This is a genomic window from Cellulomonas sp. (assembly GCF_015234515.1).
Taxonomy (GTDB): domain Bacteria; phylum Actinomycetota; class Actinomycetes; order Actinomycetales; family Cellulomonadaceae; genus Cellulomonas.
In genome coordinates this window covers 142,147-199,817 of sequence record NZ_JADGMY010000023.1, presented here as the reverse complement: position 1 = coordinate 199,817, position 57,671 = coordinate 142,147, and the positions used below count along the sequence as shown (strand labels likewise).

Sequence of the window (57,671 nt, the reverse complement as noted above, 5' to 3'; positions counted from 1 at the left end):
ACGCGGTCGGGACCGACGACGGGCCGCAGCGCGGCGCTGACGACCCCACCGCCGTCGGACCGCAGCACGACCCCCGGCGCGAGGGTCCGCACCAGACCGTCGAGGTCACCCGTGAGGGTCGCACGCGTGAACGCCTCGACCACCTCGCGCTGGCGGGCGAGCGGGACGGCCGGCGGGGGCCGGCGGTCCCGGACGGTGCGTCGCGCGCGTGACGCGACCTGCCGCGCCGCGGCCACGGAGGTGCCGAGCGCGTCGGCGACCTCGGTGAACGGGACGGCGAACACGTCGTGCAGGACGAAGGCCACGCGCTGCTCGGGAGTGAGCTCCTCGAGCACGACGAGCAGCGCCAGCCGCACGCTCTCGCCCCGCTCGGCGAGCACGTCGGGCCCGGGGGGTGCGTCGAGCCCCTGGACCCAGGGCTCCGGCAGCCACGGGCCGACGTACGTCTCGCGACGCGCGCGGGCCGACCGCAACCGGTCGAGGCACAGCCGCGACGTGACCGTCGTGAGCCACGCCGCCGGCTCCTCGACGGCCGACCGGTCGGCACGTGCGAACCGGAGCCAGGCGTCCTGGACGGCGTCCTCGGCCTCGGTCACGCTGCCGAGGATCCGGTACGCGACGCCGACGAGCCGCGACCGGTGCTCCTCGAACTCGCGCGCAAGCGCCTCCTGCTCCGTCATCGCCGCATCGTCCCAGAGAGCAGCCCGATCACGCCCGCGCCGCAGAAGTGGTCACATCTGCCTGTCGTCGGACCCGGAGTGGTCGAGGATGCGACCACTTTCGGCTGCCCCGTGACGAGTCACCGTCAGGTGGAGGCCCGCTGCACCAGGTGGAACACGTCGTCGGGCGGCTGCGGCGGGTGGTCGGCGAGCCCCAGGGCGGCGAGCACGGCGGCGGCCAGGTACTCGGCCTGCGCGTCGATGGCCTGCCAGACGCTCGTGAGCGCCGGTGCCGCCACGCGCGCGGCGGGGATGTCGTCGACGCCGATCACGGCGACGTCGCCCGGGACGTCCAGCCCCTCGGCGCGCACCCCCGCCAGGACGGCCAGCGCGACCTCGTCGTTGTAGGCGGCGACGCCCGTCACACCGTCGGCGTGCCAGCCGCGCACCGCCCGGGACGCCGACGCCACGTCGAGGTCCACCGCCGTGACCAGCGGCTCCGGCAGCCCGTGCCGCTCGCACGCGGCGCGCACACCGGCGAGCCTCCGGTCCGCGAAGGCCGCGACGCGGTCGTCGTGCGGTGCCGCGTACGCCAGGACCCGACGGCCCCGGGACACCAGGTGGTCGGCCTGCAGCGCGCCGATGCAGGCCTGCGGGACGACGAAGACCTCGGGCTGCGCGTCGGCGTCGAGGGCCGCCCCCACCACGGGGATCCCCGCCTGCCGCATCGCGCGCGCGTCCTGCTCGGCGAAGGGCGCCAGGCCCAGGACCGCGCACGGGGTGACCGCGCGCCACAGGTCGGCCAGCGGCCGGGTGCCGCGCCCGATGTGCACGAGGACCGTCAGCCCGTGGTCGGCCAGCGCGGTCGTGAGGAGGTCGAGGAGCCGGTCGATGGCGGGGCCGATGGTCCAGTCCGGCAGCACGCACAGCACGAGGTCGCTGCGGCCCGACCGCAGCGCACGCGCCGGTGCGGACGGCGTGTAGCCCATGCGGGCCGCCGTCTCCAGGACGCGTTGCCGGGTCGCCTCGGTGAGCGCGACGCCGGTCTTGGCGTTGAGCACGTAGGAGACGGTCGTGCGTGACACACCGCTCTCGCGGGCCACGTCAGCGCTGGTCACGCGCGCCACTCGGTCCCCCCTCGCGTCAGGCCACAGGTGAGACCAGGTTAGGGGCTCGACCGACGGGCAGGATGTGCCCATGAGTGCAACCTTGCAGGCCCGGGCCGTCGCCGCGGCGTTCGGTGACCGCGAGCTGTTCAGCGGTCTGGACCTCGTCGTCGCGCCCGGCGACGTGGTCGGCCTGGTCGGGCCCAACGGCGCCGGCAAGACGACGCTGCTGCGCATCCTCGCGGGGCAGCGCGCGCCCGACGCCGGGGCAGTGGCCCTGTCGCCACCGTCGGCGCAGGTCGGGTACCTGGTCCAGGAGGTCGAGCGGCGCGCGGACGAGGACGTCCGGACGTACCTCGAGCGGCGCACCGGCGTGCACGACGCGCAGCTCGCGATGGACGCCGCGTCGGACGCGCTCGCGGCCGACGAGCCCGACGCGGGCGACCGGTTCACCCAGGCGCTCGAGCGGTGGATGGCGCTCGGGGGCGCGGACCTCGACACGCGCCTCGGCGTCGTCGCCGACGACCTGGGCCTCGCAGTCGACCTCGGGCTGCCGATGACGGCGCTGTCCGGCGGGCAGGCCGCGCGCGTCGGCCTGGCGGCGCTGCTGCTCTCGCGCTTCGACCTGTACCTGCTGGACGAGCCGACCAACGACCTCGACGCCGACGGCCTGGACCGGCTCGAGGAGTTCGTCGAGCGCGCGCAGGCGCCGATCGTCGTCGTCAGCCACGACCGCGAGTTCCTCGCCCGGACCGTGACGAGCGTCGTGGAGATCGACCGCAGCCTGCAGCGCGTCGTGACGTACGGCGGCTCGTACGACGCGTACCTCGAGGAGCGCTCGACCGCGCGGCGCCAGGCGCGCGAGGCGTACGAGGACTACGCGGGCCGGCGCGCCACGCTCGACGCGCGCGCCCGCATGCAGCGCGCGTGGATGGAGAAGGGCGTGCGCAACGCCCGGCGCAAGGCGAGCGACAACGACAAGCACGTCAAGCACCACCGCGGCGAGACGTCCGAGAAGCAGGCTGCGAAGGCGCGGCAGACGGACAAGATGATCGAGCGGCTGGAGACGGTCGAGGAGCCGCGCAAGGAGTGGCAGCTGCAGATGAGCATCGCCACCGCGCCGCGGTCCGGTGCCGTCGTGGCCACGACGCGGGCCGCCGCCGTGCGGCGCGGGGACTTCGTCCTGGGGCCCGTGGACCTGCAGCTCGACTGGCAGGACCGGGTCGCCGTCACCGGCCCCAACGGGTCCGGCAAGTCCACGCTGCTGGGTCTGCTGCTGGGACGCCTGACGCCCGACGAGGGCAGCGCGTCCCTGGGCCCGGGCGTGCTGGTCGGCGAGGTCGACCAGGCGCGCGCGGCGTTCGAGGGTGACGAGCCGGTCGGTGAGGCGTTCGCCCGGCAGGTGCCGGACTGGACGACGGCCGACGTGCGCACGCTGCTCGCGAAGTTCGGCCTCGCGGGGCACCAGGTGGGCCGCCCGGCGGCGTCGCTCTCGCCCGGCGAGCGCACGCGTGCCGCGCTCGCGCTGCTGCAGGCCCGCGGCGTCAACCTGCTGGTCCTCGACGAGCCGACCAACCACCTGGACCTGCCGGCCATCGAGCAGCTCGAGCAGGCCATGGAGTCGTTCGACGGCACGATCCTGCTGGTCACGCACGACCGGCGGATGCTCGACACCGTGCGGCTGACGCGGCGCTGGCACGTCGAGGACGGTCAGGTGCGCGAGGTCCGGCCGGACTGACGCTCGTCGCGGCTCAGCGCCCGTCGACCCACCGCTCGCCGACGCGCTCCGGCTCGACCCGGCCCGAGGTGAGCGCCGCGACGGTCGCCACGAGCGCCCGCGCGTCGGTGACGCCGAGCAGCAGCCGCACGTCCTGCGCGTACGTGGTGTCGAGCACCTCGACGCCGCGCGCGCGCAGCTCGGCCTCGACACGCCCCGCCTCGGTGTGGTCCAGGCGCACGCTCCACTCCTCGAGGAGCCGCCGCTCGAGCGTGCCGACCTCCGCCAGCCCGGCGGACACCGCGTCGCCGTACGCCCGCACCAGCCCACCGGCGCCCAGCAGGATCCCGCCGAACCAGCGGGTGACGACCACCGCGACGTCGCTGACGCCGTGACCGCGGAGGACCTCGAGCATCGGCGCCCCGGCGGTGCCGGCCGGCTCGCCGTCGTCGGACGAGCGCTGCAGCATCGCGTCCGGGCCGATGACGAACGCCGAGCAGTGGTGGCGCGCGTCCCAGTGGGCCTTGCGCAGCTCGTCGACCAGCGCGCGGGCCTCGCTCTCCTGCTCGACCCGGCGCAGGGTGCACAGGAACCGGGACCGCTTGACCTCGATGGTCGCCTCACCGTCGCGGGCGATGGTCAGGTAGGAGCGCATGGCAGCACCCACGATGCCACGCGCCGGGCCCCCCGACGCACCGCCACCCGTCGCGCGACCGACCCCGGTCGTCCCGGCGACCGATGCCGGGCCGTCGCCCGGCTCGCTACCGTGGCGGCTCGACGACAGGAGGCCCACCATGACCACCAACCCCAGGTCCCGAGCCCTGAACGCCGCCCTCACCGGCCTGACGACCGCCGCGTACTACGCCGTCCCGGACGTCACCCCGTCCCGTGCCGCACGCGGTTGGCTCAAGGCCGCCTGTCTCGTCGCGGGAGCTGCCCTCACCGCGGCCGAGCCGGAGAGCCGTGACGGCTTGCGGAAGCTGCGCTCGACGTGGCGGGAGGGCGTCGCGAAGGACGATGCCCTCGGGACGGACGACGCAGCCGTGACGGACGGCGCAGCGGCGACGGACGACGCACCCGGGACCCGGGCCGTCGACGGGTCGGCTGCGGTGACGGACGAGCACGCGTCGGCCTCCCGGAAGACCGCTGTCGCGGTCGTCGGTGTCGCCCTGCTCGCCGCGTCCACGGCGCTGACGGTCGCGGGCGAGAAGTGGCTCTTCCGCCGCGGTGAGGCCCGCGCGGCGGCCGGCGTGCGGTTCGCGCACACCCGCACCGGCCTGGCCCTCGGGGCCCTCAGCGTCGCGTTGTCGCTGGTCCCGGACCCCTCGGAGCGCGCGTGAGCCGTATGGGACAGATCGGGTGAAGTGTGGGGTTCCGCCGCCCGGCCCAGGTCCCTAGCCTGGGTCGGGTGCCGCGACGCCGCGGCGACCACCCCCAGACCCCGGGAGCGTGCGATGCCGGACACCACGAGAGTCCCCGACACGACCCGCACCACCCCTGCCACCGACCCCACCGAGCCCACCAACCCCCGCACCCTCGGCCGTCGCACGTTCCTCGCCGTCGCGGGCGCGGCCAGCGCCGTCGTGGCCGGGGCGGGCGCCGCCGCCGCGCACGACGGACGCGCGTGGGGCCCGCGGCCCGCGCTGCACCACCGCCCCGGACGCCCGCACGGCGGCCGTGCCGGGTCGGAGCGGGCCGCCGTCGCGTTCGTCCGCGCTGCAGCCGACGCCTACCCCACCGTCAACACCGGCCCCCGGCTCGCGCAGAGCTACACCGACGAGCTCGGGCTGTTCTCCACGGCGTTCGTGTACGACAACGCGCTCGCGATCTGCGCGCTGCTCGCCGACGGCCGCCGCAGCAGCGTCGACAGCGCCCGGGTGATCGGTGACGGCCTGCTCTTCGCGCAGGAGCACGACCCCGACCACGCCGACGGGCGGCTGCGCCAGGGCTACAACGTCGGGCCGTACACCTTCTACGACGGCTCACCGCAGCCCGACGGGTTCGTGCGCGCCGACGGCGCCGCCAACGTCGGCTGGCAGTTCGGGTTCCTCGGCACGGCCGTGGGTGACATGGCGTGGCCCGGCATCGCGCTGCTGCAGCTGTTCGGCGCGACGCGCGACCAGCGCTACCTGCGCGCGGCCGTGCGGATCGGCGAGTGGATCACGACGACCACGTGGTCGACCGCGCCGCTCGGCGGCTTCTCCTTCGGTGTCGACGGCGGCAACCAGCCGGTCCCCAACGGGTCGACCGAGCACAACGTCGACTGCGTCGCGTTCTTCTCGATGCTGCGCAAGGTCACCGGTGAGCGGCGCTGGACCGCCGCGTCCGAGCACGCGCTCGCGTTCGTCGACCGCATGTGGGAGCCGGCCCCGGGCTGGTTCTGGACGGGCACGAACGACGGCGTCGAGATCAACCGCGACCCCGTCCCGCTGGACCCGGCCACGTGGAGCCGGCTCGCGATCCGCGAACGCCGCTACGACCCGGCGCTCGACTGGGCGGCCGAGGCGCTCGCGGTCACCGACGACCCGTCGGCGCCCACGTCCCAGATGCCCGACGGCACCGAGCAGATCTCCGGCGTCACGTTCAGCACGGCGTCGCTCACGTCGACCGCGCAGTACAACGGGATCACCGTCCACCCGCAGGGCGTCTGGTTGGAGGGCACGGCCCAGCTCGCCACGTCCCTGCTCGACCGGGACCGCCGCGGTGACCGCAAGCAGGCGGAGTGGCTGCTGGCGCAGGTGCGCCGCGCGCAGGACAGCCTCGGCGGCGGGCAGCACCTGGGCGGTTCGCCCGTCGACGGCGGCGTCGTCGCGGCGTCGAGCCTCATCGACTCGGGCTTCGGGTTCGGGTACTTCCAGGTGCAGCACGTCGGCGCGACGTCGTGGTTCCTGCTCGCCTCCAACGCGGCGAACCCGATGCGCTGGGGCGGCCTGCGCTGAGCGGCACGCCGGTCACGACGTCGGCGCGACGACCCCGTCCACGTACTGCCACCCGTCGGCACCCCGCACGAACCGGCTGACCTCACGCATCGACCCGCGGCCGTCGGGGCTGCGCCAGAACGCCTCGAACGCCACCGTGCCGGCGGTGTCGAACACGCCGCCCCCGGTCGTCGCGCCCACGTCGAGCCGGTACCAGCGCACGTCGTCGTCGAGGGTGAGGTCGGCAGGCCGCGTCGAGGGGTGCCACGAGCGCCGCAGGTAGGCGACGTCACCGACCGCGAACGCGCTGAACCGCGAACGCATCAGCTGCTCCGCCGTGCCGGCGGCGCGCTCGCCACGGTGCACGGGCTCGCAGCACTCGGCGAACGGCAGGCCGCTGCCGCAGGGGCACCGGGTGGAGGTCATGGCACATGAGTCTGCCCCCTCGCCCTGCGGCGTCCGTGTCGACGGGTGCGCTGCGCGCCAGGTCGCCTACGGTGGGGGCGTGCCCGGTCCGACGTCCCCCCGCGCCCTGGTCCTGGCGGGCCGCGCCCGCTACGGCGACCCGTGGCACGACCACGCGGCCACGTCGCACCGCGTCGCGCGCGAGCTGACGGCCGGTGGGTTCGCCGCCGAGGTACGCAGCACGTTCCCCGACGCGCTCGCGGACCTGACGGGCGACGACCTGCTCGTGGTCAACGCGGGCCTCGGCGCCCCGGACGACGACGACGCGACGTGGCGCCCGCTGCACGAGGCGGTCCGCGACCACGCCGTCGCCGGTGGTCCCGTGCTCGCGCTGCACCAGGCCGCCATGGCGTTCCGGGACAGCCCCTGGTGGTCGGAGGTGATCGGCGGGCGCTGGGTCGACGACCGGTCGTGGCACCCGCCGCAGGACCTCGCGACGTTCGACGTGCACGCCGGCCACCCGGTGACGGACGGCCTGGGCCCGCTGGTGGTCGACGACGAGCGGTACACCGACCTCGTCGTCGCGCCCGACGTGCGCGCCCTGGTGACGCACGACGAGGGCGGCACGACGCACCCCGTCGTGTGGGTCGCACCGAGCTGGCGGGCCGTGTACGACGGGCTGGGCCACGGCGTCGAGTCCTATGCCACGCCGGCGCGTGCCGAGCTGCTGCGCCGCGAGGCGCGCTGGCTGGTCGGACTGCCGCCGACCTGAGCGCTGCCCGCCGACGCCGCAGGTCACACCGTCTCAGGCCGCTTCTGCCGTGCGAAGCGTGCGGGCGTCCCCGGCCCGTCCCACACCTGCACCGCCCCCCACAGCGACGCGGCGATCGGCACCGCGAGCACGGCACCCGTGATGCCGGCCAGGACGGTCCCGGCCGTCAGGGCCACGAGGATGACGAGCGGGTGCAGCCGCAGCGACCGGCCCATCACGACGGGCTGCAGGAAGTCGCCCTCGATCTGGTTCACCACCACGACGATGACCACGACGATCAGCGCCTGGATCGGCCCGAGCGCGACGAGCGCCACGAGCGCGGCGAGGATCCCCGCGACCGTCGCCCCGACGAGCGGGACGAACGCGAGGAGGAACACCAGGACGGACAGCGGGATCACGAGCGGCACCCCCACGATCGCCAGCCCGATGCCGATGCCGATCGCGTCGACCGCCGCGATGATCGCGGTGCCGCGCACGTACCCGCCGAGCGTCTGCACGGTCCTGTTACCCACGCGCAGCCCGCGCTGGTAGCGCTCGCCCTCGAAGGGCCGCAGCAGGAACTCCCAGATCCGCGGGCCGTCCTTGAGGAAGAAGAACAGCACCACGACCATGATGAAGAACCCGGCGACGAAGTCGGCCGTCTGGGACAGGCCCGCCGCCGCGCCGGCGCCCACCGCGTCCGATGCGAGCAGGCCCTGCGCGGCGTCCTGCGCCTCGGTGATCTGCTCGTCGGTGATCTCGAACGGGAGCACCGACACGAGGTCGCGCAGCTCCGCCAGACCGTCGACCGCGGACTCCGCGAGCTCGTCCCACTGGTTGATCACGGCGCGCACGACGGCCCACACCACCAGTGAGAGCAGCGCGACGAGCGTCAGGAGCGCGATCCACGTGGCCAGCAGCGACGGCACGCCGCGGCGGCGCAGCCACGCGACCAGCGGGCTGATCGCGGCGGCCAGGACCAGGGCGATGAGGACCGGGATGACGACGAGCGTCAGCTGCATGACGGCCAGCACCGCGACCGCGACCACCGCGACGACGGCGAGCGTCTGCAGGGAGCGCGTGGCGACGCGCCCGAACCCGTCGGCCCACAGGGACGCGGTCGCGCCGCGCGGCGGCGCGGCTGGGGGCGGGGGTGCCGTCGGTCGGGCGACCCCGACGTCGCGTCGTCGGCGGAACCATCCCATGCGCGTCCTCCGTCGTGTCCGGTACCCGCAGGTCACGTCGCCGCAGGTGCGTCGCACAGACGCTACGGCCTGCCCGGCGGCCCGGCGCGGCGAGTCACCGCAGCAGGACGACGTCGTCCCCGGTGAACCCGAGCAGGACGCCGTCGACGGCCACCACGGCGCTGTCGTCCCCGAGCCGGGCCAGGTGCGTGCGCCAGGCCTCGGTCCCCCCGGCGGCGTCGAGCGCGACCAGCCGCGCGTGGGACGCCGGGACGCTCGAGGCGACGACCAGCAGCCGGGAGCCGTCGGTCGCCAGGCCCGTGACCACGGCGTCCTCGCCGAGCAGGTCGGGAGCCGTCGCCTCCCACAGCACCTCGCCCGTGCGCCCGTCGAGCGTCGTGACGCGGAACCCGTCGTGCACGTGCACGCAGGTCCCGACGACGAGCGCCTCCTGCGCCGGGACGTCGGCCCACCACCGTTCCTCACCGGTCACCGCGTCCCACGCCCGTAGACCGCCCGACGTGGTCAGCGCCAGGCCGGGGACGCTGCCGTCGTCGACCGCGACCTGCACGGGCGTCCCCTCGAGCCGCACGTCCCCGTCGTGCCCGACCAGGCGGGTGTACCCCTCGCTGCCGACCACCAGAGCGGAGCCGTCCTGGCGGGTCCCGGTGACGGTCGCCAGCGAGCCCGCGGTGGCCACGGTGGACCCGTCGACGGTGTCGAGCAGCACCACGCCCGCCCCCAGGATCCCGACGGCGTCGTCCCCGACGGGCAGGACGCGCGCCTCCGCACCCCACCGCAGCCACCCACCGCCGAATCCGGTGTCGGCGCGCACGCGCCACTGCTGCGCGCCCGTCGTCGGGTCGAGCGCCCGGACGGACGTCCCGTCGTCGAGCGGGGCCGCGAGCACCAGGGCGTCGTGGGTGACGCCGACAGCCGCCGCGACCGCCTCACCGGCCCCGGTCGCATCGGCACCGGCCGGGTACTCGGCGACGACCTCACCCGACTCGACGTCGACCACCTCCAGGCGCGCCGCCGTGGCCGGAGCGCTCGACGCCGTGGCGGCGGCCGCCGGCCCGCCGGCGGGCGTGCGCGCCGCGGTCGCGTCGTGGACGAGGCACGCGACCCGACCGGGGAGCCCAGGGCCGGTGGCGCACTGCAGCCCGTAGCGTGCGACCGTCGCAGGCAGGGCGGCGTCGGGGGCGTCGAGCAGGGACGTCGTCCAGTGCACGTCCCCGGTCGTCACGTCGCGCGCCGCCAGGGACATCGCGCCGTCCGGCGCGATCCGGCCCTCCAGCAGCCGCGAGCCGACGACCTGCACGGTCCCCGTCGCGTCGTCGTGCAGCCGCCACGCGACGTCCGGCGGAACGGGCAGCGGGTCGAGGACGCCGGGGACGTCGTCGAGTGCGCCGAGGCGGGCCCGCTCACGCACGTCCGCGACGAGCTGCGCGACGACCAGCGCGAGCACGAGCGCGACGGTCAGGACGAGCCCCCACCGGCGCCGCGCCGGGCCGGTGCGGTCCTGAGGCACGGGCGCTGCGGAGTCATCGTCGAGCTCGACCAGCACCGGGTCACCCACCTCTCGCACGCTACCCAGCGGGCGGCAGGGCGGCCAGGGCCGGGAACGGCAGGAGGCCTCCCGCGCCCGTGCGGCGGGCGCGCGAGGTCAGTCCAGGAGGGTGAGCTGGTGCTCGCCGGTGTCGCCCGAGCGCTCGACCGCGAACAGCAGACGCTGGTACGACGTCAGCTCCTGGGTGCTCTCCGGCAGCGGCGCGCGCCACAGCTCCGCGCCGTCCGCCGGGTCGAGCGCCACCATCTCGGTGCTGTGCCCGCGGCGCGGGGACGCCGCGACTGCCAGGAGCAGCCGCCCGTCCGTCACGAGGGAGGAGGTGGCGGCGTCCGAGCGCCACAGCTCGTCGCCCGTGCGCGCGTCGATCGTCAGGATCTCCGCGCCCGGGGTGAGGTGGAGCCTGCCGTCCAGCAGCACGGCGAGCCAGCTCGACCCGGCACTGACGGCCCACAGCTTCTGGCCCGCGCCGTCCCGCGCGGTGAGCGTCGTCCCGTCCGACGTCAGCACGAGGCCGGGCACGCTGCCGTCGTCCACGGCCAGGGGCAGGACGTCGCGACCCTGCAGCTCCACGTCGCCCTCGGGCCGCACCACCGTGGTCCGCTCCCGTTCCTCGACCCCGTGCGCGGGACGCTCCCCGGTGGGCACGACGTACAGCGCGTCGTCGCTCCATGCGGCTGCGAAGCGGCCGTCGAGCGGGACGGTGCGGACCGTGTCGCCGGCGGCGTCGAGCAGCCGGACCTCGGTGCGCGTCACGAGCGCGACGAGGTCGCCGACGGACGTGATGACGGTCCTGCCATCCTCGTCGTCCGGTGCGGGCGCCGTCGTCCGCCACGCGAGTGTGCCGTCCGACGTCACCGCCCGGACGTCCATGAGCTCCGCGGACTCGGCGGTGACGACCACGAGATCGCCCGTGGTGGCGAACGAGGTGACGAGGGCGTCGGTCCCCAGGGCGTCGGTCAGGTCGGTGACGACCGTCCCGTCACGCGTGTCCAGCGTGACGAGGCGTGCGGCCGAGGGCTCCACCGTGCGCGACACCAGGCCGTCGATGACGCTCGTGCCGTCGTGCGCGAGGCAGACCGCCAGGTGCCCCTGCGTCTCGTGCGCCTCGCACCGGCCGGACGAGGGGACCACCTCGCCGGTGCCCGGGTCGGGTCGACTCGTCCCGTCGAGGAGGTCGACCTCCCAGACCTCGTCGCCCGTGGCGATGTCCAGCGCGGCCACGCGCACGGGACCCTCGGCGGCGTCCCGGACGCCGACCAGCAGTCCGTCCGGCGTGCGCACCTCGGCGAGGTCGTACACGACCTGGTCCGGCACCTGCCACCCGGCCGTCGGGGGCTCGCGCACCGGGTCGATGCTGCCGGGATCCGTGGCGATGGCGGCGAACCGCGCACTCTCGCGCCTGTCCACGACCACCTGGCCGATGACACCGACGGCCACCAGGACCGCGAGCAGCGCCGCACCGAGCACGAGCACCCTGCGGCGCCCGGACCGGTCCGGCGCGGGCGCGTCGGTGGGCGGGCCCGGGTGGAGGTCGTCGACGAGCTCGACGTCCTGCAGGGAGCGGCGGCGCGGCATCGTCGGAGGCTATCGCCGGGCGTGCTGCGGCGGGGCGGGTTCGCGCGCCCCGTTGCGGCGCCGCCGGGTCGCCGCCGGACGTCAGCGCAGCACGCTGTACGACTCCTCCTGCGTCTCCGGTTCGAACGACCGCGCGAGGAGCAGCCGGTGCAGCACCTGCAGCCACGTCATCTGGGGCAACGGCGTGCGCCACGCCTCGCTGCCGTCGGCGACGTGCAGCGCGACGAGGTCGTACGGGGCGCTGTGCCGGGGGCCGCGCATGCCCAGCAGGTACAGGTACCGGCCGTCGGTCAGGGGCGCGCCGGTGGCGGTCGGCCGCGCCCACCGCCACAGCTCGGCACCCGTCTCGCCGTCGAAGGTCACGAGCCACGCGGACGTGCCCACGTGCACACGGCCGTCCAGGACCGTCGCGTCCTGGGCGTCGACGACGCCGCCCTCCCAGCGCGCTTCGCCGTCACGCGCGTCCCACGCCTGCAGCACGGGCGTGCGCGTCAGGACCAGCCCCGGGACGCTGCCGTCGTCCACGACGACCGGCAACGGGTTCCCGTCGAGGGGGACCTCGCCCGTCGCCGACACCACCGTCGTCGACGACTCGCCACCGATGACCGCCGCCCCGAGGGCCGTGGAGAGCTCGAGCCGCGTCGTGGTGGCCTGGCCGGTCAGCGCGCTCTCCGGCGACATGTCCACGGTGCGCAGCACCTCGCCGTCCGTCGACACGAGCGTCACCGCGTCGCCGTGGCCCACGGCGAACGTCCGCGCGTCCACCAGCGCACTCTCGCCCAGCGTGAGAGGACCGTCGTCCGTCGCCACGTCCACCGTGACGTGCCAGTGCTCCGTGTCGTCCAGGAGCGCCTGCGAGCGGACGTGCAGCGTGCCGTCCACCAGGCCGACGAGCAGCACGTCGTCGCCCGACGGCGTCAGCCACCGCGCCGACGTGGGGACCTCACGCTCGACGACCACCGCGCCGTCGGTGGCGTCGAGCACGAGCAGTCGCGTCGACGTCGCGGGGACCGACGCCCAGTCCCCGTCGACGACGTCGAACCCGCCGTTCGTCACGAGGCAGGCGACCCGCCCGGGAAGTTCTGGCACGGCGGCGCACGACGCCGGGTCGACCTGCGCCTCGGACGTCCGGTCCGCCGACGGCTCCACCACGTCGAGGGCCCACAGCCGATCACCCGTCGCGACGTCCCGGCCCTCGAGCACGACCGTGCGGTCCGGCGTCCGGTGCGTGGCCACCAGCACCGACCCCACGAGCGCGGAGCCGCCCAGGTGGGTGCCCTCGTCGAGCTCCCACGCGACCACCGGCGGGCCGTCGAGCGGCGCCAGGACCGACGGGACGGCCGCGAGCTCCGCCAGCGCGGCACGCTCGCGGCGGTCGACAACCGCCTGGCCGACGACGAGCGCGAGGACCGCCGCGATCGGGACGGCCAGCCACCACCGCCGACGGCGCGCGGCGGACGAGCCCGCGGCGGGCGGGGCCCCCGGGACGGCGGAGCCCGGGCCGGCCGCGTCCGGAGCCGCCTGCTGCAGCTCCACGTCGACCCTGCGTGCGCGCGCCATGGCGGCACGCTAGCCGGGGGGCGACGGTCGCGCCCGCCGCACGACCGCCCGGCCCGGCACTCAGCCCAGGACGGTGACGACCGGTCCCGCGTCGCCCGTGGACCCGTCGACCCGGTACGCGGCGAGGACGCCGTGCACGGGATGCAGGGCGGTGACCTCGTCCGGCAGCGTCACCCGCCAGGCGACGCCCCCACTGGTGGCGTCGAGCGCCACGAGCACCTGCGGCGCGCTGCCGCCGGGGGCCGGCGCCATGGCGAGGACGTGACGACCGTCCGTCGCCACCGTGGCCTCGGGCAGCAGACCGCCCACGCGCCACCGCTCGGCTCCGGTGCCGGCGTCCAGGGCGAACAGCTCGGTGGCGTAGCCGGCGATCACGCGGCCGTCGAGGAGCACCGCGTCCTGCTGGTTGGCCGGCTGCTCGGAGCTCCACAGCGGATCCCCGTCGAGGTCCCACGCGTGCAGGCCACTGGTGTCGGACGTGAGCAGGAGCCCCGGAGCGCTGCCGTCGTCGACCGCGAGGCTGACCCAGCGTCCCGGCAGGGACCTCACTCCGTCCGGGCGCACCACGACCGTCGTCTCGCCGTCCTGCGTGAGGTCGAGGACGAGGACGGCGTCGCCGACCGTCCCGCGCACGTGGGAGTCCGGGGTCATCTGGTGGCCCTGCACGGTCGCGCCCGACGCGTCGAGCAGCATCAACGCGTCGGCCGTCACCACCGCGACGCCGTCGGTCGTCGCGTGCACCTCGGCGTACGACCCGTAGGCCGTCGTCGTCGTCGTGGGGAACGTCGTCTCCCACTCGACCGAGCCGTCCACGGTGATCGCGCGCACGTGGACGGCCGAGCCGTCCGCGCCCGCCAGCACCACGAGGTCGTCGAGCACGGCCACCGACGTCGAGGAGAGCGGCTCGCCCACCGCCGCCGAGAGGTCGCTCACGACCGACCCGTCGTGAGCGTCGAGCACGAGCAGCCGCGTCGTCGTCGGGGCGACCTGGCTGAGCGTGCCCCGCCCCACCACGGACACGCCGTTGTCGGCCAGGCACACCAGCAGGTCGCCGTCCCTGCCGTACTCCTCGCACCACCCGCCGCTGCGGACGACCTCGCCGCCCGGCAGCGGCTCGAGCACGTCACCGGGCGCGATCAGCTCGACCTCCCACGCGACGGTGCCGTCGGCGGGGTCGAAGGCACGGACCGAGGCCGCACCGTCCTCGCCCTGGGTGGACGTGACCAGCAGCCCGTCCGGTGTCCGGGAGCTCGCGCGCAGGAACCCGTCGTCCGCACCGGAGCGCAGCACGTGCACCGGGCCGTCCACGGCGTCCACGACGCCCGGCAGCCCCGCGACCGCCTCGATCCTCGCGCGTTCCCGGGACGCCACCACCGCCTGCCCGACGACGCCGACCGCCAGGAGCACGGCGACCAGCGCGGCACCGAGGACGAGCACGCGCCGGCGGGTGCGGCGGGACGCCCCGGTGGGGTCGTCGTCGCCGTGGTCCGCGGCTCCGCCCGGCTGTCTCCCGCCCCCCGGCGGCGCGCCGGTGGTGCCGTCGTCGTCCTCGACGAGCTCGACGTCCGTCCTCGCGTCGCCGCGTGCCACGGATGCAGGCTATCGACGCGTGGGTGCGCGGCGCGCGGGTTCCGCTCAGCCGAGGACGGTGAGGTCCCAGGAGTCTTCCTCGCCGGCGGAGACGCCCACGAGCAGGCCGGACACCGCCTGCAGGAACGTGAGCTCCGGTGGGAGCTCCGTGCGCCAGGCGATGGTGCCGTCGGTCGCGTCCAGCGCCAGGAGCTCCGCGTGCGGGGCATCGGCGGGTGCGGCGGGACGTGCCAGGAGGTGCCGTCCGTCCGTCAGGACCTCGTCCACCAGGACCAGGCCACCCCGGCGCCACAGCTCGCCGCCCGTGCGCGCGTCGAGGGTCATCAGCGAGGCGCCGACCGTGAGGTGGACGCGCCCCGCGAGCACGTCGAGCGACTCGATCGACGACGGCCGGTCCGCCGTCCACCGGAGCTCGCCGTCGGGGTCCCAGCCGTAGAGGTTCTCGTGGTCCACGGTCAGCAGCAGGCCGTGGGCGCTGCCGTCGTCGACGTGCGGGCGCAGCCACCGCCCGGGGACCTCTCCGACGTGGTCGTCCCACAGGACCTTGGTGGTCTCACCCTCGCCGACCCGCCCCGAGAAGAGATCCACCGGCGCCCGGTCCCCGGCGGTGGACACGAGCGCCGTCGCACCGGACGTGCCCTCGAGGAACTCATCCGAGCCGAGCGGGACGGCGCGCACCGTCGCGCCCGTGCCGTCCAGCACGCGCAGCTCGTCGGGCGTCGCCACGAGGAGGTGCTGCCCGAGGGGGACCACCTCCGCCCGCCGCAGGTCGACCCGGGCCGGCGACGTGGGTTCGACCGGGACCGTGTGCCGCCACGCGACGGCGCCGGCCCGGTCGACGGCCACGACCTGGGTGACGTCGTCCACCACGCTGCTGACCACGGCGAGGTCGTCCAGGACGAGGAACGCCGGTACTGCCCCCGTGCCGGCGACGGCGTCCGACAGGTCGGCGACGACGGTCCCGTCCTGCGGGTCCAGCAGCAGGAGCCGCGTCACGGTGGGCGCGAGGTACCGGAAGCCGTCGCCGTCGGGGACGGAGCCGTCGTCGCCGGCGAAGCAGGCGACCAGGGTGCCGTCCGCGCCGTGCGCCTGGCAGAAGCCGCCCTGCGGGGGCGCGTCCGGCTGGGGTGCGGTTGCCGGTGCCGCCAGCAGCTCCCGCTCCCAGACGACCTCGCCCGTCGCCGGGTCCAGCGCGTGCGCGATGGACGAGCCGTCGTCCCCGGCGTGCGCGCCGACGAGCAGCCCGCCGGCCGTGCGCACCGTCGTCCCCAGCAGGAGGTTGTCGGTGTCGTCCGTCCACAGGACCTCGGGCGGGGCGTCGAGCGGCGCGAGCACCCGCGGCAGCGTCGCCAGCACCGCGAGCCGGGCACGCTCCCTCGCCGCCTCGCGGACCTCCCCGACCACGGCGACCGCCACCAGGCCGACGACGAGCGTCACCGCGACGGTCAGCACCCGGCGGCGGGTCCGGGGGGACGGGTGGGCGTGACCGGGGGACCCGGGCCCGTCGGACGTGGAGCGGGCGTTCTCGTCAGGTGGCGGCGCGGAGCCGTCGAGCCCGTCGTCCTCGACGAGCTCGACATGCGTCCTCCCGCTGCGACGTGCCACGGCCGCACGCTAGCGCGGCCGCGGGGTGGCGCGGGCGGGATCGGCGGTCCTGGTCTGTGCCTTCGTGGGGACCGCCGTGACCGCGGCCGGCGCCGCCGCGAGTCCCGTGGACGTGCGTCACCCCCCGGCCGGGGGGGAGGGCCAGGGGGTGACGGTCCTTGGGGTGTCGACGACACCCGTGCACGGGGCGCGGGGTGCGCCCTCAGGTCAGCCGTTCATCCGGTGACGACGCCGGGCGAGCACGAGTGCTCCACCGCCGGCGATCGCGGCGATCGCGGCCAGCAGGCCGACGGCGGCCTGCGTACCCGTCGCGGCGAGCGTGTCGTCGTCGACCGCGGAGAGCACCTCGGCGCGCTCCGTCGGCGTCGGAGCCGGCGTGGTCGGCGCGGGGGTCACCGCGGAGGTCGCCGTGGGGGTGGGCTCGGGCGTCTCCGCCGGAGCCGGCAGCACCTCGCTCGTCTCCGACGGGGACGGCTCGGGCGTCGGGCTCGGCGCCACGGTGGGCTCGTCGTCCACGTCGCTGGTCGGCGACGGGCTGGGCGCGGGCGCCGGCGGCGGGGGCGGCGGGGGAGTCGGCGACGCCGACGGCGTGGGGACGACGACCGGGGCGCAGAACACGTCGAGGTCGACGATGTCCCTCACCTCGAAGTGGGCGTAGAACGCCAGCGTGTTCGGCACCGGGAACCCGCCCTGGTTGTGAGGCGGCGTGATGACGGTGGGTACCAGCGACGCCACGTCGAGCCCGCGGCCGGCCTCGCCGTCGCCCACGAGGTCCACCTGCAGGCCGTAGAGCTCCCGCTCCGCGCAGACCGCCGCGGCGTCGGTGGCGTCGAGCTCCAGCGGGATGATCTGCGGGTTGCGCGGCTGGGCCTTCGACGCCTCGATGCGGGCGGACGCGTCCGCCGTCGGCCACGCCCACACGTCGTGCAGCGCGACACGGTGCTGCCGCCCGCTGTTCCAGTACCCGGCGGGCTTGCGCACGTCGAGCTTCTTGTAGAGGAAGTACCCCGTGGCCTGGTCGCACGTGTAGGCGTCCCAGGGGATGACCTGGTCGGCGCGCGTGCCGCCGCACAGGTCGCCGGGGGCGGCGGTGGGCTGGGGCGCGGGCTTGGGCTTGCCGGGCTTGGGCTTGTCGTAGCCGGTCGAGTACCCGGGCTTGCCGGACCCGTGGTGCCCGCCACCGGTGGCGGACGCGGCGGTGGAGGGCAGCGCCACGAGGGCTGCGACGGACAGGATGACGAGGGGGAGACGGCGGTTCACGGAGGGACTCCTCGGCCGCGGACGCTTGGACGGGTGCCCGGGGACGACGGCCACGCCATCGGGCGTAACGGACAATAGAGGCAAACACCCGTCCGGTGGTGAACTTCTGTCCAAGTTGGGGGCGAATCATCCTTTTGGACGCCCTGGGGTCGGGTCGCAGGTCCCCGGGGGGCGTCAGGCGGGGTGGGCCAGCGACGCGACGGCGCGTGCCAACAGGTCGACGGAGGCTTCCGCGCGCTCGTCGTCGTGGTCGGCGACCCACGTCTGGATGACCCCGTCACCGGCTGACAGGACCAGGGCCGCCACGTGCTCCACGGGGGCGCTCCACGCGACGCCGCCGCGCTGCGACCAGGCCCCGAGGTGGCGTTCGATCTCCGCCAGGTACTGCTGGCGCTCCCAGGCCACGGCGTCGGACCCCGCGTCGTCACGCGCCGCGCGGATGAGCTCGAACATGGCGGCCTGGTGCTGCGGGTCGGCGCGCACGATGTCGAGCTGGGCGCGCAGGGCCTGGCGCAGCGCCGTCTCGAGGTCGTCGGTGTCGACGGCGGGGGCCCAGGCGGCGGCGGCGCCCCTCAGCTCGCGGTCGACGAGCGCCCGCACCAGCGCGGCCTTCGAGCCGAACGCGTAGTGGAAGATCCCGTGCGGCAGACCCGCGCGGTTCGTGACGGCCCGCGTCGTGAGGCCGGCGAGCCCGTGCTCGCGCAGCACGGCGAGCGCGGCGTCGAGCAGCTGTGCGCGACGCTCGTCGACGGGGCGGTGCCCGCCCACGGCCGGGAGGTTCACCCTTCCATCGTACGGGTGGACTTGGCCAAGCGACTTGGACAAGCGGCCAGTTCGCCCTACGGTGGAGTCACACACATCGTGACGCTCGGCAGGAGGGCATCGTGATCACCATCACCCCCGCCCGGCCCGGCGACCTCGCCGCCGCGGCTGCGGTGCTGGCCGAGGCCTTCGTCGACGACCCGGTCACCGGTGCGGTGCTGCGCCGTACGGGTGCCGACCGGCTGGGGTGCGCCCAGCACCTGTTCGTCGCGCTGCTGCGTCCGGCGATCGCCGACGGCACCGTCGACGTCGCCCGCCGATCGGGTGACGGCCAGGTGCTCGGCGTCGCGATCTGGGAGGCGCCCGGCGCTGTGACCACCATCGTGCGGCTCGCCGCCCAGCTGCCCTCGTTCTGGCGCGCGTGCGGCGCCGCGGGCCTGCGGCGCGCACTCGTCACCAAGCGCGCAGTCGAGCGGTACCGGCCCCGGCAGCCCCACTGGTACCTGCAGGAGATCGGCGTGGCGGCCGACGCGCGCGGTCGGGGCGTCGGCGGCGCGCTCCTCCACGCCCGTCTCGCGGACGTCGACACGCAGGACGCCGGGGCGTACCTGGAGTCGTCGACCGAGCGCAACCGCCGCCTGTACCGCCGCCACGGCTTCGTGGAGGGTGCACCCGTGCGCGGCGTCCCGGCGGCGCCCGTGACGATGTGGCGTCCGCCGGTGTCGCAGCGGACCCCGCGCCCGTCCGTCACCACCCCTGACCCGTCGGCCTGACCGACCCACCTCCCGCCGAGCGCGGTACTCAGCCGTCGAGCGCGCCACCAACGAGTAGCGCGGTCGACGGTGGTGTGCCGCGCTCGCGAAAACCCCTTGGCGGACGCGGCGACGCGACGTAGCGTCGTTCCCACACTGGAAGGAGGTGGTCCGCGACATGAAGTCTTTCCGGACGCGTGAGGTGGCTGCCCGCTAGCCGCCCGAGTCATCGGACGGACTGCACGGTCCGCTCATGCTCCGCCGGCGTCGACCGGCAGGGCGGCAGCGAATACCCGGCAGTCACCGCAGCCCGTGGGAGCCGCGACCTCGTCCTTCGCGGCAGGGCCCCCGTGAGGGGACCCGGCCCACGGGCTGTTCCCTGCCCATCTGCCGTGCGCGGGGGGTGAGAGGGTGGGGGTGTGGCACTCAAGTCCCCCGCAGAGATCGAGCAGATGCGCCCCGCCGGGCGGTTCGTCGCCGACGTCCTGACGTCGTTGCGCGCGTACGCCCGCGTGGGCATGACGACCAACGACCTGGACGCGCACGCCCGCGAGATGATCGCGAAGGCCGGCGCGCGGTCCGTGTACCTCGGCTACCACCCGAGCTTCGGGGCGATGCCGTACCCGGGTGTCCTGTGCACGTCCGTCAACGACCACGCGCTGCACGGCCTGCCGTCCGACCGCGTCCTGGCCGACGGCGACGTGGTCAGCATCGACTTCGCGTGCGAGGTCGAGGGCTGGGTCGCCGACTCCGCCCTGACGTTCCAGCTCGGCACGACGACGCCCGAGGCGCAGCGCCTCATCTCGACGACCGAGCAGGCGCTCGCCGCAGGCATCGCCGCCGCGCAGCCGGGTGGCCGCATGGGCGACATCTCGGCGGCGATCGGCCGGGTCGCGCGGCAGTCCGGGTTCGGTCTGAACACCGACTTCGGCGGGCACGGCGTGGGCCGGACGATGCACGAGGACCCGCACGTCGCCAACGACGGCCGCCCGGGCACCGGCATCCGCCTCAAGCCGGGCACGGTCATCGCCATCGAGCCGTGGCTCATGGCGGGCAGCAGCGACTACGTCGTCGACGACGACGGCTGGACCATCCGCAGCGCCGACGGCGCGCTCGCCGCGCACGCGGAGCACACGGTGGCCATCACCAAGCGCGGCCCGGTGGTCCTGACGGCACGCGACTGACCGTGAGGGGTGTCGTCGCGGCCAGCCGACGGCAAACCCTCACTCTCTTCGCCGATCCGGACGGTCGGTGGTGCGAACCGGTCACGCCGCCGGGCGCCGTCGGCCAGGATGGCCGCATGAGCGCAGATCACGGCATCTCCGGCATCCCGGCCGCGCGGCCGGTGGAGGCCCACGCCTATCGCGAGGAGCCGTACGCCGACACGCCGCCGTGGTACCGCGACGGCTACCTGTGGGCGGGGTCCGGCGTCGCCGTGCTGGCCCTGGCGACGGGCTACTACGCCGACATGCTGCCGGCGGCGCTCGCGACGACGGCCGTCATCAGCGTGTGGCGCACGGTGCAGGTCCGGCGGGCGGGCGTCCGGTGGTGGACCTGGCTCGAGATCGTCCTGGCGGTGCTCTTCGTGGTCGTCGTCCTGGCGGGCACCGACGCCGTCGCGGAGTTCACGGTCGCCGGGCTCGCCGTCCGGCTGGCCGTCGGGGCGCTCGTCGGCGTCGTCGTCGTCGCACTGCTCAGCGCCGTCAGGCGTCGTCGCGCAGCTCCGGCGGGACCTGCGACGGCGGAGTGACGCCCACGGGCTCGACGAGCACGAGCGGGTCCTCGTCGAGGTCGAGGACGCGCGAGCGGGCCGGTGCCGTCAGGGCGGTCTCGAAGCGCACGGTCGCCTCGCGGCCGCGCACGTGCACGACCCACCCGCGGCCGAGGGTCGCGTGCTCGACGTCCAGACCGGGGCGCGCGTTGGACTCCTCGAGCGGCCGGCCCACCTGGGAGCCGCCGAGCGGTCGTCCCACGACGGCCTTCTCGGCCCCGACGAGCCGGGCGTCGTCCTCGACGAGCGTCGCGACGACGTCGTCGATGCCGGGTGCCGTCATGCCGTCGGGGAGCGCGGGGCCGGACGTGGTGCCGTCGACGACGTCGCCCGCGTCCCCGTCGCCCGGGACCGTCGCCCAGGCGTCCGCGAGCCGACCGCTCACGTGGTCGTGCTCGCCGACGACCGCCCGCCGCGGCGCGTCGAACAGGTGCGCGTCGAGGTCGAGCGCGAGCTGCGCGTGCGGCGACAGCGCGTGGAACGCCACGCCCAGCAGTCGCACGGGCTCGACGACCCCGGCCGCGAGGACCGCGCGCCGGGCGGCGTCGCGCAGCTCGGCGTCCGCGGCGGTCGGGTGCGGGAACGTCACGGAGCGCGTCACGGTCGAGAAGTCGGCGTAGCGGACCTTGGCGACGACGGTCCGCGCGGCCCCGCCGTGACGCTCGAGCCGCTGCAGGGCCTCGTCGACGACGTCGTCCACGGCGGACAGCACGACGTCGCGGCCCCGCAGGTCGACCGCGAACGTGCGCTCGGCGCCGGCGGACTTGCGCTCGGTCGTCGTGACGACGGGCCGGTCGTCCAGGCCGCGGGACATGAGGTACAGCCCGGTGCCGTGCGCCTCCCCGAGCGTCATGGTGAGGGTGTCGAGCGGTTGGCGCCGCAGGTCCGCGACGGTGCGCACGCCGAGCCGCTCGAGCGCGCCCTGCGTCGCGGGTCCGACGCCGGGGACGGTCCGCACGTCGAGCGGCAGCAGGACGGCGTCCTCGTCCTCGGGCCGGACGACGACGACGCCGCCGGGCTTGCGCAGGTCCGAGGCGATCTTGGCGACCAGCTTGGAGCGGCCCACGCCGACCGACACGGTCAGGCCCGTGAGCTCGGCGACGCGGGCCTGGACCTGGGCGGCGGCGTCCTCCGGCTCGGGGGTGCCGCCCGGCGCCAGCGCGAGGTCCGCGAACGCCTCGTCGATCGACAGCGGCTCCACCGCCGGCGTCAGCTCGCGCAGGACGTCCATGATGACCTGCGAGTACGCGGCGTACGCGGCGAACCGGGGGACGAGCACCGCGGCGGCGGGGCACAGGCGTCGGGCCCGCGCCATGGGCATCGCGGACCGTGCGCCGGCGCGCCGGGCCTCGTACGACGCCGTCGACACGACGCCCCTCCCGCCGACGCCCCCGACCAGGACCGGCTTGCCACGCAGCGACGGCTTGTCGCGCTGCTCGACGGCGGCGAAGAACGCGTCGGCGTCCAGGTGCAGCACGGTCGCGGCGTCCCGCACGCGCACGGCGTCGACGAGCCGCCGCGCCTGCTCACCGGACGGGTCCACGCCCCCATCTTCCGTCGTCCCGCCGCCGGGCTGCGCCGCGGCTCCCGGGGAGCGTCCACGTGGCGGGACGGCCCTGCAGCGAGACCGGGCGCAGCGGCGTCAGGGGCCGGCATGAGCCGACCCAGCCCGGTCTCGCGGAGGAGACATCCCGGGATGTGGGACAGGGGCGGGCCGCCCGGCGGCGGCGGTCGCGGACCGGCGCCTCAGCAGGCCGCGTGCACCGACCCCGGTGCCGTGCGGGGCGACACGTCGCGGTCACGCAGGACGACCGAGAGGCCCGGTCTGCGGGTCGCCGGGTCCGACTGCTCGGCGCACAGCGCGTCGAACGACGCGCGGTCGTACTCCACGTCGAGCACCACGGGGTAGGCGGACGTGTACACGTCGCACTCCTGCCACTGGTGGCACTCCTCGGCGACGGCGAGGTCTGCGCCGAGCTCGCGCACCTGGGTCGTCAGCTCGGCCGCGTTCTTCTGCGCGAATGCCAGGCCCACGGCGTGCGCCCGCTCGATCAGCAGCGCCACGTACGCGAGGGTGTCCGCCGGGGCGATGCGTCCGAGGGACCGCGTGTGGGAGTCGAGGTTGTCGACCTCGACGGCGTCGAACCCGGCGGCCGCGCACGCGTCGATCAGGCGTCCGACGCGGTCGGCGACGCGCGCGCGCAGGTCGGGCGTCGTGAGGTCGTAGAGGACCTCGTCGGGCCAGCCGTCGTCGCGCACGGGCTCGCCGCCGTGGTGCAGGACGAGCCCGGGGTCGGTGCGCAGCAGACGCTCGGTCTCGCCGGGCTGCGTCTGGAAGCCGTTGACGTAGCAGACGTCGTAGCGGCCGGTGGGTGCGGCCGTGGCGTCGCGGACGACGGTCACGGTGTCCGCCGCCGGCTCGTCGGTACCGCCGAGCTGGTACTCGAACCGCGCACCGGGCGCGGGCAGGGTCACGGGCCGCACCGTGGGCGTGGCGGTCGGTGCGGACGCGGGTGTCCCGGTGGGCGTGGGCGTCACCGACGGGAGGGGCGGCGCGGGCGCCGGTGCCGGGGTGCCGGCCGGCGCCGACGACGCCACCGGTCCGGGTGCCACCGTCCCCACCTGCGGGGACGCGGCGGTGGGCGCGCTGCTCGGGGACACCGGTGCGGCAGCCGGGTCGGGCGCCGGTCGGCAGGCGGGGAGCAGCAGCGCGACGGCGCAGGCGGCGACGAGGGCGGTCACCCTGCGCGTCGTCGTCGGCACGCGGTCACTGTAACCGGGCGTACCCGGCACCCGCGCCGGTCCACACGGACGAGTGACCCGCGGGCTCCGGTACCGTGAGAATCATCACGGATTGGTAACGGACGGCCCGTGACCTGCAAGGATGTTGCGGTGCCTCGTCCTTACCGTGTGATGACCGTCTGCACCGGCAACATCTGCCGCTCACCCATGGCCGAGATCGTGCTCCGCGAGCGTTTCGCGGCCGCGGGCCTCGCCGACGCCGTCGAGGTCGACTCGACCGGCATCAGCGACGAGGAGCGCGGCAACCCCGTGGACTGGCGCGCGCGCTCCGTGCTGCGCCGCCACGGCTACCCGACGGGCGAGGGGCACCACGCCCGTCAGATCCTGCCGGAGCACCTCCTCGAGCGGGACCTGGTGCTGCCGATGACCGCCACGCACGCGCGCTCGCTGCGCCGGATCGCCGGCGGGGACCCGGCCGCGACGTCGCGCATCCGGATGTACCGCAGCTTCGACCCCGCGGCGCCGGCCGAGCCCGGGCAGCCGGAGCACGTCCTGGACGTCGACGACCCCTGGTACGGCCCGGAGGAGGGTTTCGAGACCACGCTCGCGGAGGTCGAGGCCGCCGCCGACGGGATCGTCGCGCACGTCCGCGAGGCGCTCGACTACCGCAACGGGCTCACCGACTGACCTCGTCGGCCGGCTCACGCCCCGGACCTCACCCGCACCTGGGACGGGCGATCACGCCGACGTGTGGCACGGTGCTCGCTGTGCCCGACGCGATCCGCCACGTCCTGTTCCCCGGCCGCCACCACCTGGTCACCGCCTTCCAGGTCGCCTACCTGACGGACCTGCTCGCCGGCCGCGTCCGCGACGCCGACGGCGCGCTCGTGACCTGCGCACCGGACGCCCGCGTCGTGTGGGCGCTCACGTCCGCGACGCACAGCGGCACGCGCCGCAACCCGGTCCCCGCGCACCGCCGCGAGGCGATGATCGAGGCGGTCACGGCCCGGGCGGGTCTGCCCTCGCTCGTCGTCCCGGTCGCCGACGTGCCGCCGAGCCCGCGGTTCGCGCACACCGTCCTCGCGACGTGCGAGATGGTCCTGGGGGCCGCCCTGAGCCCCCACGACACGGTGGTCGCGTGCTCGACGCCGCAGGTCGCGGCGATGTACGCCGCGGACGGCTTCCGCGTCGCGACCGTCGAGCAGGGCGCGCCGGGCGACCCGGACCGGCCGTGGGACGTGCTCGAGCGGATGGTCGCGGGCGACGACGCGTGGCGCACGCTCGCGCACCCCGAGGCGGTCGCGTTCTACGAGCGGTACGGGCTCGACGCGCACGTCCGCCTCGTCCACACCGACCCGACCGTGCAGGACGACGGCGACCTCACCGGGACCCGCGACTACGCGACGTACACCGCGGCCTTCGACGACGCGTCGGACCGCAAGTGGGCGCAGGTCGCGCCGCACGTGCGGCCGGGGCGGGTCGTCGACCTCGGGTGCGCGGCGGGCGGCCTGCTGGAGCGCGCGGCCCGGGACCCGCGCCTCGCGGAGTCCGACCTGTACGGCGTCGACGTGTCCCGGCACCTCGTCGCCGAGGCCGAGCACCGTCGCGCGCAGGGCGTGTTCGCCAACCCCAACGTGTTCTTCGCGCAGCGCAACCTGCTGCTGGGCCCGGTGTTCCCGGAGCGGTCCGTCGACACGACGACGACGATCGCGTTGACCCACGAGATCGCCAGCTACGGCGACGGGCGCGCGGACCTCGAGCTGCTGGCGCGCCGGATCTTCGAGCACACCCGCCCCGGGGGCGTCTGGATCAACTCCGACGTGCTGGGGCCGGGCGACCCGGAGCGTCCCGTCGACCTCGTGCTCGACGGCGACGCGGACGCCTCGGCGCGGGACCTGTCGGGCCTGCCGCGCGCCGAGGCCGCCGCGTACGTCGCCGGTCTGTCGCCCGCGGCGCGGCTCGTGCAGTTCACGCAGGACTTCCCGGCGCTGTCCGGCGCCGACGTGAAGGTCGAGTGGGTCGGGCGCGGCGCGGATCGCAGCGTCGCGCGCACGACGCTGCGCACCGCCATGGAGTACCTGTACACGCGTGACTACACCGACTCCTGGCTCTCGGAGTGCCACGAGCGCTTCTGCGACCTGACGGGCGACGACTGGGCGGACCTGCTGACGGGCGTCGGCTTCGAGCTCGACCCGGGCAGCGGGCCCTGGCGCAACGACTGGCTGGTCGAGAACCGGCTGCGCGTCGGTGCGGCGCTGCGCGACCCCGCGACGGGCGAGCCGGTGGACTGGCCCGACACGCACGTGCTGACGGTCGCGCGACGGCCGCTCGTCCCGGTGGGGTGACGCGGCCCCGGCCCGGCGGCCGACGGCTCGCCGTCGCGGCGGTCGTCCGGCCTTGAGTACCGAGAAAACTCGACGAGTGCCGACAATTCTCGGCGATCGCCCCGACCTCGTGCGGACGTCCCCGCGCCGCCCGCGCGGCAGACTGACCTCATGAAGGTCGCCGCCCGCGCGCACGTGCCCCCGTTCGCCGTCATGGAGATCCTGGCCGCCGCCAACGCGCGCCGCGCTGCGGGTGAGCACGTGCTCAACCTGTGCGCGGGGGAGCCGTCGACCGGCGCGTCGGACGTCGTGCGGCAGCGCGCGATCGAGCTGCTGACGTCCGGCGACCTGGGGTACACCGAGTCGCTCGGCGCACCCGGGCTGCGTGCGGCGATCGCCGCGCACTACGGCGCCACGTACGGCGTCGACGTGGACCCCGGGCGCGTGGCGGTGACCACGGGGTCCTCCGGGGGGTTCATGCTCGCGTTCCTCGCGGCGTTCGACGTCGGCGACCGCGTCGCGCTGGCCCGGCCCGGGTACCCGGCGTACGCGAACATCCTCACGGCGCTGGGCTGCGAGGTCGTCGACCTGTCGTGCGGCCCCGAGCAGCGCTACCAGCCGACCGTCGCGCAGCTCGAGGCCCTGGACCAGCCGGTCGAGGGCCTCGTCGTCGCGTCGCCCGCCAACCCGACGGGCACGATGATCGAGCCGGACGAGCTCGCGGCCCTCGCCGCGTGGTGCGGCGAGCACGGCGTGCGCCTGGTCAGCGACGAGATCTACCACGGCATCACGTACGCCGACGCGTCCGGCGCGACGCCCGCGACGGCCACCGCCGCGCAGTACCTGGGCACGGGCGCCGTCGTCGTGAACTCGTTCTCCAAGTACTGGGCCATGACGGGCTGGCGCCTGGGGTGGCTGGTCCTGCCCGACGACCTCGTCACGCCCGTCGACGCGCTCGCGGGCAACGTCGCCCTGTGCCCGCCCGCGCTCGCGCAGCACGCGGGCGTCGCGGCGTTCAGCGCCGACGGCATGGCGGCCGCGCGCGCCAACGTCGAGCGGTACGCGGACTCGCGCCGGCTGCTGCTCGACCGGCTCCCGGACCTCGGCTGGGACCCCGTCGCGCCGGCGGACGGCGCGTTCTACCTGTACGGCGACGTGTCGGTGACGGGGCTGGACGCGGTGACGTACTGCGCGCGCCTGCTCGACGAGGCGGGCGTGGCGATCACCCCGGGGACGGACTTCGACCCCGTGGGCGGGGGCAGCTGGGTGCGGCTGTCGTTCGCGTCGTCGCCGCAGGTGGTCGCCGAGGCGGCCGACCGGGTCGTCGCGTGGCAGCGCGGGCTCTGACGCCTGCCGCCGCACGCCGGCGGGGTCAGGCGGCGTGGTCCTCGAGCGGGGACGTCACCACGGTGATGCGCTCGGGATCGATGCCCTGCGCGACGCACCGCACGACGCGCTCGACGTCGGCCACGCTCGCGTCGGCCGCGAGGACCAGCCCACCGCCGTTGCCCGGCTCGTCGGCGCCCACGTAGGCGTCGACGACCATCGGGTCCTCGGCGCACACCGCGACCGTCCTCAGGTCGCCGGCCACGAGCACCGTCCACGGGCCCTGCGCCGGGATGTCGACGACGGACGACCCGCCGCCACCACCGAACACGGCGAGCGCCCCAAGCAGCGTGGTGCCGACGAGGGCGGCCACCACGACGACGGCCGTCGCGCGGGTCCGCCTGGCGCGATCGCGCACGGTCCCTCCCTCTGTCCGGAACCCGGGCAGCCTAACCCGCGCGCCTGCGAGGCCCGTCGCTGCCCGCCGGGTACTCCTCGAGGGGCACGACGCCCGCCGCCCACGCGTCGAGGATCGGCTCGACGATGCGCCAGCCCTCCTCCGCCTCGGCCGCGCGGGCCGACAGGCGGGTGTCCCCGTCGATGACGGCGAGCAGCAGCTGCCCGTACGGCGTGGGGTCCTGACGGGCGAGCTCGGTGTCGAGGACGACCTTCTCGAGCGCGAACGGGTCGCCGATCCCGTTGACGTTGAGGTGCAGGGACATCCGGTCGGGGTCGAGCTGCAGGCGCAGCTCGTTGCGGGTCGGAGGGGCGCCGTCGAACACCCGCAGCGGCACCTCACGGAACCGCACGACGATCTCCCGGCGGCTCGCGGACAGCGCCTTGCCGGTGCGCAGCCGGAACGGCACGCCGGACCACCGCCACGTGTCGACGAACAGGGTGACCTCGGCGTACGTCTCGACCTCGCGGTCCGGGTCGACGCCCGGTGCGGCGGCGTACGCGTCGACCTCGCGCCCGTCGACCTCGCCCGCGACGTACCGGGCGCGGCGCGTCCAGCGGGCGACGGACTCGTGGTCCGGTGTCCGCACGGCCCGCAGCACGTCGACCTTGCGCGACGCGAGGTCCGCGGGCGCGACAGACGTGGGCGGCTCCATCGCCACGTACGTCAGCAGCTGCAGCAGGTGGTTCTGCACCATGTCGCGCAGCGCGCCGGACCGGTCGTAGTACGACGCGCGGGCCTGGGCGTCGACCGTCTCGTCGAAGACGATGTCGACGGACGCGACGTGCGTGCTGCTCCACAGCGGCTCGAGGACGCGGTTGGCGAACCGCAGGCCCAGCAGGTTCAGCACGGTCTGCTTGGCGAGGAAGTGGTCGACGCGGAAGATCTTGTCCTCCGGGAGCAGCTCGCCCAGCGCCGCGTTGAGCTCCGCAGCCCCGGCCAGGTCCTCCCCGAACGGCTTCTCGACGACGACCCGCAGCCCGTCGGGCAGGTCGACGTCCGCCAGCGCGTGCACCACCGGCAGGAACAGCACGTGCGGCAGCGCGAGGTACAGCACGAGGGGGTCCGCGCCCTGCACCTCGCACGCCGCGATGGCGGTGCGCAGCGTCTGCGGGTCGGTGACGTCGCCGTGCACCCACACGACCCGGTCGACCAGTGCCGTGACGTCCGGGTCCGGCTCGCCGTCCGCGTGGTACGCGACCTTCTCGTGCACCAGGGCGCGGAACCCGTCGTCGTCCAGGTCGTCGTTCGCGACGCCGACGAGCCGCAGGCCGCCGTCCACCATCGACTCGACGCGCGCGAGCCCGGGCAGGATGTAGCGGGCGGTGAGGTCGCCGGTGGCGCCGAGGACGACGAGGCCGGCGGTCACGGGCGGGCTCGCGTCGGGCCGGGGGCGTGGGGGAGGTCGCGGCTGGTCGGGGTCATGGCACCCATCGTCACGACTGGCGGCGGTGCGCGCGCGGTGAGGGGACGATCCGGGCGTGTCGCCCACCGTGCCAGGACCACACCGCAGCGGCGGTCCCGTCAGGCTCTCCACGGCCTCGCGGTTGGTCTCCCAGCGCTCGTGCCACGCGGGGAGACGATCAGCTCCGGTGGTCGGTGCGCTTCCCACCGAAGTCGCTCCCCGGCGACGCAGACTGTTGCACTAGCGCTGAATTCAGCATCTTATGTACTGTCGTGGCCATGGAGACCGTGACCCTGACGCACACGGCCGCGCTGGCGCGGCTCGGGCACGCGTTGTCGGACGAGACGCGCACGCGGATCCTGCTGGCACTGCGCGAGGCTCCGGCGTACCCCTCGGACCTGGCGGACGCGTTGGGCGTGTCCCGGCAGGTGATGTCGAACCAGCTCGCGTGCCTGCGTGGCTGCGGGCTCGTCGAGTCGATCCCGGACGGCCGAAGGACCCTGTACCGGCTGGGCGACGCCCACCTCGCGTCGGCGCTCGGCGACCTGCTCACCCTGGTGCTCGCCGTCGACCCCGAGTGCTGCGGCCCGGACTGCACCTGCGCATGAGCGCCGTGTCGATCGGTCCGCGGCCCCTGGACGCCGCCCGCCGGGCGGTGCTGCAACGCCGCATCCGTTGGGTGGTCACCGCCACCATCTCCTACAACGTCATCGAGGCGGTCATCGCGATCGCCGCCGGACGTGCGGCATCCTCGTCAGCGCTGATCGGCTTCGGCCTGGACTCGGTCGTCGAGGTCCTGTCCGCCGCCGCCGTCGCCTGGCAGTTCGCCGCGCCCGACCCCGAGGCCCGCGAGAAGGTCGCGATGCGCGCGATCGCGGTGTCGTTCTTCGGCCTGGCGCTGTTCGTGACGATCGACGCCGTCCGCACCGTCCTCGGTGGTGCCGAGCCTGACCACTCGACGGTCGGGATCGTGCTCGCCGCCGTGAGCCTCGCGATCATGCCCGCCCTGTCGTGGTTCGAGCGCCGTACGGGGCGCGAGCTCGGCTCAGCCTCCGCGATCGCTGACTCGAAGCAGACCCTCGTCTGCTCCTACCTCTCCGGCGTCCTGCTCGTCGGGCTCGTCCTGAACAGCACCCTGGGCTGGTGGTGGGCCGACCCGCTCGCCGCCGTCGTGATCGCCGGGTTCGCCGTGCGCGAGGGTCTCGAGGCGTGGAAGGGCGACGCCTGCTGCACACCGGTCGCCCAGCTCGTCGGCGACCAGGACGGGCACTGCGGCGACAGCTGCCTCACCCACGACGGGAAGGACGGCACCCGATGACGCGGGGAGCTGCGGCACTCGTCGCGCTCGTCCTCTACGTGGCCGGGTGCGCGGTCGTGTTCGGGTGGCGCAGCTGGCGACAGCGTCGCCAGACGGGAGCAGCCGGCTTCCGCGGGATCAGCGGCACACCGGGATCCGCCGGTTGGTGGGGCGGCGTGCTGTTCGTCGCCGCCGTCATCCTGGCCGCGGCCGCCCCGATGCTCGAGCTCCTCGCTGACGGCACGTCGGCGCTGCCGCTGTGGATGCCCGTCGTCGGGCTCGTCGTCACGGTCGCCGGCTTCGCCGGAGTCCTGCTCTCGCAGGTCACGATGGGGCGGTCATGGCGCATCGGCGTCGACGCCGGTGAACGCACCGACCTCGTCACCACCGGGGTCTTCGCCGTCGTGCGCAACCCCGTCTTCACGGCGATGGTCCTGGCCCTGTCGGGCCTGGTGCTCCTGGTGCCCTCGCTCGCATCGCTACTGGCGCTGGCGGCGCTGATCACCGCCGTGCAGCTGCAGGTCCGCATCGTCGAGGAGCCGTACCTGCGGACCATGCACGGCCGGCACTACACCGAGTACGCCGCCCACGTCGGCCGCTTCGTCCCAGCCGTCGGCCGCCTCCGTCCGCAACCTGTCGGCGACGCTGCGTAGCTGCCCAGCCCGCGCGGATGCAGGCCGACGTCGACCTCGTCCCGTACGCGCGTGGGCTCGCCGATCGCACGCAGGAGTGGCTCGGGACGAGGATCCCGGGCCTCTGAGCCGAGGTCGCTGCCGTAGCGGCGGCGCGGAGCCGCCCCTCGCTCGGAACTGGTCGACCAGATGACCACTTGCCGCTGGGGAAGCCCACGGACGTGACCACTTCGCCCCCTCGGCGGGTGAGGCCGGCGGGCCGCTCCTAGAGTCGCTCGCATGGACGGGCCCGGGCAGGTGCGCATCGGCATCTCCGGGTGGCGCTACGCCCCCTGGCGTGGCGTGTTCTACCCGCCGGGGCTGCCGCAGCGGCGCGAGCTGGAGTACGCGGCCCGGCAGCTCGGGTCGGTCGAGATCAACGGGTCCTTCTACTCGCTGCAGCGCCCCGACAGCTACCGCGCGTGGCGCGCGGACACCCCCGACGGCTTCGTCTTCTCGATCAAGGGGCCGCGCTTCGTCACGCACATGAAGAAGCTCGCGGGCGTCGAGACACCGTTGGCCAACTTCTTCGCCTCCGGCGTGCTCGCGCTCGAGGACCGCACCGGGCCCGTCCTGTGGCAGCTGCCGCCCAACCTCGGGTTCGACCCGGACCGTCTCGCCCGGTTCTTCGACCTGCTGCCGCGCTCGACGGCGGCCGCCGCGGAGCTGGCCGCGCACCACGACGACAAGGTCCCCGAGGGACGCGCGCTGACGACCGTCGAGGCGGACCGCCCGCTGCGGCACGTCGTCGAGGTGCGGCACGACACCTTCGTGGACCCCGCCTTCCCCGAGATGCTGCGCGCGCACGACGTCGGGCTCGTCGTCGCCGACACCGCCGGGCGCTGGCCGCACCTCGAGGACCTCACCAGCGACGTCGTCTACGTGCGGCTGCACGGCCACAGCGAGCTGTACGTCTCGGGATACGACGACGACGCGCTCGACGCGTGGGCCGCGAAGGTGCGCGCGTGGTCCACGGGCACGCCGCCACCGGACGGCCCGCGGGTGAGCCCTCTCGCCCCGGACCGGCCGCGTGACGTGCACGTCTACTTCGACAACGACGTGAAGGTGCGCGCACCGTTCGACGCGATGGCCCTCGCAGCGAAGGTGGGCGCGGGCCCGGTGCAGCACGAGGCGGACGACCGCGACCACCCGGTGCACAGCCGGTTCACGTAGGTTCGTCCTCCCGCCCGTCGACGGAAGGAACGCACCATGCAGTGCCCCGTGGACCAGACCCAGCTCGTGATGACCGAGCGCCAGGGCGTCGAGATCGACTACTGCCCCGTGTGCCGCGGCATCTGGCTGGACCGTGGCGAGCTCGACAAGATCATCGACCGCGCCGCGTCGACGTCGCCGGCGGCACCCGTCGACCCGCGGGCCGTCCCCGGACCCGGCTTGCCGCCGGTGTACGGCACCCCCGACCCCCGCGCGTACGACGCGCCCGGGTACGACCGGCCCCGGTACGACGGCGTCCGCGACGACCAGGGACGCGGCGACCGCGCCCGCGACGACCGCGGCTACGACCGTGACCGGGGCTACGACCGCGGCTACGACGGTCGCAAGCGCAAGAAGAAGGAGTCCTGGCTCGAGGACCTCTTCGACTTCTGACGCCACCCACCCACCCCGGGCGTGAGAGTGCATTCCAGTCACCCCCAGGGGGTGAGAGGGCATTCCAGTCACCCCCCAGGGGGTGAGAGGGCATTCCAGTCCCGCCCGGGGGGGTGAGAGGGCATTCCAGTCCCGCCCGGGGGGTGAGACGGCATTCCAGTCCCGCCCGGGGGGTGAGAGGGCAATCCAGTCCCGCCCGGGGGGGTGAGAGGGCAATCCAGTCCCCGTGCCGAGAGTGCGATCCGGCTCCCTGGATGCTTCGGAACCCGTCGATCCGAGGCGCGGTCGCGCACGCCGGCCGACGCGCCGTGCCGCGCGGCCGGGTGCGCCCGGGCCTGGCGTGCTGCAGAGGTGCGGTCTAGCGTGCGACGCGTGCCGGACCCGCTGCACTTCGATGCGCACGCCGACGTCTACGCCCGGGCCCGGCCGCCGTACCCGCGGGAGCTGTGGGCGTGGCTCACAGACCACGGTCTGCTTGGTCCCGGGACGCGTGTGATCGAGCTCGGCGCGGGGACCGGCCAGGCAACCGGTCCGATGCTCGCCGTGGGCGCAGCCGTGACGGCGGTCGAGCCGGGTCCGGCCCTCGCTGCGCGGCTGCGCGCGGCGTGCCCGGCGGCGACGGTGCGCGTCGGCACCGCGGAGTCGGTGACGCTGCCGGTTGCCGCCTTCGACCTGGCCGTCGCGGCGACGTCGGTCCACTGGCTCGATCTGGACGTGGTCCTGCCCGCGCTGCACCGCGCGCTCGTCCGCAGCGGGCGGTTCGCCGTCTGGCGCAACGCCTTCGGTGACCCGACGGCGCCCGTCACGCCCTTCCGTGAACGCGTCGCCGAGATCGTCGCGCGCCGTGGGCCGGACCGTGCGCGGCCAGGACCCGGCGAGCTCGACGACGCCGCGTGGGTCGAACGACTGACAGCCGGGAACCGGTTCGTCGCGGTCGCTGTCGAGGAGTTCCGCTGGTCGGTCGACCTTGCCACGGAGCAGGTCCGCGACCTGTTCACGACGTTCAGCGACTGGGAACCCGGTGAGGTGGCCGAGGCTGCCCGTGCCGTCGACGAGCTCGGCGGTCACGTCATCGAGCACTACGTCACGCCGCTCATCGTCCTGGACAGGGTCGACGCCCCTTGACCTTGAGGACGCCCATCCGGCGGTCTCCGGGCGGCAGGCGCCTGGGCCGGGGGTGACTGGATTGCACTCTCGCGCCTGGGGTGGGTGGCGGGCGCCTGGGGTGGGGCCGGGGGTGACTGGATTGCACTCTCGCGCTTGGGGGTGAGGGGGCAATCCAGTCGCGGTCGGGGCGGGAGGGCGCGGCGGCTTCGGGCCGTCGTGCGCTGCAGGGTGCCGATGCGGCGGTGCAGCGTGCGGGGGTGGACGCTGGAGGTGTGCCGGATGCCCGACGACCCGCGCCCGGCCGCGAGCCGACGCCCCGCGGTGGGCTCCCCGCGTCGTGGCGGGACCACGTACCGGGTGTCGCCGTGGCCCTGGGCCTGGGCGCGGCGGGTGCCGCACTGGGCGCGGCGGTCCCGCTGCTGGGTGGCGCCGTGCTGGCCCTCGCGATGGGCGTCGCGCTGCGCGAGGTCCTGTCCCGCGGGCCGGTGGCGTGGGCGCACGCGCTGGAGCCGGGGGCCCGCACGTGCTCCACCATCGCGCTGCAGGCGGCCGTCGTGCTGCTGGGGTTCGGGCTGTCGCTGGGGCAGGTCGCGCAGACCGGCGGGCGGGCGCTGCCCGTCATGCTCGTCACGCTCACGGTCGTCCTGCTGCTTGCCGCGCTCCTGGGACGTCGGCTCGGCCTCGACTCCGACACCCGCACCCTCATCGGGGTCGGCACCGGCATCTGCGGGGCGTCGGCCATCGCCGCGACGAGTGCGGTGATCCGGGCGTCGCAGACGACCATCGCGACGGCCATGGCGACGATCTTCACCTTCAACGTGCTCGGGGCCATCACCTTCCCGCTGCTGGGCGACGCGATGGGTCTGTCGCAGGAGGGGTTCGGGACGTGGGCCGGCACCGCCGTCAACGACACGTCGTCGGTCGTGGCGGCGGCGACGGCCTACGGGGCGCTCGCGCTCGAGACGGCGGTCGTCGTCAAGCTCACCCGCACCCTGGCGATCGTGCCGGTGACCCTGGCGCTCGCCGTGCGGCAGGGCCGCCGCGACCGCGCCTCGGCCGAGGCGACCGGCGGGGGCACGCCCTGGACGCGCCTCGTGCCGCCGTTCCTGGTCCTGTTCCTGCTCGCGTCGGTCGTCACGACGCTCGGCTGGTTCCCCACGACGTGGGAGGGCGGCGCGGACACCGGCGCACGTGCCCTGACGGCGGTCGCGCTCGCGGGCGTCGGGCTGCTGACCCCCGTCGACGCGCTGCGCCGGGCCGGCTGGCGGCCGCTCGCGCTGGGCGGTGCGCTGTCGGCAGCGGTGGCGGTGACCAGCCTGGCCGTGCAGGCGGTGACCGGGGCCCTGTGACGGAGGGCGTGCGACGAGCCGGGCGCCTCAGGGCCGGGCGGCACGCTTCTCGCGGGTGTAGCCCACGAGGTCGACCGCCACCGGCACGATGGTGAGCGCGAAGAAGACGAGGACCAGCGCCATGCCGGAGCTGAGCGCCCGGTCCCAGTCGCCACGTGCCGTCGTGCCCACGCCCGCCGGGCCCAGCGCGGCGAGGAACAGGGCGCCGACCGTCGCGGTGCCCAGAGTCGACCCGATGCGGGACGAGGTCTGGCGCACCGCGTTGGCGCTGCCCGCCTCCGCGGCCGGGATCTCCGCGTTGGTGACACCGAGGTTCATGGACATGACCAGGGCGATCCCGACGCCCAGCACGGCGAGCGGGACGACGATCGCCCACAGGATCACCGCGGTGCTGTCGTGGAAGACCTCGACCGCTGCCCAGGTGACGGCGGTGCCGCCGACCATGAGCGCGACGCCGACCAGCTCGACGTGCCGAGGGCGCGACGCGACGCGCGACGCCACGGGTGCCGCCGCCAGCGAGCCGACCGCCAGCGGCAGCAGCATCGCGCCCGCGGCCACGGGGTGCAGACCGAGGCCGGAGCGCAGGTACAGCGTCAGGACGTACAGCAGTGCCGTGACCGCCGCCTGGTAGCTGAGGTTGAGCGCCACGCCGCAGGTGTACGAGCGGCTCCGGAACAGCGCGAGGTCGACGACGGGGGCGCCGCCGTGGCGCTCCAGTCGCGACTCCCACGCGGCGAAGGCGGCGAGGACCACGGCGGCCGCCACCAGTGACGCCGCCACCACACGCCCCGGCAGCTCCGACATCTCGAAGAACGGCACGAGGAGCAGCACGAGCCCGACCCAGAGCAGCCCGACGCCGACCACGTCGGGCCGCGGTGGTCGGGTCGTCGCGATCGCGGGGCGCGGTAGCCACAGTGCACCGCCCACGAGCGAGACGAGTCCCAGCGGGACGTTCACCCAGAACACCCACCGCCAGCCCGCAGCGCCCAGCACCCCACCCAGGAAGGGCCCGGTGGCGACGGCGGCGCCCACCACCGCGGTGTAGACGGCGAACAGCCGCGCCCGGCGCGCCGGTGCGACCAGGTCGCGGATGAGAGCCGTCGCCTGGGGGTTGAGGAAACCCCCGCCGAACCCCTGCACGACACGGGCCACGATCAGGACGCGGGGCTCGGGGGCCAGCGCGGCCACCAGGCTCGCGGCGGTGAAGATCGTGATCCCGGCGAGGAACGTGGGCCGGCGCCCGCGGGTGTCGCCGATGCGCCCGGTGACGACCATCGCCAGGCCGTACGCGAGCAGGTAGCCGGACACCACCCACTGCAGGTCGCTCGCGGTGGCGCCCAGGTCACGCCGCAGCTCCGGCAGGATCGAGTTGACGGTGCTGATGTCGGCGACCCCGAGGGCCACCGCCCCGACGACGACCGCGAGGCCGGGGCCGGTGCGCGCCGTCATGGTGCACCTGCACGGGCGCGGGGCTGCACGGTCGCGCGCCGGGGCGCGCGAGCCGACGGCGTCCCCCCGGTGGCCATGGCTCGACGGTAGGACGTGCGGCGTGGCCCTGCTCGTCGGCGCCCGGCGGTGGTGGCGAGTGGGTCTCCGGCTGCGGGTCGTGGCGTCCGCGATCGTGACCGCGACGGTGGCCCCGGACGCCTGACCACGGTCCTCCGGTCAGGACAGCACGTCCTGGGCGGAGGACCCCAGCAGCACGCGGTACCGGCCGGGCTGCTGCGCGAGCTCCTCGTGCCGACCCGACTGGACGATGCGTCCCGCCTCCAGCACGACGATCCGGTCCGCGTGCCGCACGGTCGACAGCCGGTGGGCGATCATCAGGATCCCGGCGTCGCCGAACAGCTCGCCCATCGCCGCCCGGACGCGGGCCTCGGTCGCGGTGTCCAGGTGGGCCGTCGGCTCGTCCATGACGACGAGGGCGGGTCGCTTGAGCGCGGCGCGCGCGATGGCGAGCCGCTGCCGCTCACCGCCGGACAGGCGGTGCCCCTTCTCACCGATCACCGAGTCGAGGCCGTCGTCCAGCTGCTCGACGAGGCCGTCGAGGGCGACCGCCCGGCACACCTCGAGGAGCTCGCGCTCCGTCGCGTCGTGGTTCGCGTACCGGAGGTTGTCGCGGACGCTCGCGTGGAGCACGTACGGCTCCTGCGGGATGTAGGCGATGAGTTCGGCGCGCCGCTGCTCGTCCAGGTCGCGCAGCGCGGACCCGGCGATCTCGACGACGCCCTCGTCGCAGTCCACGAGCCCCGCGGTGATCCCGGCGAGCGTCGACTTGCCGGCACCGGAGGACCCGACGACGGCGACGACCTCGCCCCGGCCGATCGTCAGGTCGATGCCGTCCAGGGCGTTGCCGCGCGGGCGCTCGTCCTGCGGCGCGTCCCCGGACCCGACGATCTTCCCGTTCAGACCGGTGATGGGCAGCCACGGGATCGACAACGCGTCGCCGGCGTGGGACAGCCCGTCGATCGAGTACGAGGCCACCGCCGGGTAGCGGTAGCGCACGCCCACCATCCGCAGGGCGGGCGTCACCTCGCGTACGTCGGCGTCGCCTGCGGGGGGAGCGTCGGGGGCAGCGTCGGGGGACGGCCGCACGACGGTGCCCGGGCGGCCCGACGCCTGCGGCGTGCGGGGCGCGGCCGGCCCGGCGGCGAGGACGGCCTCGACCCGGTCGAGGGCGATCGACGAGCGCATCCGCGGGTACCGGGTGTTCAGCAGGCTCTGGACGGGTGCCTGCAGCTGCTGCAGGTAGAGCACGACGAGGATGACGCTGCCGACGGTCACGCCCTGCTCGGCCACGAGCCACACGCCCATGGCGAGCGCACCGGCGGTGATGACGACGAACGCGGTCCCGTAGCTGGCACCCGAGGTCGCCGCCGCCCTCGCCGTCGCCGCGGACAGGCCGGCGAGCACGTCGGCCTGCTCCGCGAAGCGCCCCTGCTCGCGCCGGGTCTGCCCGTTCTGGCGTGCGAGGAGGGCGCCGTCGCGGCTGACGAAGGTCTCGGCGGACGACGCCAGCTCCTTGGTCACGTCGAACGACCGCGCGATGAGCTCGTTGATCCGTGCCTCCGCCTTGCGGACGTACGCGATGGCGACGGGGATGACGACCAGCAGCACGAGCAGCCGCGGGTCGACGAACGCGACGATCACCACCGACGTCACGATCGTCGTCACACCCGACACCACGACGGGGATCACCGACGTGTACATCGCCTCGGCGCCGTTGGCGTCGCTGGTCAGGCGGCTGACGACGGCTCCGGGCCGGACGGTCGTGTAGAAGTTGATCGGCATGGTGGTCAGCCGGCGGAACATCGACGACTGCATGTCCGCGATGACGGCGCCCGCGGCCCTCGTCGAGACCACCCGGGCCGCGTACGTCATCCACACGCCGAGCAGCCCGAGGCCCAGCATCGCGCCGATCTGCCAGGCGACCTGCGAGCCCACGGTCCGCTCCTGGACGAGCCCGTCGACGACCGACCGGAGCAGCAGGACCTGGATCAGCGGGGCGATGCCGCCGACGACCTGGAACACGTAGGACCACGCGAACCGTCCCCGGTGCGCACGGACCAGCTCCCGGACGTGCGCGTGCCGGGGGGCGTCCGGGCGGACGTCCGACCGGCTCACGACACCGGCCCCGTGGTACCGGTCGTCGACGCGGGCTCGGGCGTGACCCCGGCGGCCGCCAGCGCCTCGTCGACACGGGCCTGCACCCGCTGCGCGGTCCGCCGACGCCGCCACCGGACCAGCAGCACGCCGCCGACGACCAGCACCAGCAGCGCGAGCTGCGACCACGGCAGCACCCACGCGCTCACGTCCGCCGACTCGCCGCGCAGCGCGGCGTCGACGACGTCCTCGCCGACGACCCACGGCCGTACGTCCACGTGACCGGTGACGCGGACGAGGGGCCACACCCGCAGCTCCGCCTCCACGAGCGCCGACTGGCCCGGCAGCACCTCGCGGACCTCCGTGCCGTGCTCGGCCTCCGCGATCCCGAACGGGCCGGCGAGCGTCGTCGCTGCGCGGGCCGCGAGCCGGACGTCACCGGTGTTCGCCACCCGGTACCGCACGTGCACGGTGCCCGGTGCGAACGGGTTCCACGACGGCTCCCAGCGCGTGGTGACGTCCTGCGGTGCGAGCGACGCCACGACGTCACCGGTGACGCGCAGGTGCAGGCGCGTGCCGACGCGCGCGGCGAGCCGCACCGTGTCGCCGGCGACGAGCTCGGCGACGACACCTGCGGGGTGGTCGCCCGGCGTCGCGTCGGCGGGGACCGTGACGGTCAGCGGCACGGTCACGACGGCGCCGGGGTCCAGCGTGAGGCGCAGCGTGCGCCCGTCGACCCGCTCGGCGCCGGGGGCGTCGCCCAGCGTGATCCACGCACCCCCGTCGCGCGGTGCGCCGTCGCCGGGCGGGAGGTCGAAGTGGCCGGAGTCGGACACGACCCCGTCGCCGGCGTACACCGCGAAGGTCGCGGGACCGTCGCTGAAGTTGGTGATCGCGACGTGCTCGGTGACGGACGCACCGGGGTCGAGCACGTGCCGCAACGAGATGCGCCCGTCGGGCCCCTCGGCGGTCGCCGGCTGCACGGCCCAGGTCACCGTGCCGCCGGGGGCCCCGGCACCGGGGTCCTCGCGAGCACCGTCGTCGGACGTGCCGGCGGCGGGGCCCACGACGAGCCCTCCTCCGACAGCGAGGAGCGCAGCGACGACGACAGCACGGACCAGGTTGCGCACGGGAACGTCCTCCATGAACTGTGGGGTGCCGAGCCCGTACTTCGGCGGCTTCCGGCGGGCCATGGGCCGCCGAAGTACGAGCTCGGCTCCGGTCAGTCGACCGGGAACAGCGACAGGCTCAACGTGCCTGCGTACTCACCCGGTCGCGTGTCCACCGGGGCGTCGAGCACGAGGTCGGCGCCGATGGTGGCAGACCCGACCCGGCCCTCGGGAGTCGCGGAGGCGAGCCGGCCCGGGACGACCAGGCCCTCGCCCCCGTCGAGCGCGGTCGCCCGGGCGTCACCGGCGACGAGCCCCGCGCGCGGGGTCTCGATGCGCGGCGTCCACCCCAGGTGCTTCGCGTCGAGCAGCCGCGACCCGGAGTCGAACGAGTACGCCTGCCCCGTGACCGCCCAGCCGGTGACACCGGCCTGCGTGACCGAGCGCGAGTCGGTGACCGTCACCGTCGGCAGCTGACCCCGGAACCGCAGCGCGGTGCCCGTGTTCTGCGGCCCGTCGAGCGTGACGCCCGAGCCGTCGTCGGCCACCGACAGCGCCAGGACGCCGTCCTCGCCCTCGGGGACCACGGCCCGCAGCTCCACGCCCTGCGTGGTCTCCGGGTCGCGGAACAGCCGCGGCAGCAGGTCGACGAGGTTCTTCGACCACACGTCGAACCCGTGCGGGCCCTGCGTGACGCCGGCGAACTCGTGCTCGATCCCGTTGGTCTCCAGCAGGTCCAGGAGGTCCATCGTCGCCTGGTAGGTGAAGTCGGTCTTGTCACCGGTGTAGACGCGCGCCAGCCGCGTCTCGGCGTTGACCGCGGCCGGGTCGAACTGCGGGGTGTTGAAGAACAGCCCACCCGAGAACGCGCCCATCCACCCGAACTGCCCGGGCCGGGTCAGCCACGTGTTGAGCGTGTTCATCGCGCCCATCGACAGACCGGCGATGGCCTGACCTGCGGCGTCGTCCGCGATGTTGTACTCGGCCCGCGCAGCGGGTGCGAGGTTCTCCATCAGCTCCGCGGGGAAGTCGGGCGAGTTGCCGTTGCCCATGACGACGACCATCGGGACGATCGCGCCGTCCTTGATGTAGTGGTCGAGGATCTGCGGCGCGCGGCCCACCTCGACCCAGTCGCCGTAGTTCTGCCCGCCGCCGTGGTTGAGGTACAGCACGGGGTAGGGCTCGGCCCGGTTCGGGTCGTAGCCCTTGGGCGTCCAGACGTACGCCTCGCGCTCCTCGTTGACCACCGCGCTCTGGTACGTCAGGAGGGACAGGTCGCCCCGGTCCTCCTCGGGCAGGTCGCCGAGCAGCCGGTCGGTCTCGCCCGGGACGAACAGCGGGCTCACACCGGTGAGCGTGTTGACCTTGTCCTCGGGGTCCTTCACGTCGACGCCGTCGACGACGTACCGGTAGTAGTAGAAGCCGTCGAGCGGCCCCATCGACAGGCGCCAGCGGTCGCCGACCTTGGTCATCGGGACGCGGAACCACGCGCCGTTCGGCGCCCAGTTGGCCCACACCGTGACGTCCTTCGCGTCGGCGAACTGCGTGCCCGTCTCGAAGGTCACGATGCCGTCCTCGTCGACGTGCGGGGTCGTGATCGAGCCCGTCGCCGGCGGCGTGTACTTCTCGTCCAGCGGGCGGTGACCCTCGCGCGGACCGTGGCCCGCGTCGTCCTGGAACACGCGCGACGCGAAGTCGCGCAGCCCCTCGCGCCACGTGTCCCACGTGCCACCGGTGTCGGGGTCGACGCCGTCGAACTCGTGCTCGACGCCGGCGCGCTCGAGCGTGCGCAGCAGGTCGTGCGTCTGGTTGTACGCGGGGTCGAGCACGTTGCCCACGTAGACGCGCAGACGGTCGGTGCCCTCGTTGATCTCGCGCGCCGTGGTGGCGCTGATCGAGCCGGTCAGGCGCCCGGAGAACGACCCGACCTCGCTGAAGACGCCGGGGTCCGTGCGCAGCACCGTCAGCGCGTGGTGCGCGCCGTCGCCGATGCCCGCCACGGCCTGTCCCGCCGCGTCGTCGGCCACGTTGTACGCGTCGCGCGTCGCGGTCAGGACACCGTCGAGCAGCTCGGTGCGCGGGTCGGCGCCGCGCACGTCCGCCATGACGACGACCATGTCCGCCAGCCGGCCCTCGGCCGCGAGGTTGTCGAGCACCTGCGGCGCACGACCCAGCTCGGCCCACTCCTGCGCGCTCTGCGTGCCGTCGGCCAGCAGGTACAGCACGGGGTACGCGTCGGCGCGCTCGGCGTCGTAGCCGGGCGGCGTCCACACGAGCGTCGTGCGCTCGTCGTCCGCGACGGGGCTGTCGTACGCCAGCTCGGCGACGTCGCCGCCGTTGGCCACGTCGGACATCCACTGGACCTGCGGTCCCGGGACGAAGAACGTGTTCCACGTCGGGTGCGACGTGACCGCGACCTCCGTCGAGGGGTTGCGGAACGACTTCTTGGTCCGGTCCTCGAACGTCGCCGTGTACTGGTAGTAGTACAGGCCCGGCTCGAGGATCCCGACCTGGGTCGGGTAGTCCGTGCCGCTGGGGTCCATCGCCAGGTCGGACCACGTGCCGCTCGGCCCGATGTTGCCCTGCAGCTCCATCACCGCGGGCCGCGACCCGACGATCTGCTCCACCTCCGCCTGCGGCACCGTGAACCGGTGGTACCCCTCGGGCGTCACGGACACCCACGGGTCGGGCGACGGTCCCTCCGCTGCTGCGGCCGGTGCCACGGCAGCACCTCCCATCACGAGCGCTGCACCGGTGACCACGGCTGCGGTGCGTCGGTGTCCGGCTGGTCCTCTTCGAGTCATCCCCATCGATTCCTCTCCTCTGTCGCCGACCGGCAGGTGGGCGCAGCGGACCCGCTCTCCGCGTCGAGAGCCGACCGGGATGCTTCCCCCTCCGGAAGGACGCGGACGCCCTCGACGCCCACGACGTGCCCGCAATCTGCAACGCTGCAGGAACGGGTTGTCCGAATGCTGTCGTGTCGGAGGTTTAACGTCAATACCTGCGGTTCGACCGGTTCGCGGTCGGACCTGCCGTCGGCCGCAGGCGCGGCGTGTCAGGCGCGTGCGGGCGCGGCGAGGACGCCGGACCGCAGCTCGACGACGCGGTCGGCGCGTTCCGCGACGGCCGGGTCGTGCGTCGTCACGACGGTCGTGACGCCGTGCTCGTGGGCGAGCTCGAGCAGCAGCCCGACCACGGACAGGGCGTTCTGGCTGTCGAGCTGACCGGTGGGCTCGTCGGCCAGCAGCACCTGCGGGCGCGTCGCCAGGGCCCGTGCGATCGCGACGCGCTGCTGCTGCCCGCCGGACAGCTCGTCCGGCCGCTGCGCGGCGTGCCGCGTCAGGCCGACGGCGTCGATCGCGGCCGCGACGCGCGCCCCCCGCTGCGCGGGGTCGAGCTCGAGCAGCCGCAGCGGCACCTCGACGTTCTCGGCCGCCGACAGCACGGGCAGCAGCCCGAACGTCTGGAAGACGTAGGCGATCTGCTCGCGCCGCACCCGCAGCAGCTCGGCCTCGCCGAGAGCGGTGAGGTCGGTGCCGTCGAGGTGGACCGTGCCCGACGTCGGCCGGACCAGCCCGCCGAGCGCGTGCAGCAGCGTCGACTTGCCGGACCCCGACCGGCCGCGCACGACCAGCAGCTCACCCGGCGCGGCCTCCAGGTCCACCCCGCGCAGCGCGTGGACGGCAGCGGCGCCCGCGCCGTACGTGCAGGTCAGGCCCTCGGCGCGGATCGTGCTCATGACTCCTCCTGCGGTGCCTGCGGTGCGTGCGGTGCCTGCTGTGCCTCGGCGGCGCCGGTGGACGCCTGCGTGCCCGCGTGCACGCGCACGTGGTCGGGCTCGAGCCCGAGCCGCACCCGGTCGCGCAGCCCGAGCTGCTCGACGTACTCCGTCGGCAGCTGCAGCCGCCCGGCACGGTCGATCACGGTGAACTCCTCCGCGTGCAGCCGCGCGTGCCCGTCGTCGCCGACGGCGGTGCTGCGCAGCGTCTCGCGCGACGTGCGCCCGTCGCGGATCTGCACGGTGCGCCGGACGTGGTCGGCGACCAGCGGGTCGTGCGTCACGATGAGCGTCGTCGTCCCGAAGGTCTCGTTGACGTGGCGGATCGCCTCGAGCACGTCCGCCGACGTCTCCTCGTCCAGCTCACCCGTGGGCTCGTCGGCGAGCAGCACGCGCGGCCGGTTCGCGACCGCCGTGGCGATCGCGACGCGCTGCTGCTCGCCGCCCGACAGCTCGGCCGGGCGGCGGTCGCGGCAGTGCGTCACCCCCATGACCTCGAGCAGCTCGTCGACGCGCGCCGTCCGCTCGCGCAGGCGCGCCGTGCGGGTCGCGACCATGGGCAGGGCGACGTTCTCCGCCGCGGTGAGGTACGGCAGCAGGTTGCGGGCCGTCTGCTGCCAGGCGAAGCCCACGACGTCGCGCCGGTACGCACGGCGCTGCGCGCCCGTCATGCGCAGCACGTCGCACCCGGCGACGACCGCGGTGCCCGCGGTCGGCCGGTCGAGGCCGGACAGGATGGTCAGGAGCGTCGACTTGCCCGAGCCGGAGGCCCCGACGAGCGCGACGAGGTCGCCGCGCTCGACCCGCAGGTCGAGGCCCTGCAGGGCCTGCACCTCGACACCTTCGGTGACGTAGACCCGGATGAGGTCCTCGCAGAGGATCTCCGCGTCGGCGTCCGGCGGGGTGGTCATGGTGCTCCTCCTTCTCGCAGCGGACCGGACGCGGCCGCCCGGCGGGCGGACACGGCGGCGACGAGCACGGCCGCGCCACCGAGGACGAGACCGAGCCCGCCGAGGCCGGCGACCAGGACGGGGTCGGTGGTGGCCGTCGTGGACGTGGGGGTACGGGTGAAGACGCGCAGGTCGACGACCCGCAGCACGAGCAGCGGCAGCGCGGCGGCCACGGCGACGGCCGCGGGCAGCGCCGCGGCGAGTAGCCCCAGCGACTCGCCGACCACGAGGCGACGCCGCAGCGCCCGGGGCGCACCGAGACCGGCCAGCACGCTCGCGGCGCGTTCCCTCTGCAGGGCTCCGCCGAGCAGCGACAGGCCGAGGACGAGCGCGGCGAGGGGCACGGTGACGACGCCGACGGCACCGATCGCGGACCGCAGCCCCGCAGTCAGGGCGCCCGCCCGCGCGTCGTGGATCCGGTCCGCCAGCGCGCTCACGCTCACGCGTCCGTCGAGGACGCCGGTGACGGCGGTGGCGACCGCGGCGGGGTCGGAGCCGGGCTGGAGCCCGACGAGCACGGTCTCGACGGCGCCGGCGTCGCCGGAGGGAGGTGCCCACGTCGCGTCGTCGACGACGACCCAGGCGGTGCCGCTCGCCACGCCGGGCGCCTCGCCGACGACGGCCACGGCCGCCACCGGTGCCGCGTCAGGCCCCCGTCCGATCGCGACCTCGGCACCGGCGGCGACGTCGGCCGACCGTGGCAGGAGCACGCCCGGTGGCGTGTCCCCGACGGCTGCCAGGGTGGTCAGCGGGGACCGGACGGCGGACGGCAGGGACTGCTGCACCGCGGACAGCGCGGCCGCGTCGACCACGAGCACGGACGCCACGTCCGTCCCGCCGCCGGTGCGGAGCGTCGCACGGCCCCCGTCCCGGACGGCGGCGACCGCCCGGACACCCGGCACGTCGGCGACCGCGGCCACGTCGTCGGAGGTCAGCGGTGCCCATCCCGCGACGGTCTGCAGCACGTCGAGCCGCAGGTCACCCCCGATGCGTCGCGCCGCGCTCTCCTCGGTGCTCGCGTCGACCACCGACAGCACCGTGGCCATGAGGGCGACCGTGCCGCTGGCGACGACGAGCCCGACGACCGGCACGGCCGCACCCGCGCCGGCGCGGGCGAGCTGCGCGACGACGAGGAACGGGCCGAGCCGGCGTCCCCGGCGGGCCGGCCGGTCCGCAGGCGCCAGAAGCAGCGGGTGCAGCCGCAGACCCACGGCCGCGGCGGCCACGCCGAGCAGCACCGGCAGCGCCACGAGGACGGGGTCACCGGCGTCGCGTGACGACGCGACGAGCGCGGCGGCCGTGCCCGCCGCCAGCACGACGAGCAGCTCCGCGACCCACCGCCACGGGTGGTGCGCGCGCCGCACGGGCGCGACCTGCCGGCTGCGGCGCCACGCAGCGAACGCGGCCAGGCCGGCCGTCAGGACCGTCGCCAGCGCGGGCGCGACCAGGTCCGGCACGCGCACCGGCCCCGGCACGAGGCGGAGCCCGACCACCGTGCCGACGACCCCGCCCGGCACGGTGGCGACGAGCGTCTGCGCCGCGACCAGCACCGGGAGGGCACGGGCGGACATGCCGCGGGCGCGCAGTAGCACGAGCGCAGCGCCGCGGCGCTGCGCGACGAGCACGGACCCGAGCCACAGCGCCACCCCGGCGGTGCCCAGCGCGCCGGTGGCGACGACGCCGAGCACGGCCGTGACGGCCGTCGCCCGCTGCTGAGCGGCCTCGACGGCCGCGCGGGTGTCGGACCGCAGGGCGAGGTCCGCGCGGGCACGCTCGAGGTCGGCGACGAGCCGGGCGGGATCGGCGCCGGCGACTGCCGCCGCGCGGACCGGCACCCAGTGCTGCACGTACAGCACCACGGGCGTCGTCAGCCGGGCCAGGGCGTCGGGGTGCACGACGCCCGCGGCCTGCGCGGTCCAGCCGGCGTTCTCGCTGCCGGCGTGCGTCGGGGTGAGCAGGGGACTGGTGTGGCTCCACGCGGACGACGCCGGGTCGACCGGCTCGAACGTCCCGCTGAGGCGAGCGACGACCGGCACGGACGGCTCGAGCGACGCCCGGGTCTCGCCGACCTGCCACCCGAGCGCCTCGGCGGCGACCGTGGACAGCATGACCTCGACCTCGGCCTCGACCTGGACCTCGGCGTCGAGGGCCGGGGGCGACGGGACGCGACCCTCGACGACCCGGACCCGCGCGTCGGCTCGGGGGTCGACGACCGTCGAGAGGGTCATCGCCGAGAACGGCGTGTCACGCTCGCCGAGCTCGATGGCGAACCCGGGGCCGACGACGACGTGCTCGGGCGGTCCGACGACCGACCGCAGCTCGGGACCCAGGCCGTCGACGAGCTCCTCGCCCTGGGTTGCGGCGGCCGTGAGCGCGGCGGCGAGCTCGTCGTGCGACGGCACGCCCGGCAACCACTGCGGTCGGGCACCCTCCCACGTGAGGTCCCGTGCGACGGCGTTCAGCGCGGCGACGTGCTCGACCCGGTCCTGCGCGACGACGCGGTCCACGACGCGCGGCCACGCCGTGAGCAGCGCGGTGACCAGCACCGTCGTGGTGGCGAGGGCGAGCACCGCACCGAGGTCGGTCGTGAGCTGGCGGTGCGCCAGGCGGGCGAGCGTGAGCGGCCGGGTCATGCGCGCACCCCCGTCGCGCGGGCCCGCACGCCCACGGCCGACACGACCAGGACGGCGGCCGCACCCGCCGCCGAGACGGCGAGCAGCGCCGCGAGGGCGCCGGCGTCGACCGCGGACGCCACGGCGAGCGGGGGGACGTCGGGCGTCGTGCCGCTGGTCGCCCCCACGAGCGTGGCGACGGTCAGCCGCGCGACGGCGGCACCGCCGAGGGCCCCGGCGACCGCGGCGAGCAGCACCGTGGCGCCGAGCTCGGCGGACCGGGCCCGTGCCTGCCGCGCGGGTGCGACGCCGAGCGCCAGCAGGACGCGCTCGTCCGCGGACCGGCGCCGGTCCGCCGCCCGGACGCTCACGGCGAGCCCGCCGACCGCCAGCAGCGCCGTGGCGGCGGCCGCGGCAGCGAGCAGCGTGAGCGCAGGTCGGAGCAGCGGTGCGGGTGGCGGCGCGGCGGTCGCGACCGCGTGCGGTGGGGTGCTCAGTGCGTCGACCACGGCCGCGACGAGCGTGTCCGGGCGAGCGGTGGCGACGTCCACCCAGACCTCGTGCACCGCGGGCGGGGCGGCGACGCCACCGCGCAGCAGCGCGGCCTCGATCCCGTCGAGGTCGGCCAGCAGCGCGTTCCGGTGCCCGCTGCCGGGGACCACCGGGACGACGGCCGCGACGGTCACCGGGAGGTCCGCACCGGCGACGCGCACGGTCGTCGTCCCGCCCGTGCCCAGGTCGAGCGCCGTCGCCAGGGACGCGCCGAGCGCGACCGGCAGCGGCTCGACGGCGCCGGGGGTCAGCCGCACGGGTGCGGTCGAGGCGCGGGCGGCCACCCGTCGGGGCACGTCGGCACGTCCCTGCGCCACGTCGAGCGCGACCGGCGTCGGCGCGAGCTGCCAGGCGGTCCAGGGCACGTCCCCGGGCCCGACGGCGCCGTCCCCGGCGTCGGTCGTCACGCGCGTGACCGCGACGCCGTACCCGGCGGCGCCGCGCGGTGCGACGTCGACCGCGAGGACCCGCCACGCGGTGCCCCCGGCCGGCAGCGGAGCCGTCCAGGTGTCCCGACGCGTGTCCCGTGCCAGGGCGAGCGGCGTGAGGGTCCCCGGGGCCGAGGCGACCCACGCGACGGCCCCGACGACCGGTGGCGCGTCGCCGCCGGGGTCGCCGGCCGTGGGTGTCACCTCGACGTCGAGGCGGGTCGCGGACGCCGGCAGGGGCAGCCCGTCCGCCGCACCGGACGCGAGCGCGTCGGCGAGCGAGGCGGCGCCCGCCACGGGCAGGGCTGCGCGTCCGGCCGGCGGCAGGGCGACCGTGCGCCCCTCGATGGACCCGATGGCCGTGCGGTCGACGCGGGCCGGCGCGGCCGCGGTCACCCCGGGGACCGTGGCCACCTGCGCCGCGTGCGCCCCGGCGCCGCCCGGCATGGGGTCACGCCCGAGGTCGAGGCGGATGTCCGCGCCGACCGCGGCGTCCGCGCGGTCGCGGGCGTGGGCGTGCCACGAGCCCGTGAACGCCGCGGCGACCACGGTCGTCGCGACGGTGAGCGCGACGAACGTCGCGGCGGTCGCGTGCGCCAGCGGCCGCCGGGCCACCTGCCGGGCCGCGAGGACCGCGTCCAGCGTGCGACGCCGGGACGCCGCGCGTGCGAGCAGCCCGGCGACGGGGCCCGGCAGCGTCGCCGCCAACAGCGCGACGAGCACGAGCGCGAGGGGCAGCGCCCCTGCTGCCAGCGGGTCCAGCACGGCGCGACCGGCGGCGTCCACGCGGACGGGGGACCCGCGGTCGGTCAGCCGCCAGACCGCGAGGGCCGTCGTACCCGCCAGCAGCGTGAGCGCTCCGGCCGCGAGCGAGCCGGGGACCGCACGACGACGCGTCTCGGCGCGACCGTCGGCCGTGCCCTGCCACGCCGCCGTGGCGAGCGTCGCCGTACCCACGACGACGACGGCGAGCACCCCGCCCGCCACGACGGTGCTCGGCGCGCTGCTGCCCGCCGTGGCCGTGACGAGCGTTCCGCCGACGACCGCACCGAGGACCGCGCCGAGGCTCGTGACCAGCGCACCCTCGATCGCCGACGCGCCGACGACGGCCGCGCGCGTCGTGCCGCGCGAGCGCACGAGCACGGTCTCCGGGCGGCGGGCGTCGACGAGCATGCGGGACGCCTGGCCGAACGTGAGGACCACGACGAGCGCCGTGAGCGCCGCCGCCGGCACGGACACGCCCCGGGCTGCCGCCAGGTCCGCGTCCGTGCTCGCGAGCAGCCCGCCCAGGCCACCGGTCGCCGTGACGCCGAGCACCATGACGTCGTCGTCCTCGTGGAGCACGGCCCGCGTGCCCTCGAGCGCCGTCCGCAGCCGTGCCAGGTCCGCCGGGCGCACCCGGTCGAGGTCGGGGACCACGGTCCAGTGCACCCGGACGCGCTGCGGGGCGTCCCCCAGAGCCGACCCGGCCACCAGCACCGGGTGCGCCACGGGGTCGGCACCGCCCTCCGCCTCGTCGAACCACGCGGGGTCGCGCACGTCGCGCGGCTCGTACACGGCGGCGACCACGAAGGGACGCGCGTCGTCGCCCGCACCGAGCGCGAGCGCGTCCCCGACCGCCAAGCCGGCGGACGTCGCGAGGCCGGCCGGCACGGCGACGGCGTCGGGGGCGTCCGTGGGCCACGTCCCCGCCGACGTGACGACGAGGCCGGGCTCCTGGGTGCCGATGGTGACCTCGAGCGCGTCGTCGGCGACGGAGGTCGCACCGCGCTCTCCCGCCGGGTCACCGCCCGCCGCTGCGCCGCCGGGCACGAGCGGGAGCGGCTCGGACCGCGCCGACCTGTGGACGTCGACCGGCTGGCGGCCCAGGCGCTGGGCGAGGATCCGCCGCGCCGCCGCGTCCTGCTCGTCGGGCGCACCGGAGAGCGTCGTCGTGAACCGTGTGGCGGCCGACGTCGCGGGCGCCTCGCGCAGCGCCGTCACCAGCCCGGACCGTGCCGCGACGTCGAGGTGCCCGACGATCGCGACGACGACGGCGCACGCCACCGCCGCGAGCACGCCGGCCAGCACGAGCAGCCCGCCCTGCGCCCTCGCGCGTCGGGTCAGCAGACCGCCGGTGCGCACCGCCGGAGGCTATCCGCGTCGGCGCCCCCGCAGAAGGTGTTCGCCCGGACGATCTGCGCGGACCTTCCCGGCGCGGACCCGGTCGTGGGTCTCATGCTCTCGGAGCGACCCGTGCCGTAGGCTGGCCGCACAACTCAACACGCTGCTCGAACCGCGGCGGGAGAGCTCCCGTCGGCCGCCCGCGAGGCGGCTGCGCGGGGCGCCGAAGGAGCAAGTTCCCCTCCGAATCTCTCAGGCACCCGTACCGCCGTGGCCAGGCAACTCTGGAAAGTGGCGCCGGCCAGGTCCGGTGCCCACCGACGGTGCAAGCCGGCGCGCCCCGGAGCCTCGACCCCGCGGGTCGACGCTCACGGCGGACCGGCCAAACTCTCAGGTCACCCCGTACGGGGGTGGATGACAGAGCGGGGAGCCCCTGCCCGTCCCGGTACGTGGACCGCCACATCCGGACGACCCCGTGGAGCGCCCCGTGACCGACCTCGCCGTGCCGTCCGTGCCCCCCGCCGCGCCCTCGTCCACCGCGCCCGTCCGCTCGCCCGCTGCCGACGGCTTCGCCGACCGGCACATCGGCCCCCGCGGCGACGAGACGGCCCGCATGCTCGCCGCGCTCGGCTACGACAGCCTCGACGCGCTGGTCGACGCCGCCGTGCCCGCCGCCATCCGCACGGACCGCCCGCTGGACCTGCCACCGGCTCGCTCCGAGGAGCAGGTCCTCGCCGCGCTGCGCGACGTCGCGTCGCGCAACGCCGTCCTGCGGCCCATGATCGGCCAGGGCTACTACGGCACGGTCACGCCCGCGGTGATCCGCCGCAACGTGCTCGAGTCGCCCGCCTGGTACACGGCCTACACGCCCTACCAGCCGGAGATCTCGCAGGGCCGGCTCGAGGCGCTCCTGAACTTCCAGACCGTCGTGTCCGACCTCACCGGCCTCGACGTGGCGAACGCGTCGCTGCTCGACGAGGCGACGGCCGTCGCGGAGGCGGTCGCGCTCATGTGGCGGGCGTCGCGCGCGACGACGGGCACGGTCGTGCTGGACGCCGACCTGTTCGGCCAGTCGCTGGCCGTCGCACGCGGCCGCGCCGAGGCCGTCGGCCTGCCGGTCGTCGTCGCGGACCTCGCCGACGGGCTGCCGGAGGTGGACGGGCCGCTGGTCGGCGTCGTCGTGCAGCAGGTGGGCGCGTCGGGCGCGCTGCGGGACCTGCGCCCGCTCGTCGCCGCGGCCAAGGAGCGCGGGGCTCTCGTGACCGTCGCGGCGGACCTGCTCGCGCTGACGCTCGTGGCGTCGCCGGGCGAGCTGGGGGCGGACGTCGCGGTCGGCTCGGCGCAGCGGTTCGGCGTCCCGCTGTTCGGCGGCGGCCCGCACGCGGCGTTCATGGCGGTGCGCACCGGGCTGGAGCGCACGCTGCCCGGGCGTCTGGTCGGCGTGTCCGTCGACGCCGACGGGACGCCCGCGTACCGGCTCGCGCTGCAGACCCGTGAGCAGCACATCCGCCGCGAGAAGGCGACGAGCAACATCTGCACGGCGCAGGCGCTGCTCGCGATCGTCGCGTCGATGTACGCGGTCTACCACGGCCCCGACGGGCTGCGGGCGATCGCGCGGCGGGTGCACGGCCACGCGCGAGACGTGCAGCGCGGCCTGCGCGACCTAGGCGTGACGGTCGTCCACGACGACGTCTTCGACACCGTGCGCGCGCACGTGCCGGGCCGTGCGGCGGACGTGGCACGGGCGGCTGTCGACGCTGGCATCAACGTGTGGGTCGCCGACGCGGACCACGTGCAGGTCGCGTGCGACGAGACGACGACGGCCGACGACGTGGTGGCGGTGCTGGGTGCGTTCGTCGCCGCGGGCGTCACCACGGCCGCGGTCGCGGCCGACGGGACCGTCTCCTTCGGCGCGTTCGGGGGTGGCCCCACCGAGCCGCGCGCCGAGCTGCTGCGGACCACCGGGTACCTCACGCACCCGGTGTTCCACGTGAATCGTTCCGAGACCGCGATGCTGCGCTACCTGCGCCGCCTGTCCGACAAGGACCTCGCGCTCGACCGGACGATGATCCCGCTGGGCTCGTGCACCATGAAGCTCAACGCGACGGCCGAGATGGAGCCCATCTCCTGGCCGCAGTTCGCGGACGTCCACCCCTACGCCCCGGCCGACCAGACGCAGGGCTACGCGGCCCTGGTCACCGAGCTGCAGGGCTGGCTCGCCGAGATCACGGGCTACGCCGCGGTGAGCGTGCAGCCCAACGCGGGCTCGCAGGGCGAGCTCGCCGGGCTTCTGGCCATCCACGCGTACCACGAGGCCACCCGGCCCGAGGGTGCCGAGCACCGCGACATCTGCCTCATCCCGGCCTCGGCGCACGGCACCAACGCGGCGTCGGCCGCGCTCGCGGGCCTCAAGGTCGTCGTCGTCGCGACGGCCGAGGACGGCGAGGTCGACCTCGCCGACCTGCGCGCCAAGCTCGACCAGCACGGCCCGCGCGTCGCGGCGATCATGATCACCTACCCCTCGACGCACGGCGTCTACGAGGCGCACGTGCGTGAGGTGTGCGACCTGGTCCACGCCGCCGGCGGGCAGGTCTACATCGACGGCGCCAACCTCAACGCGCTCGTCGGGCTCGCCCGCCCGGCCGAGCTCGGTGGCGACGTCTCGCACCTCAACCTGCACAAGACCTTCTGCATCCCGCACGGCGGCGGCGGCCCCGGGGTCGGGCCCGTCGCGGTTGCGGCGCACCTCGCGCCGTACCTGCCGGGCGACCCGACGCCGGGCGCGGCGGCGTCCGGCGTCGCGCCCGTCTCGGCTGCGCCGTGGGGCTCCGCCGGCATCCTGCCGATCTCGTGGGCCTACGTCGCGCTCATGGGTCCCGACGGCCTGCGCCGCGCGACCGAGACGGCCGTGCTGGCCGCGAACTACCTGGCCACGCGCCTGCGGGAGCACTACCCGGTCCTCTACGCCGGCCCGGGCGGCCTGGTCGCGCACGAGTGCATCCTCGACCTGCGTCCCCTGACGAAGGCCACGGGCGTCACCGCCGAGGACGTCGCCAAGCGCCTCATGGACTACGGCTTCCACGCGCCCACGCTGTCGTTCCCGGTCCCGGGCACCCTCATGATCGAGCCGACCGAGAGCGAGGACCTCGTCGAGCTCGACCGGTTCGTCGACGCGATGGTCGCGATCCGCGGCGAGATCGCGGGTGTCGCGGACGGCCGCTGGCCGCTGGCCGGCTCGCCGCTGCGCCAGGCGCCGCACACGGCCGCGTCCGTCAGCGCGGACGTCTGGGAGCAGCCGTACGGCCGTGAGCTGGCTGCGTTCCCCCTCGCGTCGCTGCGCGCCGACAAGTACTGGCCGCCCGTGCGCCGCATCGACGGTGCCCGCGGCGACCGGCACCTCGTCTGCTCGTGCCCGCCCGTCGAGGCGTACGCGGACGACGTGCGATGACCGCCGACCCCCGGCCCGACCTCACCACGGGAGCCCCGATGACCGAGCTGCGCTCGCCCCTGCACGACGAGCACGTCGCCCTCGGCGCGTCGCTCACCGCCTTCGCCGGCTGGCAGATGCCGCTGCGGTACACGTCCGACCTCGCCGAGCACACGGCGGTCCGCACGGCCGCCGGCCTGTTCGACCTGTCGCACATGGGGGAGATCGCCGTGACGGGGCCGCAGGCCGGCGCGTTCCTCGACCTCGCGCTCGTCGGCAACCTCACGGGCCTGCGGGTGCTCGGGGCGCGGTACACGATGATCGTCCAGCCCGACGGCGGCGTCATCGACGACCTCGTCGTGTACCGCACGGGCGACGAGGAGTACCTCGTCGTCGCCAACGCGTCGAACCACGACGTCGTGCTCGCCGAGCTGCGCGAGCGGGTGGCCGGGACGGGCCTCGACGCCCACGTCGTCGACCGCTCCGCCACGACGGCGCTCGTGGCGGTGCAGGGGCCGCGTGCGCTCGACGTGGTCGAGGCGCTGCCCGGCCTGACGGCCGATCCGGCCGGCCCCGCCGACGTGAGCCCCGCGACGCTGCGCTATTACGCGTGCCTGCCGATGCGGTTCGACGGTGCAGCCGTGCTGGTCGCACGCACCGGCTACACGGGCGAGGACGGGTTCGAGTTCTTCGTCGACGCGGCGGGCGCCCCGGCCCTGTGGCGTGCCCTGCTCGCCGCCGGTGCGGACCACGGGCTCGTCCCGGCGGGTCTGTCGGCGCGCGACTCGCTGCGGCTCGAGGCGGGCATGCCGCTGTACGGCAACGAGCTGGACCGCACGACGACGCCGCACGACGCGGGCCTCGGCCGGGTCGTCAAGCTCGACAAGGTCGACGCCGACGGTGCGCCCCTGCCCTTCGTCGGGCGGGACGCGCTCGCCGCGCGGGCGCACTCGGCACCGGCGCGCGTCCTCGTGGGGCTGCAGGGTCTGGGGCGTCGCGCGGCCCGCCACGGGTACGCCGTGCTCGCGTCCACGCAGCCCGACGCGCCGGTCGTCGGCACGGTCACGTCCGGTGCGCCGTCACCCACGCTCGGGTACCCCGTGGCGATGGCGTACGTGACCCCGGAGATGAGCGCCGAGGGCACCGAGCTCGCGGTCGACGTGCGCGGACGGCGTGAACCCGTGCGCGTGGTGCCCCTTCCCTTCTACCGTCGTCCTCGGTGACGGTCCGCCGCACCCGGTCCGCCCGCACACCCGCACCACCCGACCCGACAGGAGCCCTCATGGCCGCCGAGCTGCCCACGACGCTGGAGTACACCGCCGAGCACGAGTGGGTGGACGCGTCGTCGCCCGTCACGGTCGGCATCACGGCGGTCGCCGCCGACGCCCTGGGTGACATCGTCTTCGTCGAGCTGCCGAGCGTCGGCTCGACGATCGAGGCGGGCGCCGTCATCGGGGAGATCGAGTCGACCAAGTCGGTCTCCGAGCTGTTCTCACCGGTGTCCGGAACCGTCGTCGAGGTGAACGGAGCGGTCGTCGACGACCCTTCGCTGGTCAACGCGGACCCGTACGGCGAGGGGTGGCTGCTGCGCGTCGACGTCACGTCCACCGGCGCCCTCCTGTCGGCCGAGGAGTACGCAGCGCTCAACCCGTGAGCCGTCCGTGGGTGATGGCACCTACGGTTGGGCCGGGTGGGTGAGTGCTGGACAGTTGTCCATGCGTCCGGGTGCTTGCCCGAACGGGTGATGTGACGCACAGTGCTGGTGACGGCGTTCCGACCGCGATGTATCACGGGGCTCGGACCGCCGTCATGACAGGTGCAGCGATCGGCACCGCGGGGGGGAACTCACGGTGATTCAGAGAAACCGGCGAAAGTCGCGTCATACCCACGACGCACGCCGCTCTCATCCGGTACGCAGCCCACGCGAGCCCGGAGAGACCGGGCCCGCCGCCCACCGGAGGACATCATGAGCATGCTGGACACCCCCATGAACCCGCACATGCTGGGGGCGCACTCCCTCACCCGACGCGAGCGCGTCGTGCTGGCCGAGCTGACCGAGGACGTCACGCTCGAGGAGATCGCCACGCGGCTGTTCGTCACGCGCAACACCGTCAAGTCGCAGGTACGCAGCGTCTACCGCAAGATCGGCGCCTCCACGCGTGCCGAGGCCGTCGCGTGGGCCGAGGCGAACGGTATCCGCTGACGCGTCACCGCCCCACGGAGGGGCGGGAGGGATCCCTCCGTACCCGTACCACCAGCACGCGCGTCCCGCCCGGCCGGACCTCCCCGGCCGAGCACACGACGCGGACCGCCGGCCACATCGTCGTGATCCGGCTGTGACAGAGGACTGGCAGACTCGTTCCATGAATCCTGTGCTCGTCGTGGCAGCGGCCGTGGTCGACGACCTCGACGACCCGCAGCTCCTGCTCGCGGCGCGGCGTGCGACGCCCGCCAGTCTCGCGGGGCGCTGGGAGTTCCCCGGTGGCAAGGTCGAGCCGGGTGAGACGCCCGAGGAGGCGCTGCACAGAGAGCTGCGTGAGGAGCTGGGCGTGCGCGTCGGGCTCGGCGTCGAGCTCCTCGGCCCGGACGACGGCGCGTGGGTCCTGTCCGACCAGTACGTCATGCGGCTGTGGTTCGCCGAGGTGCTCGAGGGCGGTCCGGAGCCGCTCGTCGAGCACGACGAGCTGCGCTGGCTGCCCGCGGGCCAGTGGCTCGACGTGCCCTGGCTCGATGCCGACGTGCGGATCGTCGAGGGCCTGGTCGACTTCGTCGCGGGCTTCGCGCGCGAGGACCGGCGCTCCATGGGCCGCTCCGCCTGACGCCTGTTCGCTCTCAGCGAAATATCCGGAACTTCCACTTGGCACTCTCGGCGCGAGAGTGCTAACTGTTGACGTGTAGCCAACCGGCGGCAGAGCCGCCGGCACAGCACCGGGAGCCGGGAGGACCGGACCCACGTCGAGGAGGTGATGGGTGATGGCTACTCGTTTCGACCCGTTCCGTGAGATGGACCGTGTGCTGGCGCAGGTCATGGCGTCCGACCGCGCGTCGGCGACGATGCCGATGGACCTGTACCGCGACGGTGACCACTACGTCCTGCACGTCGACCTGCCGGGCGCCGACCCGGGCACCATCGACGTGAACGTGGACGACCGCACCCTGACCATCAGGGCGCAGCGCACGCCGCGCACCGAGAGCGACGTCCAGTGGCTCGCCAAGGAGCGGGCCGTCGGCACCTACGCCCGCCAGCTGACCGTGGGCCGCGGCCTCGCGCTCGACCGCATCAACGCGACGTACGACGACGGCGTCCTCACGCTGACCATCCCGGTGGCGGAGGAGGCCAAGCCCCGCCGTATCGAGGTCCAGCACGGCACGGCCCCGACGTCGATCGAGGCGTCCGAGCCGACACCGGCCGGCTGACAGCCCAGGCCCTCCCGGGCCTCGGCCCCTCCAACAAGCGCTGGATCGCACTCTCACCCCCCCAGGAGGGGTGTGAGAGTGCGATCCACTTGCGCGTCCGCCGCCGCTGTGGGCCCCCCAGGAGGGGTGTGAGAGTGCGATCCAGTTGCGCGTCCGTCACCGCTGTGGGCCCCCCAGGGGGGGTGTGAGAGTGCGATCCAGTTGCGCGTCCGCCGCCGCTGTGG

The 57,671-nt window shown here is 75.3% G+C and carries 47 protein-coding genes and 1 riboswitch (1 of these 48 running past the window's edge); of the genes, 23 read left to right on the top strand and 24 right to left on the bottom strand.

Annotated elements, in window-relative coordinates; translation table 11 throughout:
• On the bottom strand, nt 1–680 hold the 5' portion of the coding sequence (gene sigJ / locus IR158_RS09855; protein WP_291812497.1) for an RNA polymerase sigma factor SigJ. It extends 232 nt beyond the left edge of the window; only the first 680 of its 912 coding nucleotides appear in the window; the start codon lies at nt 678–680; its stop codon lies off the left edge, out of view.
• Between the two features lie 125 nt (nt 681–805).
• Nucleotides 806–1,777, bottom strand: coding sequence for a LacI family DNA-binding transcriptional regulator (locus tag IR158_RS09850; protein WP_291812496.1), 972 nt, complete (start codon nt 1,775–1,777; stop codon nt 806–808).
• Nucleotides 1,778–1,856: 79 nt separating this feature from the next.
• On the opposite strand from IR158_RS09850, the gene IR158_RS09845 reads away from it, so the two are divergent.
• A complete protein-coding gene (locus IR158_RS09845; RefSeq protein ID WP_291812495.1) occupies nt 1,857–3,503 on the top strand; it encodes an ABC-F family ATP-binding cassette domain-containing protein in 1,647 nt (548 codons plus the stop codon).
• 13 nt (nt 3,504–3,516) lie between these two features.
• Here IR158_RS09845 and IR158_RS09840 read toward each other — a convergent pair whose 3' ends face one another.
• Nucleotides 3,517–4,137 carry a YigZ family protein gene (locus tag IR158_RS09840; RefSeq protein ID WP_291812493.1) on the bottom strand — a complete coding sequence of 207 codons (621 nt, stop codon included), beginning with the start codon at nt 4,135–4,137 and terminating at the stop codon, nt 3,517–3,519.
• A 139-nt stretch (nt 4,138–4,276) separates the two neighbouring features.
• Between IR158_RS09840 and IR158_RS09835 the strand changes: the two genes are divergently transcribed.
• Together IR158_RS09835 and IR158_RS09830 are read left to right on the top strand one after the other, a co-directional pair.
• Nucleotides 4,277–4,822 carry a hypothetical protein gene (locus tag IR158_RS09835; RefSeq protein ID WP_291812491.1) on the top strand — a complete coding sequence of 182 codons (546 nt, stop codon included), beginning with the start codon at nt 4,277–4,279 and terminating at the stop codon, nt 4,820–4,822.
• A 114-nt stretch (nt 4,823–4,936) separates the two neighbouring features.
• Entirely contained in the window at nt 4,937–6,421 is a 1,485-nt protein-coding gene (locus IR158_RS09830; protein ID WP_291812488.1) for a Tat pathway signal sequence domain protein, read from the top strand.
• Between the two features lie 12 nt (nt 6,422–6,433).
• On the opposite strand, the gene IR158_RS09825 is transcribed toward IR158_RS09830, so the two are convergent.
• Entirely contained in the window at nt 6,434–6,826 is a 393-nt protein-coding gene (locus tag IR158_RS09825) for a YchJ family protein (protein WP_291812486.1), read from the bottom strand.
• Between the two features lie 79 nt (nt 6,827–6,905).
• Here IR158_RS09825 and IR158_RS09820 point away from each other — a divergent pair, with 79 nt between their 5' ends.
• The gene (locus IR158_RS09820) at nt 6,906–7,577 is read left to right on the top strand and encodes a ThuA domain-containing protein (protein ID WP_291812484.1); all 672 of its coding nucleotides are present in this window, start codon (nt 6,906–6,908) and stop codon (nt 7,575–7,577) included.
• Between the two features lie 23 nt (nt 7,578–7,600).
• On the opposite strand, the gene IR158_RS09815 is transcribed toward IR158_RS09820, so the two are convergent.
• The 8 genes from IR158_RS09815 to IR158_RS09780 all read right to left on the bottom strand — a co-directional run bounded on the left by IR158_RS09815 (nt 7,601) and on the right by IR158_RS09780 (nt 18,683).
• Nucleotides 7,601–8,761 carry an AI-2E family transporter gene (locus IR158_RS09815; protein WP_291812482.1) on the bottom strand — a complete coding sequence of 387 codons (1,161 nt, stop codon included), beginning with the start codon at nt 8,759–8,761 and terminating at the stop codon, nt 7,601–7,603.
• 94 nt (nt 8,762–8,855) lie between these two features.
• On the bottom strand, nt 8,856–10,319 hold the full coding sequence (locus tag IR158_RS09810; RefSeq protein ID WP_291812480.1) for a PQQ-binding-like beta-propeller repeat protein: 1,464 nt from the start codon (nt 10,317–10,319) through the stop codon (nt 8,856–8,858).
• An 87-nt stretch (nt 10,320–10,406) separates the two neighbouring features.
• Nucleotides 10,407–11,885, bottom strand: a complete 1,479-nt coding sequence (locus IR158_RS09805) for a PQQ-binding-like beta-propeller repeat protein (RefSeq protein ID WP_291812478.1) — start codon at nt 11,883–11,885, stop codon at nt 10,407–10,409.
• A gap of 81 nt (nt 11,886–11,966) precedes the next feature.
• On the bottom strand, nt 11,967–13,445 hold the full coding sequence (locus tag IR158_RS09800; protein WP_291812476.1) for a PQQ-binding-like beta-propeller repeat protein: 1,479 nt from the start codon (nt 13,443–13,445) through the stop codon (nt 11,967–11,969).
• A 60-nt stretch (nt 13,446–13,505) separates the two neighbouring features.
• Nucleotides 13,506–15,035: a PQQ-binding-like beta-propeller repeat protein gene (locus IR158_RS09795; protein WP_291812475.1), complete on the bottom strand. Its 1,530-nt coding sequence runs from the start codon at nt 15,033–15,035 to the stop codon at nt 13,506–13,508.
• Between the two features lie 45 nt (nt 15,036–15,080).
• Nucleotides 15,081–16,640: a PQQ-binding-like beta-propeller repeat protein gene (locus IR158_RS09790; protein ID WP_291812474.1), complete on the bottom strand. Its 1,560-nt coding sequence runs from the start codon at nt 16,638–16,640 to the stop codon at nt 15,081–15,083.
• Between the two features lie 207 nt (nt 16,641–16,847).
• Nucleotides 16,848–17,900 (bottom strand): LPXTG cell wall anchor domain-containing protein, encoded by a 1,053-nt coding sequence (locus IR158_RS09785; RefSeq protein WP_291812472.1) that lies wholly within the window; start codon nt 17,898–17,900, stop codon nt 16,848–16,850.
• Nucleotides 17,901–18,074: 174 nt separating this feature from the next.
• Nucleotides 18,075–18,683, bottom strand: a complete 609-nt coding sequence (locus IR158_RS09780; RefSeq protein ID WP_291812471.1) for a TetR/AcrR family transcriptional regulator — start codon at nt 18,681–18,683, stop codon at nt 18,075–18,077.
• A gap of 101 nt (nt 18,684–18,784) precedes the next feature.
• On the opposite strand from IR158_RS09780, the gene IR158_RS09775 reads away from it, so the two are divergent.
• The 3 genes from IR158_RS09775 (at nt 18,785) to IR158_RS09765 (ending at nt 21,164) form a co-directional block, all read left to right on the top strand.
• A complete protein-coding gene (locus IR158_RS09775) occupies nt 18,785–19,435 on the top strand; it encodes a GNAT family N-acetyltransferase (protein WP_291812470.1) in 651 nt (216 codons plus the stop codon).
• Nucleotides 19,436–19,833: 398 nt separating this feature from the next.
• Nucleotides 19,834–20,598, top strand: coding sequence for a type I methionyl aminopeptidase (map, locus tag IR158_RS09770; protein ID WP_291812467.1), 765 nt, complete (start codon nt 19,834–19,836; stop codon nt 20,596–20,598).
• 116 nt (nt 20,599–20,714) lie between these two features.
• A complete protein-coding gene (locus IR158_RS09765) occupies nt 20,715–21,164 on the top strand; it encodes a hypothetical protein (RefSeq protein ID WP_291812465.1) in 450 nt (149 codons plus the stop codon).
• Here the strand turns inward: IR158_RS09765 and IR158_RS09760 are convergent.
• Nucleotides 21,118–22,728, bottom strand: a complete 1,611-nt coding sequence (locus IR158_RS09760; protein ID WP_291812463.1) for a DNA polymerase IV — start codon at nt 22,726–22,728, stop codon at nt 21,118–21,120. The two genes, IR158_RS09765 and IR158_RS09760, sit on opposite strands and share 47 nt — an antisense overlap.
• 203 nt (nt 22,729–22,931) lie before the next feature.
• The gene (locus IR158_RS09755) at nt 22,932–23,948 is read right to left on the bottom strand and encodes an endo alpha-1,4 polygalactosaminidase (protein ID WP_291812462.1); all 1,017 of its coding nucleotides are present in this window, start codon (nt 23,946–23,948) and stop codon (nt 22,932–22,934) included.
• Between the two features lie 150 nt (nt 23,949–24,098).
• Between IR158_RS09755 and IR158_RS09750 the strand changes: the two genes are divergently transcribed.
• The 3 genes from IR158_RS09750 (at nt 24,099) to IR158_RS09740 (ending at nt 27,598) form a co-directional block, all read left to right on the top strand.
• Nucleotides 24,099–24,614 carry a low molecular weight protein-tyrosine-phosphatase gene (locus IR158_RS09750; protein ID WP_291812460.1) on the top strand — a complete coding sequence of 172 codons (516 nt, stop codon included), beginning with the start codon at nt 24,099–24,101 and terminating at the stop codon, nt 24,612–24,614.
• A gap of 80 nt (nt 24,615–24,694) precedes the next feature.
• The gene (locus IR158_RS09745) at nt 24,695–26,272 is read left to right on the top strand and encodes a class I SAM-dependent methyltransferase (protein WP_291812458.1); all 1,578 of its coding nucleotides are present in this window, start codon (nt 24,695–24,697) and stop codon (nt 26,270–26,272) included.
• A gap of 150 nt (nt 26,273–26,422) precedes the next feature.
• Nucleotides 26,423–27,598, top strand: coding sequence for an aminotransferase class I/II-fold pyridoxal phosphate-dependent enzyme (locus tag IR158_RS09740; protein WP_291812456.1), 1,176 nt, complete (start codon nt 26,423–26,425; stop codon nt 27,596–27,598).
• Nucleotides 27,599–27,623: 25 nt separating this feature from the next.
• Here the strand turns inward: IR158_RS09740 and IR158_RS09735 are convergent, their stop codons facing one another.
• Together IR158_RS09735 and IR158_RS09730 are read right to left on the bottom strand one after the other, a co-directional pair.
• Nucleotides 27,624–27,995 (bottom strand): hypothetical protein, encoded by a 372-nt coding sequence (locus tag IR158_RS09735; RefSeq protein WP_291812453.1) that lies wholly within the window; start codon nt 27,993–27,995, stop codon nt 27,624–27,626.
• A gap of 31 nt (nt 27,996–28,026) precedes the next feature.
• Entirely contained in the window at nt 28,027–29,403 is a 1,377-nt protein-coding gene (locus IR158_RS09730) for a glucose-6-phosphate dehydrogenase (RefSeq protein ID WP_291812451.1), read from the bottom strand.
• A 314-nt stretch (nt 29,404–29,717) separates the two neighbouring features.
• Between IR158_RS09730 and IR158_RS09725 the strand changes: the two genes are divergently transcribed.
• The 7 genes from IR158_RS09725 to IR158_RS09695 all read left to right on the top strand — a co-directional run bounded on the left by IR158_RS09725 (nt 29,718) and on the right by IR158_RS09695 (nt 35,468).
• Nucleotides 29,718–30,047: a metalloregulator ArsR/SmtB family transcription factor gene (locus IR158_RS09725; RefSeq protein ID WP_291812450.1), complete on the top strand. Its 330-nt coding sequence runs from the start codon at nt 29,718–29,720 to the stop codon at nt 30,045–30,047.
• On the top strand, nt 30,044–30,757 hold the full coding sequence (locus IR158_RS09720) for a cation transporter (RefSeq protein ID WP_291812448.1): 714 nt from the start codon (nt 30,044–30,046) through the stop codon (nt 30,755–30,757). The genes IR158_RS09725 and IR158_RS09720 overlap by 4 nt, the downstream gene beginning before the upstream one ends.
• Nucleotides 30,754–31,389, top strand: coding sequence for an isoprenylcysteine carboxylmethyltransferase family protein (locus tag IR158_RS09715; protein WP_291812446.1), 636 nt, complete (start codon nt 30,754–30,756; stop codon nt 31,387–31,389). Before IR158_RS09720 ends, IR158_RS09715 begins: the two co-directional genes overlap by 4 nt.
• Before the next feature lie 258 nt (nt 31,390–31,647).
• Entirely contained in the window at nt 31,648–32,580 is a 933-nt protein-coding gene (locus IR158_RS09710) for a DUF72 domain-containing protein (protein WP_291812444.1), read from the top strand.
• A 36-nt stretch (nt 32,581–32,616) separates the two neighbouring features.
• On the top strand, nt 32,617–33,012 hold the full coding sequence (locus IR158_RS09705; RefSeq protein WP_291812442.1) for a zf-TFIIB domain-containing protein: 396 nt from the start codon (nt 32,617–32,619) through the stop codon (nt 33,010–33,012).
• Between the two features lie 372 nt (nt 33,013–33,384).
• On the top strand, nt 33,385–34,137 hold the full coding sequence (locus IR158_RS09700; RefSeq protein ID WP_291812440.1) for a methyltransferase domain-containing protein: 753 nt from the start codon (nt 33,385–33,387) through the stop codon (nt 34,135–34,137).
• 347 nt (nt 34,138–34,484) lie between these two features.
• Complete coding sequence (locus tag IR158_RS09695; RefSeq protein ID WP_291812438.1) at nt 34,485–35,468, top strand: putative sulfate exporter family transporter; 984 nt, start codon at nt 34,485–34,487, stop codon at nt 35,466–35,468.
• A 27-nt stretch (nt 35,469–35,495) separates the two neighbouring features.
• Here the strand turns inward: IR158_RS09695 and IR158_RS09690 are convergent, their stop codons facing one another.
• From IR158_RS09690 to IR158_RS09655, 8 genes are all read right to left on the bottom strand, one after another.
• On the bottom strand, nt 35,496–36,917 hold the full coding sequence (locus tag IR158_RS09690) for an MFS transporter (protein ID WP_291812436.1): 1,422 nt from the start codon (nt 36,915–36,917) through the stop codon (nt 35,496–35,498).
• Between the two features lie 216 nt (nt 36,918–37,133).
• Entirely contained in the window at nt 37,134–39,092 is a 1,959-nt protein-coding gene (locus IR158_RS09685) for an ABC transporter ATP-binding protein (protein WP_291812434.1), read from the bottom strand.
• Nucleotides 39,089–40,264, bottom strand: coding sequence for a hypothetical protein (locus tag IR158_RS09680; protein ID WP_291812432.1), 1,176 nt, complete (start codon nt 40,262–40,264; stop codon nt 39,089–39,091). The genes IR158_RS09685 and IR158_RS09680 overlap by 4 nt, the downstream gene beginning before the upstream one ends.
• 29 nt (nt 40,265–40,293) lie before the next feature.
• Nucleotides 40,294–42,903 carry an alpha/beta hydrolase-fold protein gene (locus tag IR158_RS09675; RefSeq protein ID WP_291812430.1) on the bottom strand — a complete coding sequence of 870 codons (2,610 nt, stop codon included), beginning with the start codon at nt 42,901–42,903 and terminating at the stop codon, nt 40,294–40,296.
• A gap of 332 nt (nt 42,904–43,235) precedes the next feature.
• A complete protein-coding gene (locus IR158_RS09670; protein WP_291812428.1) occupies nt 43,236–43,919 on the bottom strand; it encodes an ABC transporter ATP-binding protein in 684 nt (227 codons plus the stop codon).
• Complete coding sequence (locus IR158_RS09665) at nt 43,916–44,869, bottom strand: ABC transporter ATP-binding protein (RefSeq protein WP_291812426.1); 954 nt, start codon at nt 44,867–44,869, stop codon at nt 43,916–43,918. Before IR158_RS09665 ends, IR158_RS09670 begins: the two co-directional genes overlap by 4 nt.
• Nucleotides 44,866–47,541 (bottom strand): hypothetical protein, encoded by a 2,676-nt coding sequence (locus tag IR158_RS09660; RefSeq protein ID WP_291812425.1) that lies wholly within the window; start codon nt 47,539–47,541, stop codon nt 44,866–44,868. Before IR158_RS09660 ends, IR158_RS09665 begins: the two co-directional genes overlap by 4 nt.
• Nucleotides 47,538–50,624, bottom strand: a complete 3,087-nt coding sequence (locus tag IR158_RS09655) for a hypothetical protein (protein ID WP_291812423.1) — start codon at nt 50,622–50,624, stop codon at nt 47,538–47,540. Before IR158_RS09655 ends, IR158_RS09660 begins: the two co-directional genes overlap by 4 nt.
• Nucleotides 50,625–50,771: 147 nt before the next feature.
• Nucleotides 50,772–50,881, top strand: a riboswitch (glycine riboswitch).
• A gap of 233 nt (nt 50,882–51,114) precedes the next feature.
• Here IR158_RS09655 and gcvP point away from each other — a divergent pair.
• The 6 genes from gcvP (at nt 51,115) to IR158_RS09625 (ending at nt 57,447) form a co-directional block, all read left to right on the top strand.
• A complete protein-coding gene (gene gcvP, locus IR158_RS09650) occupies nt 51,115–54,051 on the top strand; it encodes an aminomethyl-transferring glycine dehydrogenase (RefSeq protein ID WP_291813347.1) in 2,937 nt (978 codons plus the stop codon).
• Between the two features lie 38 nt (nt 54,052–54,089).
• On the top strand, nt 54,090–55,253 hold the full coding sequence (gene gcvT / locus IR158_RS09645) for a glycine cleavage system aminomethyltransferase GcvT (RefSeq protein WP_291813345.1): 1,164 nt from the start codon (nt 54,090–54,092) through the stop codon (nt 55,251–55,253).
• A gap of 59 nt (nt 55,254–55,312) precedes the next feature.
• Nucleotides 55,313–55,684 (top strand): glycine cleavage system protein GcvH, encoded by a 372-nt coding sequence (gene gcvH, locus IR158_RS09640; RefSeq protein WP_291813344.1) that lies wholly within the window; start codon nt 55,313–55,315, stop codon nt 55,682–55,684.
• Between the two features lie 312 nt (nt 55,685–55,996).
• Complete coding sequence (locus IR158_RS09635) at nt 55,997–56,233, top strand: helix-turn-helix transcriptional regulator (protein WP_291812422.1); 237 nt, start codon at nt 55,997–55,999, stop codon at nt 56,231–56,233.
• A 160-nt stretch (nt 56,234–56,393) separates the two neighbouring features.
• Complete coding sequence (locus IR158_RS09630; RefSeq protein ID WP_291812420.1) at nt 56,394–56,849, top strand: NUDIX domain-containing protein; 456 nt, start codon at nt 56,394–56,396, stop codon at nt 56,847–56,849.
• Between the two features lie 154 nt (nt 56,850–57,003).
• A complete protein-coding gene (locus IR158_RS09625) occupies nt 57,004–57,447 on the top strand; it encodes an Hsp20/alpha crystallin family protein (protein ID WP_291812418.1) in 444 nt (147 codons plus the stop codon).
• The last annotated feature ends 224 nt before the right edge of the window (nt 57,448–57,671 follow it).

Bases quoted from the DNA above. Each gene is read 5' to 3' on its own strand.
- IR158_RS09845 (WP_291812495.1), top strand. From the start codon at position 1,857: ATGAGTGCAACCTTGCAGGCCCGGGCCGTCGCCGCGGCGTTCGGTGAC.
- IR158_RS09840 (WP_291812493.1), bottom strand. From the start codon at position 4,137: ATGCGCTCCTACCTGACCATCGCCCGCGACGGTGAGGCGACCATCGAG.
- IR158_RS09835 (WP_291812491.1), top strand. From the start codon at position 4,277: ATGACCACCAACCCCAGGTCCCGAGCCCTGAACGCCGCCCTCACCGGC.
- IR158_RS09830 (WP_291812488.1), top strand. From the start codon at position 4,937: ATGCCGGACACCACGAGAGTCCCCGACACGACCCGCACCACCCCTGCC.
- IR158_RS09825 (WP_291812486.1), bottom strand. From the start codon at position 6,826: ATGACCTCCACCCGGTGCCCCTGCGGCAGCGGCCTGCCGTTCGCCGAG.
- IR158_RS09815 (WP_291812482.1), bottom strand. From the start codon at position 8,761: ATGGGATGGTTCCGCCGACGACGCGACGTCGGGGTCGCCCGACCGACG.
- IR158_RS09805 (WP_291812478.1), bottom strand. From the start codon at position 11,885: ATGCCGCGCCGCCGCTCCCTGCAGGACGTCGAGCTCGTCGACGACCTC.
- IR158_RS09800 (WP_291812476.1), bottom strand. From the start codon at position 13,445: ATGGCGCGCGCACGCAGGGTCGACGTGGAGCTGCAGCAGGCGGCTCCG.
- IR158_RS09765 (WP_291812465.1), top strand. From the start codon at position 20,715: ATGAGCGCAGATCACGGCATCTCCGGCATCCCGGCCGCGCGGCCGGTG.
- IR158_RS09750 (WP_291812460.1), top strand. From the start codon at position 24,099: ATGACCGTCTGCACCGGCAACATCTGCCGCTCACCCATGGCCGAGATC.
- IR158_RS09740 (WP_291812456.1), top strand. From the start codon at position 26,423: ATGAAGGTCGCCGCCCGCGCGCACGTGCCCCCGTTCGCCGTCATGGAG.
- IR158_RS09725 (WP_291812450.1), top strand. From the start codon at position 29,718: ATGGAGACCGTGACCCTGACGCACACGGCCGCGCTGGCGCGGCTCGGG.
- IR158_RS09720 (WP_291812448.1), top strand. From the start codon at position 30,044: ATGAGCGCCGTGTCGATCGGTCCGCGGCCCCTGGACGCCGCCCGCCGG.
- IR158_RS09715 (WP_291812446.1), top strand. From the start codon at position 30,754: ATGACGCGGGGAGCTGCGGCACTCGTCGCGCTCGTCCTCTACGTGGCC.
- IR158_RS09710 (WP_291812444.1), top strand. From the start codon at position 31,648: ATGGACGGGCCCGGGCAGGTGCGCATCGGCATCTCCGGGTGGCGCTAC.
- IR158_RS09705 (WP_291812442.1), top strand. From the start codon at position 32,617: ATGCAGTGCCCCGTGGACCAGACCCAGCTCGTGATGACCGAGCGCCAG.
- IR158_RS09690 (WP_291812436.1), bottom strand. From the start codon at position 36,917: ATGACGGCGCGCACCGGCCCCGGCCTCGCGGTCGTCGTCGGGGCGGTG.
- IR158_RS09680 (WP_291812432.1), bottom strand. From the start codon at position 40,264: ATGGCCCGCCGGAAGCCGCCGAAGTACGGGCTCGGCACCCCACAGTTC.
- IR158_RS09670 (WP_291812428.1), bottom strand. From the start codon at position 43,919: ATGAGCACGATCCGCGCCGAGGGCCTGACCTGCACGTACGGCGCGGGC.
- IR158_RS09665 (WP_291812426.1), bottom strand. From the start codon at position 44,869: ATGACCACCCCGCCGGACGCCGACGCGGAGATCCTCTGCGAGGACCTC.
- IR158_RS09660 (WP_291812425.1), bottom strand. From the start codon at position 47,541: ATGACCCGGCCGCTCACGCTCGCCCGCCTGGCGCACCGCCAGCTCACG.
- gcvT (WP_291813345.1), top strand. From the start codon at position 54,090: ATGACCGAGCTGCGCTCGCCCCTGCACGACGAGCACGTCGCCCTCGGC.
- gcvH (WP_291813344.1), top strand. From the start codon at position 55,313: ATGGCCGCCGAGCTGCCCACGACGCTGGAGTACACCGCCGAGCACGAG.
- IR158_RS09635 (WP_291812422.1), top strand. From the start codon at position 55,997: ATGAGCATGCTGGACACCCCCATGAACCCGCACATGCTGGGGGCGCAC.
- IR158_RS09630 (WP_291812420.1), top strand. From the start codon at position 56,394: ATGAATCCTGTGCTCGTCGTGGCAGCGGCCGTGGTCGACGACCTCGAC.
- IR158_RS09625 (WP_291812418.1), top strand. From the start codon at position 57,004: ATGGCTACTCGTTTCGACCCGTTCCGTGAGATGGACCGTGTGCTGGCG.